The organism is Streptomyces sp. NPDC056160 (genome assembly GCF_042268205.1).
Lineage (GTDB): Bacteria > Actinomycetota > Actinomycetes > Streptomycetales > Streptomycetaceae > Streptomyces.
The window spans coordinates 15424-65556 of the sequence record NZ_JBHJUW010000039.1; the positions used below are offsets into that span (position 1 = coordinate 15424).

Below are 50133 nucleotides of genomic sequence, written 5' to 3' on the forward strand. Positions count from 1 at the left end.
AACCCCAACCGTTTCCCTTTAAATCCTTTGTTCCTCCTTTTGGTTGCCCTGGGCCGCGGGCCGCGGGGCCCGGCCGGGCGGCGGGCGGCCGGCGGCCGTCGGCTCCCGACGCCGCTCGGCCGGACGAGCCGTTCTGGTTCGAGGCGGCGCACATGACCCGGATGCGCTCTCTCGCAAGCCTCCGGGCTCGTTGACAGGCATGATCCGTAAAAGGGTGGACAGTCGGATTACCGTACGCCACCGAGGAGGAGGAACCCGTGACCCGCATCGACAGCGTGCGCGCCGCGACCGGCTCGGCGAAGGACAGCGTGCTGCACGCCGCGGAAGTGGTGGCGCCCTACGCCGACACCGCCAAGGAGAGGGCCGCGCACTACGCGCACGAGGCACGCGTACGGCTCGCGCCGAGGGTGTCGCTCGCCGCCGACCAGGCCCGCGTCCAGTACGGCGCCTACGTCGCGCCCCGGCTCGAACAGGCCCGCACGCAGGCCATGACCTATGTGCCGCCGAAGATCGACCAGGCCGCCCAGGAAGCCGCCGAGCGCACCCGCAAGGCCGCCCGGCAGGCCGCCGAGTACTCCAGGCCGAGGATCGAGCAGGCGATGGCCGCCGCGGCGCCGGTCGCGGACGAGGCCGCCGCGCGCGGTGCCGCCGCGCTGGTCGCGCTGCGCGGCCAGGTCCCGGCGCAGAAGATCCAGAAACTGGCCCGCAGGCGGAGCCGGAAGGCGCGGGTCGGCCGCGTCGCGAAGGTGCTGGTGATCGCCGGCGCTCTCGCGGGCGGCGCCTTCGCCGCGTGGAAGTGGTGGGACAAGCAGGCCAATCCCGACTGGCTGGTGGAGCCGCCGGCCGCCACCGAGGTTCCGGAGGCCGGCCGCCTGTCCTCGGTCGACGGCAGCGGCCAGAGCGTGCTGGACCCCGAGGTCGAGGCCAAGGAGGCCGAGGAGCACGCGGACCGCGACGAGAACGGCTGACCCGGTCCGGCCTCGCCCGGCCCCGGCCGGCTTCACACGGGTGGCACGACGAAGCTCCCCCTCGATCCGGAACGTACGGATCGAGGGGGAGCTTCTTGGTGTCCGTGGAGCCTAGGGGAGTCGAACCCCTGACATCTGCCATGCAAAGACAGCGCTCTACCAACTGAGCTAAGGCCCCGAAAGGGGAGCATCCGGCCGGAGGAACCGCCCACCGGTCGGGTGCCGCAGACCAGAGTACCGGGTCACCCCCCGGATCTGTAAAAAGATTGGGGGTCCCCGTGGCCGACCACTCTCCGTAAGATGCTCCGCGTGGTTCGCTACAGCGAACCGCGGTACTTGGGGAAGCGATGGGGAGACGCAATGGACGCCGCACAGCAGGAAGCCACCGCAAGAGCGCGGGAACTGCAGCGGAACTGGTACGGGGAGCCGTTGGGGGCGCTCTTCCGTAAGCTCATAGACGATCTCGGGCTCAACCAGGCGCGTCTGGCGGGGGTGCTGGGGCTGTCCGCACCGATGCTGTCGCAGCTGATGAGCGGCCAGCGGGCGAAGATCGGCAACCCGGCGGTGGTCCAGCGGGTGCAGCTGCTGCAGGAACTGGCGGGCCAGGTGGCCGACGGCAGCGTCAGCGCGGCCGAGGCGAGCGAGCGCATGGAGGAGATCAAGAGGTCGCAGGGGGGTTCGGTGCTGAGCAACACGACCCAGACGACGAGCAGTTCAGGGGCGCCGACCGTCAAGCGCGTGGTCCGCGAGATCCAGTCGCTGCTCCGCTCGGTCGCCGCGGCGGGCGACATCATCGAGGCCGCGGACAGCCTCGCCCCCTCCCACCCCGAACTGGCCGACTTCCTGCGGGTGTACGGGGCGGGCCGCACCTCCGACGCCGTGGCGCACTACCAGTCCCACCAGAACTGACCCCGCCGACAGGGGTCGTACCGCGCGTCGCGGGGGAAGCAACGGGGGTGACCCCTGGGGGAGGAGCGACGCACAGCCATGGGTGAGGTCTTCGCCGGCCGGTACGAGCTGGCCGACCCGATCGGACGCGGTGGGGTCGGCGCGGTCTGGCGCGCCTGGGACCACCGCCGCCACCGGTATGTGGCCGCAAAGGTCCTCCAGCAGAGCGACGCGCATTCCCTGCTGCGCTTCGTGCGGGAACAGGCGATGCGGATCGACCACCCTCATGTGCTCGCCCCGGCCAGCTGGGCCGCCGACGACGACAAGGTCCTGTTCACGATGGACCTGGTGGCCGGTGGCTCGCTGGTCCATCTGGTCGGGGACTACGGGCCGCTGCCCCCGGTGTTCGTCTGCACGCTGCTGGACCAGTTGCTGGCGGGGCTCGCCGCGGTGCACGCCGAGCGGGTCGTGCACCGGGACGTCAAGCCCGCCAACGTGCTCCTGGAGGCCACCGGGACCGGGCGTCCCAGGCTGCGGCTGTCCGACTTCGGCATCGCGATGCGGCTGGGCGAACCACGGCTCACCGAGACGAACCTGGTCGTCGGGACGCCGGGTTACCTGTCACCCGAACAGATGATGGGCGCCGAGCCGGACTTCCCCGCCGACCTGTTCGCCACCGGCCTGGTCGCCCTCTATCTGCTGCAGGGTGCCAGACCGGACGCCAGGGCGCTCGTGGAGCACTTCGCCGAGCACGGGACGCCGAGCGCGCCGCAGGGCGTCCCGGAGCCGTTGTGGCAGGTCGTGGCCGGCCTGCTGCAACCGGACCCCCAGGCCCGCTTCCGCACCGCCACAGGGGCGCGCAAGGCGCTGGCGGCGGCGGTCGAGCTCCTTCCGGAGCCGGGTCCGACCGACGAGCCGATCGAGATCTTCGACCAACTCGGCCCCCTCCCCCCGGGTTTCGGCCCGGACGGCCCCGCGGCCTCTGCCATGGCCGAGAAGCCGAAGGACGCCGGGCCGGAGGTTGCTGGGCCGCACGGCGCTGGACCGGAGGACGCTGGGCCGCACGGCGCTGGACCGGAGGCCCCTGGGCCGCAGGACGCCCGCTCGTCCCGCGGAGGGACCGGGCGGCCCGCCACGGCATCGGGCACCGGTGACTTTCCCCCGCAGCCGCCCGCGGGCGGTCCTCCTTCCGTCCACGTCTCGCCCCCCGACCTCACCCATGCGCTACTGCCCTCCCCAGGCCCGCGCGCACCACGGCCTCACGACGGCCCGCCCACGGCGGTGACGCAGCCGCACGCCGATGCCCCTACTTCCTCGTACACCGCCCAGCCCCCGCAGGCCGCCGTTCCCGCGCAGGGGGTCTCACGGCACCGTGCCGAGCGCCCGCGCCGCCCGGGTCCGCCCGTGGCGGTGGCGGTCCCCCTGCTCGTTCTCGCTCTGGCCTGCTACGCCGTGGGCCTGTGGGCGCTGACCCGGCTGTGAGGGCCGGCCGCCCCCGCCCGGCGCCGGGCGGTCAGCGTCCACACCCCGAGGACGGCCAGCAGGGCGGTCCCCGTGCCGATCCCGCCTGCCGCGAGCACCCGTAGCCCCGTGGCGCCGCCCACCGCCCCGGCACCGCCGGCTGCACTCGCCGCTCCCCGGTCCCCCGCGGTGACCTCGAACAGGCCTCCCGGCTCGGACCGGCCCGCGTACCCCGGGCCCGCCCCGGCCGCACCGCTCACCCGCACCCGCAGGGTGAGTTCGTAGGGCCCGGCACCGAACGCGTCCGCCGTCTGGGCGGCAAGGTGTACGACCAGGTAGTAGGAGCCCGCGAACCGCATGGCCTTGACCTGGTCGGCGAAGCCGTAGCGATTGGCGTAGGCGACGGGCGGCAGCGGCGCGAGGGCCGCGGTCGTGCGCCGGCCGCTGTAACCGGCGTACGCCTCCTCCACGGGGCCGCGCACCGGGTTGTACAGCGACAGCGTCAGCGCACCGTCGGCGTAGCCGCTGCCGCCGCCCGCACCCGCGAGGTCCGCCGTGGCGTCCAGTCGCTGCGCCCAGTCCACGGGCACCCGGTAGAACAGCGTCCCGCCGGGACGGACGCGGTCCCGCCACACCCCCTGCCCGACCGGGGCGGCCCGCTCGAACCCGGTGCCGCCCGCCCGCTCCACGGCCTTCCCGGTGACCGGCTCGGGGGAGGCCGAGTCCCAGGACCGGGGCGCGGTCGTCGCTCCGCTCCGTTCGAGGGGCGGCTCCGACGCGGTGGTCAGTTCCAGGGGCCAGGTGTCCGGCGAGGAGCCGGTGGCGGTGATGCGCTCGACGAGGACGTAGTACGCGCCGGCGCCCCGGCACAGCGCATGGCCGGGGGCGGCCTCGCGCGCTCCCCACGCGGCGACGGGATGCGGACTGCGGCTCGTGCCGAACCGGGTGGCCTGGTAGGAGCAGGAACCGCCGTGTGCGTCGTGCACGGAGACCCTGAGGCCGTCCGTGGCGGAGACGGTGGTGCCGGGGCCGGGGACGGCCGTGGCGGAGACGTAGGCGGCGGACGCGGCGTCGAGGTCGAGGCGGTAGTACAGCCTCCCGTTCCTCGGCAGGGAACTGCGGTAGGTGCGGCCGGGGGCGAGCCGTACCGCGTCCGTGGTGGTCGCGGCTCCGGCGACGGACGGGGCGCCTTCGGCGAAGGCGTACGGGTCCGGCGTCCCGGCGGCGACGGCGTACGGGTCAGGCACCTGGGCCGCCGCGGCGCTCGGCCCCGCCGCGGCGGTGAGGACGGCCAGGAGCCCCAGGGCCGCCGCCACGGCCGACACCCGCGCGCGGACAGCCGTACGCGGACCGATGGGCCCCCACGCCCGGGCCTCCCGTGGCTCGCCCATGTCCCGATCGCTGCCCGGATCTCGACGGCCGACCCGGTCCCGGGACTCGTGGCCGTCGCGGGGAACGCCGCCGGGCCGTTCCGCAGGAGCCCGCCGTCCAGTCCTGGGCCGTCTCATCCCGCGCCTCCCTCGCTTCAGCCGCCGCCTTCCGGACGTCGGCCATCCTGCCGCGGCCGGCGTTGCGCCGTCCGCGCATTCGGCCCGAGCGTCCGAAACACCCGCCTCCCGGAGCGGCGGCTATCCCACACAGCCCGGGCCCGCAACACGTGACCCGGGCGGGAGCCGCACCCGCACACACAAAACCCCGACCGCTACGGCGGCCGGGGTCTGCTCTGTTCAGTACTGGATGTCGCTGCTCACGAACCGGTGGGCACGGAGTCGGTCGCCTCCGTCCACAGATCCTGCTCGGCGCGATCCGCCTGGATCTGGCGGTACACGAGGAGCCCGCCGATGGCGGCCAGTGCGACCAGGAGAAGCTTCTTCACCGCGCGACCTCGTCTTTCCTTGACGTAGGGGACCTCTGCCGCCCGACTATACACACCGACCGATATCGATCGGTGACCTGCATCGGCCCTCAACTGTCCGGCACGGGAACGCAGTAGACACCCCTCGGACCAGGCCGATCGGAGGGTGATCGCACCCTCACGAACGGTGATGCACGGCCGTTCCGCTGTCGGTTCCGCGGCTTTTCGCCGCTCATGCGTCCATCCGAGTGGTGTTCATCCGAAGATCCCCGCGCCACGGGCGTCGGTCCACCACTTCGCGGCGCTCATACACATGATGAGCAAAGTACGCAAATCGCCCAACCCGAAAGTGAGGGGCCATGGACCAGCACAAGGTCATGAAGTTGTGGACAGCCATCGTCACCGCCTTCCTCGCGCTCTGCACGGCGCTCGGACTCGTCACCACGACCGCCACGGCGGCCACGGCGGCTCCGCAGCCCGAGACGGCGCCCAAGAGCAGCACCGCGAGGGTGCCGGCCCAGACGACAGCTTCCTGGCCCAGGTCCAGGTCCCATACCCGGTCCCTGCCTCCCACGATGAAACAGCGGATCCGGGCCGAGGCGCACGGAAAGTCCCCGAGCTGCCGCCACCGCCCACCGGCAGACGCCCCGTCGCTCGCCACCGATCCCGAGTGCGACCCCGCGGAACCTCCAGCCCGCCCCAACATCCCGCTCCAGCGCTGACAGGGCCGCCCCGGCGCCCCCGGGGCCCCCATCAGGACCCATGACGTAACGGCGAACCGCGTACTGCACCACCGAAACACACCACCGCACCCCAGCACCACCACTGCACCAACAGCGACCCCGAGTCCCGGTCGGCCCGCCGACCGGGGCCTTCCCATGCCCGCGGACAGCCCGACACCGACCTCCGCGGCACCGACCGAACCGGCTGGGGCGGGACCGGCAGGACGACGTGACCGGGATGACGGTCATGACCGGCTACAGGTGCCCCCAGGGCAGCCAGCACTCCGCCGACGGCCCCCGCCGGCCCGCACACCCCAGGGATACGGCACCCCGGCAGGGCAGCAGCACTCCCCACCGCCTCCAGCAGGACGTCCGCGCGCTCCCGCGCCTGCGGCCTGCGGTACGCGGGGACGACCGGACGTAGCCGAGTGGACGAGCGGCGCACGTGCGGACGTAGACGAGCGGGCAAGCGGGCAAGCGGGCAAGCGGGCAAGCGGGCAAGCGGGCAAGCGGCCCACGAGTACCCCGACGCAAAGAGAGCGGGCGCCCCGCCAGGGACGCCCGCTCTCTTCGTTCTGCTGCTGTGGGGCTAACAGGATTTGAACCTGTGGCCTCATCCTTATCAGGGATGCGCTCTAACCAACTGAGCTATAGCCCCGCCGCGCTCTGCGGTGTATGTCCCGCGCGCTGACTCCTGAAGATTAGCGCACGAGGGGGGCAGTCCCAAAATCGGTTGTCGGGAGGCCGTCGGCGGAGGTTTGACACCGCTTGCGGGCCTCCCGGCAGACGTCTCGCCGGGAGACGTCCCCCATGTCCTCGGGACGTCCTACTCGTCCTCGGCCAGCGTCAGCTCGATACCGCCGACGAAGCCCGCCGAGAGGTTGTAGATGAACGCGCCGAGGGTCGCCAGGGCCGTCGCCAGGACGACGTCGATGACGGCGATGATCGTCGCGAACATCAGGACGTGCGGCAGGGAGAGGAAGGACTGGAGGTCGAAGCCGTTCGACTCGGTGGAGCCGGTCGCCTCCGAGATCGTCCCGCCGACCGTCGAGAAGACGCCCATCGCGTTCATGACCATCCACAGCACGGCGGACGCCACGACGGTGCAGATGCCCAGCGCGATGGAGAGCAGGAAGCTGACCTTCATCACCGACCACGGGTCGGCCTTGGACACGCGCAGCCGCGCCTTGCGCGTACGCGGGGTGGTCCGGGCGCCCGTGCGCGGCCGGCGCACGGTGCCGGAGCGGTCCCCGGCGGACGCCTGGTAGGCCTGCGGCGGGTGGTACGGGCCCGTGTGCTGCTGGGACTGCCGCTCACCGGGCAGCGGGGAGCCCGCCTGCCGGCCGGCCGCGGGCTGGCCCTGCGTCTGCGGGCCTCGGGTGTCCGTCACCGTTCCCCCCTGGGATCTGTGCGTGGGCGAGTGCGAGTCTGTCGCGGACGACTTGATCGCGTTGAGGTTGGTGGTGTGCGAGTCCGTCGCACGCGCGGCGGAGCCACGGCCGCCGCCCGATTCCGTACCAGTGGAGGTACCGGACGATCCGGCGCCCGTGGCTCCGCTCACGATGACTCACTCCTCGTGCTACTCGGCCGAGGGCGCCTCACCCTCGTCCGTGCCGGTGGTCGCGACACCCTCGGCGGTCTCGTCCACGGCCACGTCGCCGTCGACTTCCTCCGCCTCGCGTCCCGCCTCGGCGTTACGTGCGATACCGACGACGGCATCGCGCTTGCCCAGGTTGATCAGTTGGACGCCCATGGTGTCACGGCCCGTCTCCCTGACCCCGCTGACTCGCGTGCGAATCACTCCGCCCGAGAGCGTGATCGCGAGGATCTCGTCGCTCTCCTCGACGACCAGCGCGCCCACGAGCGATCCGCGGTCCTCCACGATCTTGGCGGCCTTGATGCCGAGGCCGCCGCGGCCCTGGACGCGGTACTCGTCGACCCGGGTCCGCTTGGCGTACCCGCCGTCGGTGGCAGTGAACACGAACGTACCGGGTCGCACCACATTCATCGACAGCAGTTCGTCGCTCTCGCGGAAGCTCATGCCCTTCACGCCCGAGGTGGCGCGGCCCATGGGGCGCAGGGTGTCGTCCGAGGCGGTGAACCTGATCGATTGCGCCTTCTTGCTGATCAGCAGCAGATCGTCGTCGGCCGAGACGAGTTCCGCGCCGATCAGTTCGTCGTCGCTGCCGTCCTCCCGCTCCCGCAGGTTGATGGCGATGACACCGCCGGAGCGAGGCGAATCGTAATCCTTCAGAGGCGTCTTCTTGACCAGACCGCCCTTGGTGGCCAGCACCAGGTACGGGGTGGCCTCGTAGTCGCGGATCGCGAGGATCTCGGCGATCGCCTCGTCCGGCTGGAAGGCCAGCAGGTTCGCCACGTGCTGGCCGCGCGCGTCCCGGCCTGCGTCCGGCAGCTCGTAGGCCTTGGCGCGGTAGACGCGGCCCTTGTTGGTGAAGAACAGCAGCCAGTGGTGCGTGGTGGAGACGAAGAAGTGGTCGACGATGTCGTCCTCCTTCAGCTTCGCCCCGCGCACGCCCTTGCCGCCGCGCTTCTGGGCGCGGTAGTCGTCGGTCTTGGTCCGCTTGATGTAGCCGCCGCGGGTGACCGTGACGACGATGTCCTCCTCGGCGATCAGGTCCTCGATGGACATGTCGCCCTCGTAGGGGATCAGCTTGGTCTTGCGGTCGTCGCCGTACTTCTCGACGATCGCGGCCAGCTCCTCGCTGACGATCCCGCGCTGGCGGACCGGGGAGGCGAGGATCTCGTTGTACTCGTTGATCTTCGCCTGCAGCTCGTCGTGCTCCTGGACGATCTTCTGGCGCTCCAGGGCGGCCAGCCGGCGCAGCTGCATCTCCAGGATGGCGTTGGCCTGGATCTCGTCGATCTCCAGCAGGCCCATCAGGCCGCCGCGGGCGACCTCGACGGTCTCACTGCGCCGGATCAGCGCGATGACCTCGTCGATGGCGTCCAGGGCCTTCAGCAGGCCGCGCAGGATGTGGGCGCGCTCCTCGGCCTTGCGCAGCCGGAAGCGGGTCCGGCGCACGACGACCTCGATCTGGTGCGTCACCCAGTGGCGGATGAACGCGTCCAGCGAGAGGGTGCGCGGCACGCCGTCGACCAGGGCCAGCATGTTGGCGCCGAAGTTGGTCTGGAGGTCGGTGTGCTTGTAGAGGTTGTTCAGGACGACCTTGGCGACCGCGTCCCGCTTGAGGACGATGACCAGGCGCTGGCCGGTGCGGGAGGACGTCTCGTCGCGGACGTCGGCGATGCCGCCGATCTTGCCGTCCTTGACCAGGTCGGCGATCTTCTGCGCGAGGTTGTCCGGGTTGACCTGGTACGGCAGCTCGGTGACCACCAGGCACTGGCGGTTCTGGATCTCCTCGACCTCGACCACCGCGCGCATGGTGATGGAGCCGCGACCGGTGCGGTACGCCTCCTCGATGCCCTTGCGGCCGACGACCAGCGCGCCGGTGGGGAAGTCCGGGCCCTTGATGCGCTCGATGAGCGCGTCCAGCAGCTCCTCGTGCGAGACCTCCGGGTTCTCGAGGAACCACTGGGCGCCGGCGGCGACCTCGCGCAGGTTGTGCGGCGGGATGTTGGTCGCCATGCCGACCGCGATGCCGGCCGAGCCGTTGATCAGCAGGTTCGGGAAGCGGGCGGGCAGGACGGTCGGCTCCTGGGAGCGGCCGTCGTAGTTGTCCGTGAAGTCGACGGTCTCCTCGTCGATGTCGCGGACCATCTCCATCGACAGCGGCGCCATCTTGCACTCGGTGTACCGCATGGCCGCGGCCGGGTCGTTGCCCGGCGAGCCGAAGTTGCCGTTGGAGTCCACCAGCGGCATCCGCATCGACCACGGCTGGGCGAGGCGCACCAGGGCGTCGTAGATCGAGGAGTCACCGTGCGGGTGGTAGTTGCCCATGACGTCGCCGACGACGCGGGCGCACTTGTAGAAGCCGCGCTCGGGGCGGTAGCCGCCGTCGTACATGGCGTACAGGACGCGGCGGTGGACGGGCTTGAGGCCGTCCCGGACGTCGGGCAGCGCACGCGAGACGATGACGGACATCGCGTAGTCGAGGTAGGAACGCTGCATCTCCGTCTCGAGCCCGACGGGCTCGACACGCATCGCGAGTTCGCCGCCCTCTTCAGGGGTGACGGGGGTGTTCTCGTCGGCCATTGCTGGTGGGGATCCTTCCTGGTGCGGTCAGCTGAGACCGACTCAGATGTCGAGGAAGCGGACGTCCTTGGCGTTGCGCTGGATGAACTGGCGGCGGGCCTCGACGTCCTCGCCCATCAGGACCGAGAACAGGTCGTCGGCCTGGGCGGCGTCGTCGAGGGTGACCTGGCCGAGGACCCGGTGCTCCTGGTCCATCGTGGTCACGCGCAGCTCTTCGGCGTTCATCTCGCCGAGACCCTTGAAGCGCTGGATCGAGTCCTCGCGCACGCGCTTGCCGCGCTGCCGGCCCATCTCGATCAGCGCGTCGCGCTCGCGGTCGGAGTACGCGTACTCGATGTCGTCCCGGCCCCACTTGAGCTTGTAGAGCGGGGGACGGGACAGGTACACGTGCCCGGCCTCGACCAGCGGCCGCATGAAGCGGAACAGGAAGGTCAGCAGCAGGGTGCTGATGTGCTGACCGTCGACGTCGGCGTCCGCCATCAGGATGATCTTGTGATAGCGGAGCTTGTCGATGTCGAAGTCCTCGTGCACACCCGTGCCGAAGGCGGAGATCAGCGCCTGGATCTCCTGGTTCTGCAGGATCTTGTCGATCCGCGCCTTCTCGACGTTGAGGATCTTGCCGCGGATCGGGAGGATCGCCTGGTACTCCGGATTGCGGCCGGACTTGGCCGAACCGCCGGCGGAGTCGCCCTCGACGATGAAGATCTCGCACTTGGTGGGGTCGTTCGACTGGCAGTCGGAGAGCTTGCCCGGCAGGGAAGCGGACTCCAGCAGCCCCTTGCGGCGGGTGAGGTCACGGGCCTTGCGGGCCGCCACACGGGCGGTGGCCGCCTGGATGCCCTTGCGGATGATGTCCGCCGCCTCGACCGGGTTGCGGTCCAGCCAGTCGTTCAGGTGTTCGTAGACGGCCCGCTGGACGAAGGTCTTCGCCTCGGTGTTGCCCAGCTTGGTCTTGGTCTGGCCTTCGAACTGCGGCTCGCTCAGCTTGACCGAGATGATCGCGGTCAGACCCTCGCGGATGTCGTCGCCCGTGAGGTTGTCGTCCTTGTCGCGCAGCAGCTTCTTGTCGCGCGCGTACTTGTTGATCAGGCTGGTCAGGGCCGCACGGAAGCCCTCCTCGTGCGTACCGCCCTCATGCGTGTGGATGATGTTCGCGAAGGAGTACACACCCTCGCTGTAGCCGCCGTTCCACTGCATGGCGACCTCGAGGGACAGGCTCTTGTCCTTGTCCTCGGCCTCCAGGTCGATGATCGTGGGGTGCACCACCTCTCCCTTGCGGGAGTTGAGGTACTTCACGAAGTCGACGATGCCGCCCTCGTAGTGGTACGTGACGGTCTTGACCTCGTCCTTCTGGTCGGCGCCCGCCTCGTCCGCGCCGCTGGTGGCCTTCGCCGACTCACGCTCGTCGGTCAGCCGGATGGTCAGACCCTTGTTGAGGAACGCCATCTCCTGGAAGCGCCGCGAAAGCGTCTCGAAGGAGTACTCGGTGGTCTCGAAGATGTCCGGGTCGGCCCAGAAGGTGACCGAGGTGCCCGTCTCCTCCGTCGCCTCGTGCTTGGCCAGGGGGGCGGTGGGCACGCCCAGCTTGTAGTCCTGCGTCCAGCGGTGGCCGTCGGTCCTGATCTCTACGGAGACCTTGGAGGACAGGGCGTTCACCACGGACACGCCGACGCCGTGCAGACCGCCGGAGACCGCGTAGCCGCCGCCGCCGAACTTGCCGCCCGCGTGCAGCACGGTGAGCACGACCTCCACGGCCGGCTTGCCCTCGGAGGCGACGATGCCCACCGGGATGCCACGGCCGTTGTCGACGACGCGGACCCCGCCGTCGGCCAGGATCGTCACGTCGATCGTGTCCGCGTGCCCGGCCAGTGCCTCGTCGACGGAGTTGTCGACGACCTCGTACACAAGGTGGTGCAGACCGCGCTCACCGGTGGAGCCGATGTACATACCGGGGCGCTTGCGGACCGCGTCCAGACCCTCGAGGACGGTGATGGCGCTGGCGTCGTACGAGGCCGTGGCCTCACCGCTCGGAGAGGCCACCGGCTCATCGGCGCCGGTGTCGGTGGACGGGATGTTCTCGTTGGGGTTGCCGGAATCGGCCACGAAGCGCCCTTTCTGGCACAGCACGAGCCGGGCTCCTGGGGGTGCCCCCTCCGGGGAGGGTTGCCGGAGCGGCTGCGGCATGTTGCGTTGGTAAGCCTTGATCAGCGTTGCTCAGCTTTTCCCGGACGGTCCCCACGTTCGGGGCGGGATTGTCTTCCAGTCTACCGGTAGCGCCGACAGTGATGGGGGTTTGCCGGTACCTGAGTCCGCATGTGGCGCCCTGAACCGGTCTTGGCCGGGTCCCGATATACGGAAGGGGGCTCCAAGAGGCTCACAGCGGCACTCAGCGCTTCCGGGCGTCAACCCTTCGCTACTCCGGGGTCAGGTCGGGATTCGCAAGCGCGTGCGGATGTGTGAGGGAGCCCTCGGCGACACCCGCGCAGCACCCTCCGCTACCACTCGATGTGATCTCTGTCACCCCCCGCGGGCAGCGGTCCACCGCGTGTCGCACGGCGCCACCGGCCACCGGCCGGGCCGCGACCCGGCACCCGAAGGCGCGGCGCCTTCCGTCATCCGTAGGTGTCGCCGGGCCCCGTACTCCCGGGCGCGCGCAACGGACCGTACCGGCGGGCACCGCCCCCGGGACCGTGCACCTTGATCAACCGGACCGCGCCGTGCCCCAGGTCCTCGTTGAGGCGCGCGACCAGCGTCGGCGCGAGCAGCCGCAGGTTCGTCGCCCACGCCGTCGAATCACAGCGCACCGCCAGCACCCGCTCGTCCTCGTCGTACCTCTCCGGCACACAGTGCTTGGCCACGTCCGCCCCCACGATCTGCGGCCAGCGCCCCATCACACCGCCGACCGCGGCCGGAGCCTCCCACCCGCGCTCGGTGATCAGCCGGTTGATGGCCGCACCCAGCGCCATCGGGTCGCGACCGTCGCCACGCGCACCGGAACGCAGCCCACCGCGCCGGATCTGTTTCTTCTGCTGCGCCGCCTCACCCCGCGCGCGCGCCGCCTCCTTGGCCGCGCGCAACGCCACCCGCGCCAGGTCGACACCCGAGGGCTCGGGACCCTGCCGGTCCGCCTCCGGCGCCTTCCCGGCCACCGGCTCGTTCCCGGCGCTCATACGCGCTCCACCGCCCCGCCCGACACGGCGAACCGGGCCCCCGACAACACGTGCGGCACATCGTCGTCGACCGCCGCCGTGACCAGGACCTGCTCACCAGGCGCGACCAGCTCGGCCAGCCGCTCCCGGCGCCGGGCGTCCAACTCGGCGAAGACGTCGTCCAGGACCAGCACCGGCTCATTGCCCTCCGCCCGCAGCAGGTCGTACGAGGCCAGGCGCAACGCGAGGGCGTAGGACCAGGACTCGCCGTGCGAGGCGTACCCCTTGGCGGGCAGCCGCCCCAGCTTCAGCACCAGGTCGTCCCTGTGGGGGCCCACCAAGGTGACACCGCGTTCGATCTCCTGCTTGCGGGCATCGGCGAGCGCGGCGATGAGCTGCGCGTACAGGTCCTCGCGCGTGTGCGCCTCACCGGGCGCCGACGGCTTGTACTCCAGGGCCACCGGCCCGCCGCCGGGCGCCAGCTGCTCGTACGCCTTGTCCGCGAGCGGCTGCAGCATGGTGATCAGGTCCAGACGCTGGGCCAGCAGTTCCGCACCCGCGCGCGCGAGGTGCTGATCCCACACGTCCAGCGTGGACAGATCCATGGAGCGCCCGCCGTGCCGCCGCGCGAGCGCCGCGGACTTCAGGAGCGTATTGCGCTGCTTGAGGACTCGCTCGTAGTCGGAGCGGACACCGGCCATACGCGGAGAACGGGCGGTGATCAGCTCGTCGAGGAAGCGGCGACGCTCGCCCGGGTCGCCCTTGACCAGGGCGAGATCCTCCGGCGCGAACAGCACCGTCCGGACGATGCCGAGCACATCACGCGGTCTGACCTGCGAGGACCGGTTGATACGGGCCCGGTTGGCACGGCCCGGGTTCAGCTCCAGCTCGACCAGCTGCTGCCGCTCGCCCTGCCGCACCTGCGCCCGGATCACCGCCCGCTCGGCACCCATGCGGACCAGCGGGGCGTCCGAGGCGACCCGGTGGCTTGCGAGCGTGGCCAGGTAGCCGACCGCCTCGACCAGGTTGGTCTTGCCCTGGCCGTTGGGGCCGACGAACGCGGTGACGCCCGGGTCGAGCGGCACCTCGGCCCGGGCGTACGAGCGGAAGTCGGCCAGCGACAGATGCGTGACGTGCATGGTCGTTCGCCGGCCTCCTCCAGCGGGTGGACCGCCGAGCAGTCCCGTGTCGTGCGGAACCGTCCGGTGTCCGGTGTACGTGCCCTGTGGACCAGTTGTGGGCCCACCTGTGGTTCACCGTCCTGCGGACCGGCGCCCGGCGGACGGCTGCGCCCTGTGGACTACTTCTTCTCCACGGCGTGACCGCCGAACTGGTTGCGCAGCGCGGCGATCATCTTCATCTGCGGCGAGTCCTCCTGGCGGGAGGCGAACCGCGCGAACAGCGAGGCCGTGATCGCGGGCAGCGGCACGGCGTTGTCGATGGCCGCCTCGACGGTCCACCGGCCCTCACCGGAGTCCTGTGCGAAGCCGCGCAGCTGCTCCAGGTGCTCGTCGTCGTCCAGCGCGTTGACCGCGAGGTCGAGCAGCCAGGAGCGGATGACGGTGCCCTCCTGCCAGGAGCGGAAGACCTCGCGGACGTTGTCCACCGAGTCGACCTTCTCCAGGAGTTCCCAGCCCTCCGCGTACGCCTGCATCATCGCGTACTCGATGCCGTTGTGGACCATCTTCGCGAAGTGGCCCGCACCGACCTTGCCCGCGTGCACCGAGCCGAAGTCGCCCTCCGGCTTGAGCGCGTCGAAGACCGGCTGCACCCTGGCGACGTGCTCCGCGTCGCCGCCGTACATCAGCGCGTAGCCGTTCTCCAGGCCCCACACACCGCCGGAGACACCGCAGTCGACGAAACCGATGCCCTTGGCCGCCAGCTCCCGCGCGTGCTTCTCGTCGTCGGTCCAGCGGGAGTTGCCGCCGTCCACGACCACGTCTCCGGGCTCCAGCAGCTCGGCCAGCTCGTCGACGGTCGACTGGGTCGGGGCGCCGGCCGGGACCATCACCCAGACCACGCGGGGGCCCGACAACTTGTCCACAAGCTCAGAGAGGCTGTGGACGTCCGCGAGGTCGGGGTTGCGGTCGTATCCGATGACGGTGTGGCCTGCGCGGCGTATCCGCTCGCGCATGTTGCCGCCCATCTTGCCGAGGCCGACGAGACCGAGCTCCATCAGTTGTGTCCTTAGGTGTCCGACGTGATGTGGGGGCACTTTCGTACCGGTGTCCGAGCCTAGACCCGGACCTTCCCGCACATCCGTGGGCATACGCGCTCATGCGTACGCCCGCCGTCGGCCGGGACCGGTTCCGGCTCAGCCGCTCAGACGCACCGGCATGATCAGGTACTTGTAGGCCTCGTCCGCCTCGGCGTCCACGGCCGGCTTGCCGCTGAGCAGGGCGGGCTTGGTCGACGTCGTGAACGACAGCTGCGCCACCGGGGAGTCGATCGCGCTCAGACCGTCCAGCAGGAAGGTCGGGTTGAAGGCGATGGAGATGTCGTCGCCTTCGAGCTGGGCGTCCACCCGTTCCACAGCCTGTGCGTCGTCACTGGAGCCCGCCTCCAGGATGAGCACACCCTGCTCGAAGCTGAGACGGACCGGGGTGTTGCGCTCGGCGACCAGCGCCACGCGCTTGACGGCCTCGACGAAGGGGGCGGTCTCGATGACGGCGACGCTGTTGAACTCGGTCGGGAACAGCGTGCGGTACTTCGGCAGGTCGCCTTCGAGCAGGCGGGTGGTGGTACGGCGGCCCGCTCCCTCGAAGCCGATCAGGCCCTCACCCGCTCCGGAGCCGGAGAGCGCGAGGATGACGCTGTCGCCGCTGGTCAGAGCCTTGGCGGTGTCCTGGAGCGTCTTGGCGGGGACCAGGGCGACCGCGGAGACGTCCGGGTTCTCCGGCTTCCACAGGAACTCGCGGACCGCGAAGCGGTAGCGGTCGGTGGAGGCCAGCGTCACCGTGTCGCCCTCGATCTCGATGCGCACACCGGTGAGGACGGGCAGCGTGTCGTCGCGGCCGGCGGCGATGGCGACCTGCTGCACGGCGGAGGCGAAGACCTCGCCGGGGACGGTGCCCGTGGCGTTCGGCATCTGCGGGAGCGCCGGGTACTCCTCCACAGGCAGGGTGTGGAGGGTGAAGCGCGAGGAGCCGCAGACAACCGTCGCCCGTACACCGTCTGTGGAAATCTCCACCGGCCGGTTGGGCAGGGCACGGGAGATGTCGGCGAGCAGCCGGCCGGAGACCAGGACGGTGCCCTCCTCCTCGACCTCGGCGTCCACCGACACGCGGGCGGAGACCTCGTAGTCGAAGCTGGACAGGCTCAGCTGGCCGTCCTCCGCCTTCAGCAGCAGGCCGGCGAGAACAGGCGCCGGCGGACGGGCCGGGAGGCTGCGTGCCGCCCACGCCACTGCCTCCGCGAGTACGTCGCGTTCCACCCGGATCTTCACCGTAAGCCGCCTCCTGCTGATTGCTACTGAGTCCTCCGGCTCGGTGTCACCACCCGCTGCGACGGGAAGAGCACCGGGGACCAGTCTGACGCACGCCACTGACAGTAGGTGCCCGTCGGGGTCAAGTCGCTCCGAGGGGCGGCCGGGCTCGAAGGGGCGAGTTGTGCACAGGTCCCGCTTCGAAACGAATTCCGCACTCTTACTGGTTGGGAGTAGTAGTAGGGGCTGTGGATACGGTGGATAACCACGTTTCCCCAGCTCAGCGCGGAAATTTTGTCCACGGACCCTGTGGGTGACACCAGTGGACAACTCCGGGGATCTGTGGAGAACAGAAAGTTCTGCACACACCGCCCACAGGACGAGGTGAGTTCTCCCCAGCTGCATCCCCAGGTTTACCCAAGTTGCCCACACCCCAATCTGGCAGCTTGGTGTGACGGCTTTCACTCGACGCGGTGACCGGGTGCGTCGGGTTGCCGAACAGTGGACAACCATGTGGAGAAGCCACCGATCATTGGGGACAACTGACCGCAGCCTGTGGGTTGCCCGTGGACAACTTCATGCACAGGCTGTGGACCCCGGCTTCGTCCACAGGTTGTGGAAATCTTTCATCCACCGTTCCACACCCCCCTGAGCTGGGGGGACGGGTTTTGGGGCGGGGGGCTGTGGATGCCGTTCGGGACAACTCGGCGGTCCCCAGGATGTGGACGGAAGAAAGTTCACGGATCTGTGGAGAGAGCCCGTAACCACCCAGCTAATCGAACACTGGACCCGCGCCAGGGCGCCTCAGTGCACAGGCGGGGAAGGCCGGCCCGGGGCCGCTGCCGCTCGTGCCGAGCCCGCTGAGGCCCTTCGCTGTCACCTTCCGGTGCCTACGGCCGACGCACGGTGGCCACCAGACACAGCAGGCCGACGCACGGTGGCCCCAGACACAGCAGGCCGGGCGTTTCCGGGCACAGCAGTGGGGCGCCTTCCGGAGACGGTGTTCCGGAAGGCGCCCCACCCAGGTGTCGTACGAGCTCTGCTCAGCCGTTCTTGATGCGGTTGGTCAGCTCGGTGACCTGGTTGTAGATGGAGCGCCGCTCGGCCATCAGGGCGCGGATCTTGCGGTCGGCGTGCATGACCGTCGTGTGGTCGCGGCCGCCGAACTGCGCGCCGATCTTCGGCAGCGACAGGTCCGTCAGCTCACGGCACAGGTACATGGCGATCTGCCGTGCGGTGACCAGCGCGCGCCCGCGGGAGGTGCCGCACAGGTCCTCGACCGTCAGCCCGAAGTAGTCGGCGGTGGCCGCCATGATGGCGGTCGCCGTGATCTCGGGCGCGCTGTCCTCGCCGCCGGGGATGAGGTCCTTGAGGACGATCTCCGTCAGGCCCAGGTCCACCGGTTGCCGGTTGAGGGAGGCGAACGCCGTGACGCGGATCAGCGCGCCCTCCAGCTCGCGGATGTTGCGCGAGATCCGGGAGGCGATGAACTCCAGCACCTCCGGCGGGGCGTTCAGCTGCTCCTGGACCGCCTTCTTGCGCAGGATCGCGATGCGTGTCTCCAGCTCGGGCGGCTGGACGTCGGTGATCAGTCCCCACTCGAAGCGGTTGCGCAGCCGGTCCTCCAGGGTCACCAGCTGCTTGGGCGGCCGGTCCGAGGAGAGCACGATCTGCTTGTTGGCGTTGTGGAGCGTGTTGAAGGTGTGGAAGAACTCCTCCTGCGTCGACTCCTTGTCCGCCAGGAACTGGATGTCGTCGACGAGCAGGATGTCCATCTCGCGGTAGCGCTTGCGGAAGCTGTCGCCCTTGCCGTCGCGGATGGAGTTGATGAACTCGTTGGTGAACTCCTCCGAGCTGACGTAGCGCACGCGGGTGCCCGGGTAGAGGCTGCGCGCGTAGTGCCCGATCGCGTGCAGCAGGTGGGTCTTGCCCAGGCCCGACTCGCCGTAGATGAACAGCGGGTTGTAGGCCTTGGCCGGGGCTTCGGCGACGGCGACCGCGGCGGCGTGCGCGAAGCGGTTGGACGCGCCGATGACGAACGTGTCGAAGAGGTACTTCGGGTTCAGCCGTGCGGTCGGCTCCCCCGGTCCGTGGCCCTGCGCCGGCCGGTCGGCCGAGGAGCCGGAACCGCCGGCTCCGGAGGGAGGGGGGGCCGCCGGTCCGCCGCGGTGCGCGGGTCCGGCACCGGCCGGCGGCTCGGGCAGTTCCCGGCGGCCGGGGTCGCGCTGCTCGTAGTCGCGCTGGTCGTAGTCGGGGCGCCCGGAGTCGTAGTCGGGGCGCGACTGGTCGTAGGAGGGGCGCTCCATCGGCCGCGGGCGGTAGTCCTGCGCCGGGGGGTAGGGCTCGTGCGGGCCGGTGCAGGAGTCGTTCGAGGAGCCGTACGAGTCCTGGGACCCGTAGCCGTCCTGGGTGCCGTAGGTGTCCTGCGGGCGGTACTGGTCGCGGGGGGCGTACGGCTCCTGGGCGGGTGAGGCGTAGGGGTCGCGCTCGGGGAAGCCGAGCCGCTGCTGCTGCCAGCCGTAGTCGTCCTGGGCCGGGCGCGGCCAGGCGCCGGGTTCGGGGCGCTGGCGGTCGCCGTACTCCGCGGGGTAGGCGGGGCGGGCGGTCGGCAGTTGGTCCGTGCCGTCGCCCGGCTGGGGGCCGCCGGTGCGCGAGGGCGGGTGCTGGTCGCCGGAGCCGCCCGGGTGCTGGTCGGCGCGTCCGGGACGGTCGGGCCGGCCGGTGCGGTCCGCGCGGTGGGGGTCGGTGCGGTCGGGCCGGTCGGTGCGGTGGGGCTCGGCCCGGTGCCGTCCGTAGGGCTCGTAGCCGCCCTGGCCGGTGGGCAGTTCCTGTTCCTCGTAGCGGGACTGGGGAGCCGGCGGCGTGGAGGGCTGGGTCTCGCCGACGGAGCTGTCGACGGTGATGGCGATGCGGATCGGGCGTCCGCACTCGCGGCTCAGCGTCTCGCTCACGACCGGGGCGAGGCGGCCTTCGAGCACGTTCTTCGCGAACTCGTTCGGTACCGCGAGCAGTGCCGTGTCCGCGACCAGCGCGAGCGGCTGGCAGCGGCGGATCCAGTGCTCGTCCTTCGTCTCGACGCCCTGGCCGCGTTCCTCTCCGAGGAGCTGTTCCAGTACGCGTGGCCACACTGCGGCAAGATCGGCAGGTACGTCAGCCACAGGGCACGCTCTCTCACGGGTCCCACGAACGTGTGGTTCGGGACGGGTCGGGATGTAAACGGGGGACAAGGGAACGAATGGGAGTCCGCCCACGGTAGTCAGCGCGGCGGGTACCGTTCAAGTTGTTGTCCCCAGGCTGTGGACAAGCTCGGCCCGGGGCCGCGCGGTTTGACCGGATGGCCTAGCCGCGCGTACCGTAACCAGGTCGAGTTGTCGATGGCTGCTGCCGCCTGCCTCCGAAGGGCACAGATCGCGTCAAGGTGATCGGTAAGCGGTGCACACGGCGTGACTGCGAGCTAATCGTGGGCGCACGGTGACAGCCAGGACGGCACCCCGCCACTACCGAATCTTTCTGGAGCCCCCGAGTGAGCAAGCGCACCTTCCAGCCGAACAACCGTCGTCGCGCGAAGACCCACGGCTTCCGGCTGCGTATGCGCACCCGTGCCGGCCGCGCGATTCTCGCGTCCCGCCGTAGCAAGGGTCGCGCCCGTCTGTCCGCCTGATCCCGGTCAGGTCATGACATCGTGCTGCCCACCGAGAACCGGCTGAGGCGGCGCGAGGACTTCGCGACCGCGGTACGACGAGGGCGCCGGGCCGGACGCCCGCTTCTCGTCGTCCATCTTCGTAGCGGTGCCACGGACCCGCACGCGCCTGGGGAGAGCGCTTCCCCTACGCGTGCGGGTTTCGTCGTGAGCAAGGCAGTGGGTGGCGCGGTCGTACGCAACGCGGTGAAGCGCAGACTTCGCCATCTGATGCGCGACCGGGTCGCACTCCTGCCCCCCGGTAGCCTGGTAGTCGTACGAGCGCTACCAGGAGCGGGCGAGGCCGATCACGCACAGCTGGCCCGAGACCTGGATGCCGCCCTTCAACGACTGCTGGGAGGGGGCACGCGATGAAGTACCCACTGCTGGCCCTGATCAAGCTGTACCAGTGGACCATCAGCCCGTTGCTCGGGCCGGTGTGCAAGTACTACCCGTCGTGCTCCCACTACGGCTTCACGGCCATCGACCGGCACGGTGCGGTCAAGGGAACGGCGCTCACCGCCTGGCGCATCCTGCGGTGCAACCCGTGGTCGCTGGGTGGTGTGGACCACGTTCCTCCGCGCAAGCGTCCGCGGTGGCACGAAATGCTGCGTGACGCCTGGCGTACGCGCAAGGGCGGGCCCTCCGCCGCGGAGCCGGCCACCGACGGGGACTTCCCGCCGGGCCCGGTCGCAGAGACCTCGTCCCATGCCCAAGGAGCATGATTAGTGGACACGATTGCCAGCTTCTTCAGTTTCATCACCTGGCCCGTCTCCTGGGTCATCGTCCAGTTCCACAAGGTTTACGGGGCGATCTTCGGGGCTGACACCGGCTGGGCCTGGGGCCTGTCCATCGTGTCCCTGGTGGTTCTGATCCGCATCTGCCTGATCCCGCTCTTCGTGAAGCAGATCAAGGCGACCCGCGCGATGCAGACGCTCCAGCCGGAGATGAAGAAGATCCAGGAGCGCTACAAGAACGACAAGCAGCGTCAGTCCGAAGAGATGATGAAGCTGTACAAGGAGTCGGGTACCAACCCGCTCTCCTCGTGCCTTCCCATCCTGGCGCAGTCCCCGTTCTTCTTCGCCCTGTACCACGTACTGAGCGCGATCGCGACCGGCAAGACGATCGGTGTGATCAACGAGCCGCTGCTGGCCAGCGCCCGTCATGCCCACATCGTCGGTGCCCCGCTGGCCGCGAAGTTCACGGACAGCGCCGACAAGGTCGCCCAGCTCGGTGCCTCCCTGACCGATGTCCGTGTCGTCACCGCGGTCATGATCGTCCTGATGTCGGCGTCGCAGTTCTACACGCAGCGCCAGCTGATGACCAAGAACGTCGACACCACGGTGAAGACGCCGTTCATGCAGCAGCAGAAGATGCTGATGTACGTCTTCCCGGTCATGTTCGCCGTCTTCGGCATCAACTTCCCGGTCGGTGTCCTCGTCTACTGGCTGACCACCAACGTGTGGACCATGGGCCAGCAGATGTACGTCATCCACAACAACCCGACCCCGGGTTCCAAGGCTCAGGCCTCCTACCTGGAGCGTCTGCACAAGCACGTCACGCACCACGGCAAGACCCGCAACCGGCGTGAGAAGGCCATCGTCAAGGCGATCGTCGCCAAGGGCCGTGACCGCAACGAGTTCGAGCGCAAGTTCATCAACGGTCTGACCAAGGCCGGCCTGGCGGCCCAGTCCGACGGCACGGTGATCAAGGGTGAGAGCGCCGCCGTCGTGCAGACCGAGGACGGCACGGTCACCACCACGACCGCCGCCGGTGCCAGGCGTCAGCAGCCCAAGCGGCAGAGCAAGTCCCAGCGCCAGTCGGGCAGCCCGAAGGCGGCAGGGGCCGGTGACATCGAGCAGCCTCCGTCGCTGACCAAGTCCGAGCCCGAGGCCGAGACGAAGACCGGCGCGCCGCGGGACACCCCGCCCGCCGCTGCCAAGAAGCCCGACTCCAAGCCGGGCAACGGCAGCCGCAGCAAGGCCCAGTCCGGCCAGCGCAAGGGCCCGCAGCGGCCCAAGTCCCCGTCCAAGAAGTAAGAAGGAGCCCATCCCGTGACGGAAGGCACCACCTCCGCCGCTGTCGAGGGTGCAGACGCCCTGACCCGCCTGGAGCAGGAGGGCGAGATCGCGGCGGACTACCTCGAGGGTCTGCTGGACATCACCGACCTCGACGGCGACATCGACATGGACGTCGAGGCCGACCGCGCCTCTGTCTCGATCATCAGCGAGGCCGGCAGCCGGGACCTGCAGAAGCTGGTCGGCCGGGACGGTGAGGTGCTGGAGGCGCTGCAGGAGCTGACGCGTCTGGCCGTGCACCGGGAGACCGGTGACCGCAGCCGCCTGATGCTGGACATCGCGGGCTACCGTGCCCAGAAGCGCACCGAGCTGTCCGAGCTGGGCGCGAAGGCCGCGGCGGAGGCAAAGAGCAGCGGCGAGCCCGTGAAGCTGAAGCCGATGAGCCCGTTCGAGCGCAAGGTCGTGCACGACGCGGTCAAGGCCGCGGGGCTGCGCAGCGAGTCCGAGGGCGAGGAGCCGCAGCGCTTCGTCGTCGTACTCCCTGCCTGAGCGGTCCCACGTTCCACCGGCCCCGTCTGCCCGCAGGCGGGGCCGAACTTTGTCAGCCTGGTAGTTCTGGTGGTCGGCGCTGATCGCGCTGATGCGGTACGGAAGGACGGTCCCCCGTGACGGAGGCAGCGGAGCTCCCCCCTGCGCCCGAGCAGGCACGAGACGTATTCGGTGATCGCTTCGCGGATGCGGTCCGGTACGCCGAGCTGCTGGCTGAAGCAGGTGTGCAGCGAGGGCTCATCGGTCCGCGGGAGGTGCCCCGCCTGTGGGAGCGCCACCTGCTGAACTGTGCGGTGCTCTCCGAGGTCGTCCCCGAAGGGGTGACCGTGTGCGATGTCGGTTCCGGCGCCGGCCTGCCGGGCATCCCGCTCGCTCTGGTCCGGGAGGACCTGAAGATCACGCTGCTGGAGCCGTTGCTGCGGCGCACCAACTTCCTCACCGAGGTCGTCGAGATGCTGGGACTCGACCATGTCACCGTCGTCCGGGGGCGGGCCGAAGAGGTGATGGGCAAGCTCCCGCCTGTCCATGTGGTGACCGCCAGGGCGGTGGCTCCGCTGGACCGCCTGGCGACCTGGGGTATTCCGCTGCTGCGCCCTTACGGGGAGATGCTCGCCCTCAAGGGGGACACGGCTGAGGAGGAGCTGAAGAGTGCGGGCACCGCGCTGAGCAAGCTCGGCGCGGCGGAGACGTCCATCCTGCATGTGGGTGAGGGTGTCGTGGATCCGCTGTCCACCGTGGTCCGGGTGGAGGTCGGCGAGAGCCCCGGCGGCGTGCGTTTCGCGGCGAAGCGTGCGAAGGCGGCGCGGACAGGACGAGCGCGCCGGAGGCGGTGAGCCCTCCTTTGGGCTCTGCGTTGCCTCTCACTCCGCCGCAGGGACCCTGCTGGGAGACGTGCGGCGGAGTGTCGCTCACATAACGGGCGAATTATTGTCATCGTGTTTCACGTGAAACGTCGCTCACTGCTGCACGGCATCATCAACCGTGGCCGCGCCGCGGCCCAACCCCGCGACCGCAAGCCTCTCGGTTCACTCGGAGAGGGAACGGAGTTGTCCACAGAGGTGGATTTCTCCACAGAACGTCAGGCCTCACTGGTTCGCGACCCCGATGGCATGGGAGGCTCTGTTCATTGCGAGCCTGAAGTCGAGGAGAGTGAATCCTTGCGGTCCGACGCCAACATCGCGGGACCGATGACCGATCCGGTCCCCGGCCCCCGTACCGAGTCGATGGGGGAGAATGTTTCACGTGAAACACCGCCCCCGATGGACGACACTCCCATCGGTCGCGCTGCCCAACTGGCGGTCGAGGCGCTAGGCCGCGCCGGAGAGGGCCTGCCGCGCCCCGATCAGACGCGTGTCATCGTGGTCGCCAACCAGAAGGGCGGCGTCGGGAAGACGACGACGACCGTCAACCTCGCTGCTTCGCTGGCTCTGCACGGCGGCCGGGTTCTGGTGATCGACCTCGATCCGCAGGGAAACGCCTCCACCGCGCTGGGCATCGATCACCACGCCGAGGTGCCGTCCATCTACGACGTGCTCGTGGAGAGCAAGCCTCTGGCAGAGGTGGTCCAGCCCGTTCCTGATGTCGAAGGCCTCTTCTGCGCCCCCGCCACGATCGATCTCGCCGGTGCGGAGATCGAGCTGGTGTCCTTGGTGGCCCGGGAGAGCCGTCTGGAACGGGCGATCCAGGCCTACGAGCAGCCGCTGGACTACATCCTCATCGACTGCCCTCCCTCGCTCGGCCTGCTGACGGTCAATGCCCTGGTCGCCGGTCAGGAGGTGCTCATCCCGATCCAGTGCGAGTACTACGCGCTGGAGGGCCTCGGGCAGCTGCTGCGCAACGTCGACCTGGTGCGGGGCCACCTGAACCCCACGCTGCACGTGTCGACCATCCTGCTCACCATGTACGACGGCCGGACGCGTCTCGCGTCCCAGGTCGCGGACGAGGTGCGCAGCCACTTCGGTGACGAGGTGCTGCGGACGAGCATCCCTCGATCCGTCCGTATCTCGGAGGCCCCCAGCTACGGGCAGACGGTGCTGACCTACGATCCAGGATCGAGCGGTGCCCTCTCCTACCTTGAGGCGGCACGAGAAATCGCATTGAAGGGTGTCGGCGTCAGCTATGACGCCACGCACGCCCACATCGGTGCACAGAGCGACCCGAGCATGGTGGAGGGGATCCAGTGAGCGAGCGACGGAGGCCTGGGCTGGGTCGGGGTCTCGGAGCCTTGATCCCGGCCGCTCCGACGGAGAGGACCCCTGTGCCAGGCCCGGCGGGAAGCCCCGGCCCGGTCCTGACGTCCGACCGTGGAGTGGCCGCGGCGAAGGTGGCCATGTTGCCACCGCCACCGATGGGCGCCCATTTCGCGGAAATCCCGCTGGACTTCATCACGCCGAACCCGCGGCAGCCGCGTGAGGTCTTCGACGACGAGGCGCTGGCCGAGTTGGTCACCTCCATCAAGGAGGTCGGGCTGCTCCAGCCGGTGGTCGTCCGGCAGACCGGCGCCGAGCGCTACGAGCTGATCATGGGCGAGCGGCGTTGGCGGGCCTGTCGCAAGGCAGGGCTCGACGCCATCCCGGCGATCGTGCGGGCCACGGACGACGAGAAGCTCCTGCTGGACGCCCTGCTGGAGAACCTCCACCGGGCCCAGCTCAACCCGCTGGAAGAGGCAGCCGCCTACGACCAGCTGCTGAGGGACTTCAACTGCACCCATGACCAGCTGGCGGACCGTATCGGCCGTTCTCGCCCGCAGGTCTCCAACACCCTGCGGTTGCTGAAGCTGTCGCCGGCGGTGCAGCGACGGGTCGCTGCCGGAGTGCTGTCCGCCGGGCATGCGCGGGCGCTGCTCTCGGTCGAGGACTCCGAGGAGCAGGACCGGCTCGCCCACCGGATCGTGGCCGAGGGACTCTCGGTGCGGGCCGTCGAGGAGATCGTGACGCTCATGGGGTCGCGGCCGCAGTCGTCGCCGCGCTCCAAGGGTCCCCGTGCCGGAGCCAGGCTCTCTCCCGCCCTGTCCGACCTCGCGACGCGCCTGTCCGACCGCTTCGAGACTCGGGTCAAGGTCGACCTGGGGCAGAAGAAGGGCAAGATCACCGTCGAGTTCGCCTCCATGGACGACCTGGAGCGCATTCTCGGCACGTTGGCTCCCGGCGAGGGCCGGGTGCTGCAGAAGGGCCTGCTGGAGGGCGACTCGGCTGAGGACGAGACCGACGCCTGAGCCCGGGGGGAGCGGCCACAGGCTTCCCTGCGACGGGCCGTGCACCGGAGGATCACCGGTTCACGGCCCGCCTTTGCTTGTACTCGGTGTCCCCGGAATCACATCGTGGATACGATGCGTTCGGGTATGCATCCATCCGACGGCACGTCCGTGAGGGACGGCCGCTCGTGACGCTGCGGGCGAAGGAAGCGAGGATCAGCCTTCATGGGCCGTAGGCTCCTGCCGCTCACGCTGGACAATCTCCATGATCTTCCTCGGCGCTGCCGCGCGTGCGTCTTCTGGGAGCTGGACCCGGTCAGCGGCGAGGCCGCGGTGCGAGCGGGCACACCCGCTGTGGAGAAGGAGGCGTGGATCTCCGCCGTCCTGCTGGACTGGGGCTCGTGCGGTCGCGTCGCCTACGTCGACGACGTGCCGGTGGGCTTCGTGCTCTACGCTCCCCCCGCCTACGTGCCCCGCTCTACGGCGTTCCCGACGAGCCCGGTCTCGCCGGACGCGGTGCAACTGATGACAGGGTTCGTGATGCCCGGCTACCAAGGGCAGGGGCTGGGCCGTGTGCTGGTGCAGACGGTCGCCAAAGACCTGTTGCGCCGTGGCTTCAAGGCGATCGAGGCCTTCGGGGACGCCCGCTGGAAGGAGCCTGCCTGCGTGCTCCCGGCGGACCACCTGCTGGCGGTCGGCTTCAAGACGGTCCGCCCCCACCCCGCGCACCCCCGGCTCCGTCTGGAGCTGCGATCGACCCTCTCCTGGAAGGAAGACGTGGAGATGGCGCTCGACCGGCTGCTCGGAGCGGTGCAGAAGGAACCCGTGCTCCGCCCGCTGTGAGCCCACGGCACACCGAAGGGGCCGGCCCTGGCGGGCCGGCCCTGGCGGGCCGGCCCCTTCGTGTTTCACGTGAAACATCGTGCCGCCGTTTCCCGGCGGCACGCGTCAGTCGGCGATGAAGTCCTCGAGGTCGCGGACGATCGCGGCCTTCGGCTTCGCGCCGACGATGGTCTTGGCGACCTCGCCGTTCTGGTAGACGTTCAGCGTCGGGATCGACATGACGCCGTACTTGGCGGCCGTGCCTGGGTTCTCGTCGATGTTGAGCTTGACGATCTCGATCTTGTCGCCGTACTCGGCGGCGATGGCCTCGAGAGACGGGGCGATCTGGCGGCAGGGACCGCACCAGGCAGCCCAGAAGTCCACCAGGACGGGCTTGTCGCTCTTCAGGACGTCCTGCTCGAAGGAGGAGTCGGTCACTTGCTTCAGGGTGCCGGCCACGGCGGGCTCCTTAGTCTTCTTCGTTTTGGTGCGGTGGGGCGGTCGGGGGTCAGACAGTGGTCTTCTCGGGCTCGGCCTGCTGCTCGTTGTCCGCGAGAGCGGCGAGGAAACGCTCGGCGTCGAGAGCGGCGGAGCAGCCGGTGCCGGCGGCGGTGATGGCCTGGCGATAGGTGTGGTCGACGACATCACCGGCACCGAAGACACCGGTCAGGTTGGTGCGCGTGGAGGGCGACTCGACCTTCAGGTAGCCCTCCCCGTCCAGGTCGAGCTGGCCCTTGAACAGCTCGGTCCGCGGGTCGTGGCCGATCGCGATGAACAGGCCCGTCACCGGCAGGTCCGAGAGTTCGCCGGTCTTGAGGTTACGCAGCTTCAGACCGGAGAGCTTCTGCTCGCCCTCGATCTCGGCCACCTCGCTGTCCCAGACGAACTTGATCTTCGGGTCGGCGAAGGCGCGCTCCTGCATCGCCTTGGAGGCGCGCAGGGTGTCGCGGCGGTGGACGATCGTCACGGACTTGGCGAACCGCGAGAGGAAGGTGGCCTCCTCCATCGCGGTGTCACCGCCACCGATCACGGCGATGTCCTGGTCCTTGAAGAAGAAGCCGTCACACGTGGCACACCACGAGACGCCACGGCCGGAGAGCGCGTCCTCGTTCGGCAGGCCGAGCTTGCGGTGCTGGGAGCCGGTGGTGACGATGACCGCCTTGGCCCGGTGCACCGTGCCCGAGGTGTCCGTGACGGTCTTGATCTCACCGGCGAGGTCGACGGAGACGATGTCGTCCGGCACCAGCTCGGCGCCGAAGCGCTCGGCCTGGGCCCGCATGTTGTCCATGAGGTCGGGGCCCATGATGCCGTCGCGGAAGCCCGGGAAGTTCTCCACATCGGTGGTGTTCATCAGCGCACCGCCCGCGGTGACGGCGCCCTCGAACACCAGCGGCTTCAGCGACGCGCGCGCGGTGTAGAGGGCCGCCGTGTAGCCGGCGGGCCCGGAGCCGATGATGATCACGTTGCGGACGTCGCTCACGGCTTGATTCCTCGTCTCTGGACTGTGTCCTACGGCCGGGGGAGCTTCTCTCGGTGCTCTCACCCCACCCAACGGATCCTAAGGGGCGTGCATTCCCGGTGTCCCCGGGCACACGGAGGTGTCATGGAGCTGGGGAGCCGCACGGCACCGGGCCGTGCCGGCCGCTCTGGGGGAGGCCTGCTCAGGAACGCGTGTAGGGGTGGGACAGCAGCACCCTGGCCGCGGCGGAAGGGTCGTGGACGCAAGAGGCCTCCACGACGTAGGCGGTGACCTGGGAGCCGGCGTCCGAGGGGTCGGACAGTACGACGAGGTAGGCGTCCTTGCCGTTGTAGGTGCCCGGCTGGGCGGCGAGGGGGGCGCCGGCGTTGTGGATGCCCTGGCGGACACAGGAGGGGACCGAGACGGTGGGGTCGCTCTTCAGGGTGTTCGGCCGGCCGGTCCCGGTGCCCGTCCCTGTGTCCGCGCCGGTGTCGGTGTTCGCGCCGAAGCTGTGCGGGGCGCGAGCCGTCCCCTGGGTGCGTGGTGTCTTGTCGAGGAGATCGGTGACCTGGCTCTCCAGGCTCGTCTCGGAGAAGGCCTGTGCGGACGTACTCGGTCGGCCGTGAGCCGCGGCGCTGGATCCCTCGCTGTCGGGCTGGGAGGTCAGGACCACAGTGGCCACACCCAGCGCGACGACGGTGCAGGCGGCGCCCAGGACGGCGAGCCCACGACGTACACGGCGTGGCCGGGGCTTGCGGCCGGGGCCCGTGCGGGAGGCGCGGACGTTGCCTGCCGGACGGCCCGCGGCCGCTGTTTCACGTGAAACATGGTCGCTGTCGCTGTCGCTGTCGCTGTCGCTGTCGCCCGTTCCCCGCTCCTCGTCCGTTTCGTCGGCCGGGGCGGCGAGGAGGGCGAGGGCGGGCTCCGCGGCGAGAGCGGCGTCGATACGGTCCGCGATGTCGCTCGGCATCTCCTGCGGGACCGGAAGCGTGCCGAGCAGGCTCCGGATCTCCTCCAGCGAGGACTGGACCTCGGCACAGGATGCGCACGCGTCCAGGTGCCGGCGCAGATCCTCGGACCTCGGGGGAGTGAGCAGCCCTTCGGTGAGGTCGGAGATCTCCGAGACGTCCGGGTGCCCGGCCATGTCCGTCGTGGAAGTCACGCTCGCCCACCTCCGCCCTTCACAGCAGCTGAATCGCCTGGTTCCGCGCTCCGCGCATCCCCATCGGGAGGACCCGCTGCCGGTGGGACGGACGCCCGCTGCGTCCGGTTCCGTCCGGTCCCGGGCTCCTTGCCGTCCCCCGAGCCGTCGGGCCGGAGGTGGGTGAGCAGCGGCAGGAGTCTGGCTCTGCCCCTGGCACACCGGCTCTTCACCGTCCCCACCGGCACATCGAGGATGCGAGCGGCCTCGGCGACCGGGTAACCCTGCATGTCCACGAGCACCAAGGCGGCCCGCTGGTCGGCCGGGAGCGTCCCCAGCGCCTCGACGAGCTGGCGCTGCACGTCGTTCCTCTCGGCGGGAGCGGAGGCCGACTCGTGCGGCTCCAGCAGGTGCTCCAGACGCTCGGTGTCGTCCACCGGAGAGGTCTTGCGCGAGGCCGCCTTGCGGACCCGGTCGAGACAGGCGTTCACCGTGATGCGGTGCAGCCAGGTGGTGACGGCCGACTGCCCCCGGAAGGTGTGGGCGGCGCGGTAGGCGGAGACCAGGGCGTCCTGCACGGCGTCGGCGGCCTCCTCGCGGTCGCCCAGCGTGCGCAGGGCGACCGCCCAGAGGCGGTCGCGGTGACGTCGTACGAGTTCACCGAAGGCGTTCCGGTCGCCCTCCACATGGCGGGCCAGGAGGTCTTGGTCGCTCACGTCGCGGTAGGCGCTGTCGTCCGCCATGGGCCCCCTCCCCCTGGTCGTGTTCAGCCCGTGAACTTGAGGTCCGTCACGGCCTGCTTGAACCCGGGGTCGCTGTACGCGTCGCCCGGAGCGGGCGGCAGCGCGGTGAACCACACCAGCACGTACCGGCTCTTCACCGGCTTGGTCACCTTCACCCGTGCCGTGTTCCCGGAGGTCGTGTCGGAGCCCAGCTTCTTCATCGAGCTGATCGGGACCGCGGAGCTGGTCGAGTCGGTCGCGTACAGCGAGACGGTCGTGTGATCGCCGCTGAACAGGAGGCCTATCGAGGCGGAGGAGACCTCCTGCGCCGAACCGAGGTCGTAGACGATGCCGACGCCGGGTTTGAAGGCCGGGTTCATGTCCGGCCCGTCTTTGTAGCTCGCGGTGCGCCAGTAGGTCGTGTTGTCCCCGTCGTACGTCTTGCCGACATCACCGGGATGCTGGGCGTCGCCCTTGGCGACGTACTCCTGGGCACCGTAGATCTTGAGCGGCTTGACCGGCTTCGGCTGGTTGTCCTTCTTGTCGTTTCCATCCTGTGTCTGGGTCTGGCTGTCCTTGGTGGACTTGCCGTCCCGGTCCATCAGGGCGTCCGCGAGCTGCCAACTGCCCAGACCCAGAGCGGCGATGAGCAGCGCCGAGACGGCCCACTTCAGCGCCTTTCCGGTCCGGCTCTGCAGCGGGGGCGGCGGGGCGTGCACCGGCTGGGTGACACCGGGGTGCGGGGCCGGACGGCCGTACGTGCCCTGCTGGTACGACGTCCCCTGGTACTCGGGCGGCGCGGTGAACGCGGGCTCCGGCGGGCGGATCCGCGGCATCTCGCCGATCGCCTTCACCAGCTCCTCCGGCGTGGTGCACGGGGACTCGTGGCGCGAGGCGGTGGCGCCGTCGTTGGCGAGCGCGCGCATGGCCAGCTCGGACAGACCGCGGTGGACGCCGGCCCGTACCTGGTCCGGCGGGATGAGACCGATGTCCTTGGGCAGGCCGGACAGGCCGTATGCGTCGTTCTCGTACGGCCAGCGCTGGGTGAGCGCCGCGTACAGCAGCGCTCCGATCGCCTCGGTGTCGGTGCGCTGCGGGGTCTCGGAGGTGATGCCGCGCAGCGCGGCGTTCACGGCGAGGCCACGGATGCGCCACTGGCCGGTGGAGGTACGCAGCACGGCGTTCGGGTTCAGGCGCAGATGGGCCAGGCCCTCACGGTGCGCGACGGCCATCGCGGAGGCGACCTGGCTGACCAACTGGTAGGCACCGTGGGGTTCCAGTGGCCCGGCGGCAAGCAGGGTGGTGAGTTCGGTGGCATCGGGCAGCCACTCGTGGACGACGTAGACGAGGTCGTTCTCCTCGACGGCGTCGAGGACCTGGACGAAGCGCGGGTCGCCGAGGAGCGCCGAGGAACGTGCCGCGGCCAGGACCGAGCGGGCGCGGGAGTGGTCGGCGGGCAGGAGGTGCACACCGACGGCCCGGCGGAGCTTCTCGTCCACCGCACGCCAGCTGCTGAATCCGTCCAGACGGGTGACGCACTCCTCGAGGCGGTAGCGTCTGGCCAGCTTGTGGCCGCTGTGCAGTTCGGGTGGTGAGGCCTTCTTCCCGGGACGTTCGGTCCCGCCGCTCCCCTGCGCCTCGTCGTTGTCCGTGTCCCGCTCCCGGTTCTGGGCCACCCCGTCGGCCGTGGCCTGGTCCGCCTCCGCGGTCAGCGGCTCGTCACCGCTGTTGTCTGCCACGTCGACGGCAGCCGTGCTCCGTTCCGCCACCGTCGCTCCTGCCTCCCCATCCATTGCGCGCTGTCCGACGCCGAAACCAATTGTGCCCACAGTCCGGCGCTATGCACGACACACGACGGCGGACGATGGTTGTGCGCCTACCCCCGCCTCAGCGTCCCAGCCGTCCGCGGACCATGCCCACGAGCGAGTTGAGCTCCTCGATCCGCATGCGGCGGGCGGCGACGAAGAAGATGCCGAGCAGCAGGGCGCCGCCCGCCACCAGCGCGGCGAACGAGCCGACGACGCCCTGGCCGAGGGCGTGGCCGATCTCGTAGCAGGCCGCGCCGCTGACGAGTGCCGCCGGCACCGCGGCGATGCACAGCCGCGCGTAGGTCCGCAGGACACGGGAGCCGTCGAGGTCGCCGTCGAGCCGCTTGCGCAGCCGGCTCCAGGCGACGCCCACACCGATGGCGTAGGCGAGGCCGTACGCCGCGGACATGCCGATCACGGACCAGCGGGCCGGGAGCAGGAAGTAACACAGTGCGGAGGTGCCCGCGTTGACCGCGGCCACGATGACCGTGTTGTAGAAGGGCGTCCGGGTGTCCTCGTAGGCGTAGAAGGCGCGCAGGACGACGTACTGGACGGAGTACGGGATGAGGCCCAGGGCGAAGGCCATGAGCATGTAGCCCATGTTGGTGGCCTCCGCGGTGCCCGAGGAGCCGAAGATCAGCGTGCACATCGGGATGCCGAGCGAGACGAAGCCGAAGGCGATCGGCACGATCGCGACCGCCGTGGTGCGCAGGCCCTGCGAGATGTCGTCGCGGACGGCACCGGTGTCGTTCTCGTGCGCCGAGCGGGAGATCCGGGGCAGCAGGGCGGCCATCAGGGAGACGGTGATGATGGCCTGCGGCAGGCCCCAGATCAGCTGGGCGTTGGCGTAGGCGGCGTAGCCGGTGCCCTGGACCGGCGAGCTCTTGCCCGCAGCGGTGGACAGCCGGGTCACGACGACGTTGCCGGCCTGATTGGCGAGCACGAACAGCAGCGTCCACTTGGCCAGGGTCGCGGCCTTGCCGAGCCCGTGTCCCCGCCAGTCGAAACGCAGCCGCAGCCGGAAGCCTGTCTCACGGAGGTAAGGGATCATGGCCAGGGCCTGGACGGCCAGACCGAGCAGGATGCCCACCCCGAGGAGCCGCTGGCCCTCCGGCGGGATGCTCGCGACGCCCATCCCGGAGTGGGCGGCGGTGCCGTACACCCAGATGAACGTGCCGAGCGTCACGATGATGACGATGTTGTTCAGGACGGGCGTCCACATCATCGCGCCGAACTTCCCGCGCGCGTTGAGGACCTGCCCCATCACCACGTGGATGCCCATGAAGAAGATCGAGGGCACGAAGTAGCGGGCGAAGGTGATGCCGACCTGGTTGGCCGCCGGATCGCCCGCCACCGACGGGGACAGCAGGCGGATCAGGAGGGGCGCGGCGACGACCGCGACGACGGTGAGGGCGCCCAGCGCGACCATGACCAGTGTCAGCAGCCGGTTGGCGTAGGCCTCGCCGTTGTCGTCGTCATCCTTCATCGCCCGGACGAGCTGCGGCACGAAGACAGAGTTGAGGCCGCCGCCGACGGTCAGGACGTAGATCATCGTCGGCAGCTGGTAAGCGATCTGGAAGGTGTCGCCGAGCAGGCCGACGCCGAGTGCGGAGACGATCATCGCGGAGCGGATGAAGCCCGTGAGCCGGGAGACCATGGTGCCGGCCGCCATCACGGCGCTCGACTTCAGCAGGCCCGACGCCTTTCCGCCCTTCTTCGCCGCGGGAGCGGGCGCGGGTGCGTCGGCGGGTGCCTCGGCGACGGTCCGGGCAGCGCCCGGAGCCGGAGCGTACGGACCCGTCGGGCCCTGGCCGGCGGCCGGGGCCGGGGCGGGGCCCGGCACGGAGGGCGGGTCGATGGGCGGATACCCGCCCATGTCCTGTGGGAGCTGGTAGCCCTGCTGGCCGGACGGCTGGTAGCCCTGCTGACCGGACGGCTGGTAGCCCTGCTGGTCGGAGGCCTGATAGCTGTGCTGGTCGGGGGCCTGGTAGCCCTGCTGGTCCACGGGCGGATAGCCCTGCTGGCCCTGGTAGGCGGGCTGCCCCGGCGCCTGGTAGCCGTTCTGGCGGGGGTCGTAGCCGTACGGTCCGGGGTCCTGGTAGTTCTGGTGGGCGGCCTGCCGGGGGTCCTGGGAGTAGCCGCCCTGCTGCTGGTCCCGGAAGAGGTGGGCGAAGGCGTCCGGCTCGTGCTGCTCCTCGCCGGAGTGGGTGACGAGGTCGTCCACGCCGACGAACTGGGTGGTGCGGGGATCCTCGCCGTACGGCAGGTACTGGGTGGTGGCCGACGGCTCGGGCGGTGGGGTCTGGGCCCAGATCTGAGGGTCGGGCGCGTAGGGCGAGGGCGGCGGGCTGCCGTACAGCGGCTGCTGCGGCTCGTACGTGCCCGGGGGTGGGGGCGGGTGCGCGGCACGGTCGTACAGCGCCTCGCCGACCGGGTCCTGCGCCGTGAGGTCCTGCGCCCGGTACGGGTCCTCGGCGTAGGCGTCCTGGAGGTACATGTCCGCCGGAGGCTGCTGGGGCACCTGGCCGTGCTCGGGCGGCGGGGCGCCGGGGTGGCCCGAGCTGCCCGCGGCCCGGCCGCGGTCACCGTCGTACGGCGCGTTCATGGTTACCCCACCTCATCGTCCCGGGCCCTCCGGGCCACGACATCCTCAACGGTCCACTTTCTCACCCGTGCCGGACGGGTCGGCGCTTTCGGATGCGGTGTCCGGTGCCGGGTCACTCGGCTGCTCCCGGTCCTGTGCGGGGGGCCGGGGGCCCGACTCCTGTGTGAGACGTGCGGCGGGGCCTGGGGGGTTCTCCGGACCGGAGGCCCCGGTGGCGTCCGCCGCGTCGTCGGTCGCCGCGGCGGGTCCCTGAGCGTCCCGTGAGCCCCGTCTGTTCTCGGGGTCCTCGGGGTGCTGCGCTTCGTCGGGGTCGTCGGAGGCATCGGGGCCGTCAGGGTCCTTGGCGTCCTCGGCGTCCTGCGTGTCCGAGGGGTCCTGCTTCTCCTCCCGGGCCGCGGCGCGCTTGCGCTGGGTGTACATGCGGAAACCGGCGAGGACGAGCAACAGGACGCCGCCGCCGATGACGAGCATGACGGTGGCGGTGACCTCGGTGACCTTCACGTCGAAGGTGACGGGTGCGCCGTACTCCTGGCCGTCCTGCGTGTACAGCTGGGCGATCACCGTCACCGGGCCGTTGGCGTTGGCCGACGTGGTGAACTTCACGGACTGGCTGTGCCCGCCGGAGACGGCGATCGGCTGCTCCGCGTAGGCCTTGCCGCCGATCTTCAGGCGGGTGGGGTTGGTCGAGGTGAGCCGCAGCACCAGGTGGTCGACGCCCTGCACCAGGTTGTTCTGCACGGTCACGGGGATCGTCGCGCTGTGACCGGAGAGCTTGGTCTCCGACTTGTCGATCAGTCTGACCTCTCCGGAGAGATCGTCGAGGTAGCCCCTCACCTCGTCCCGGAAGCTTTCCGCCGCGCTCCCGCGGCCACGCCAGGACGTGGACATCTCCCGGTTCAGGGCGCGACCGAAGGGTGTGACGACCCGGGAGGCGTAGGTGAGGACGACCTGGAAGTTGTCGACCTTGTCCTGCGTCGTGGCGATCTCGGCGAAGGCCGGCCGCCGCAGCTCCTGCCGGCGCAGCGAGGACGGGTAGTCCGATGTCGAGGGGACCTTCGTCGTGGCCCCGGGGTCCGGCTTGGCCTTGGCGGCCGCGGCCAGGTCCTGGGCCTGGGACCAGGTGCCCTGCTGGAGGGCGAGCAGTGCCTGCGCCATGGCTTGGGCCTGGCTGGTGCTGGGCATGCGCTGCGGGGCGACGACGATGCTGCGCTGCTTGCTCGTCTGGCCGTTGAGTTCGAGGCTCTGGGCGAGGAAGCGCTGCACGGCGAGCGTGCTGGCACCGGCTTGCGACAGGTCGCCCTCGAACGCGGTCGACAGGCGGGCGTCGGCGACGACAGCGGTGGTTCCGCCGCCGATCGGCCGGGCGGCGGAGGGGGTGTAGGTCAGGTTGTCCGGTTCCTCGAGGCTGTCGCTGCGCGCGATGACCTTGTCGGCCCCGGCGGAGGTGGCGACCCTGACGATCGACGGGTCGACGGCACCGTTCACCGGCCAGGCGAAGTCCGTGGCCGGTTTCACGTGGAGCACCGTCTCCACCGTGCTGGCGGCGACGTCCGTGGCGTCCTTGAGCTGGCTCAGGGAGCCGGAGACGCTGGTGCCCCGGTGGGCGAGTGAGGCCAGGTCGGGGTCGGCGAACGGCAGCGCGACGACCTCCTTGCCCGCGACCGCTTGCTGCAGCTCGGCGAGCCACTGCTTGGCCACCGCCTGGTGGGTTCCGGCGACCGGGGTGGCGGAGGCGTCCGTACGCACCTGGTAGTTGCGGGTCATGGCGTCGACGGACGCCAGCAGGTCCGGGTCGATCACCCAGGTGACGTCGAGGTCCTTGCCCAGGGCGAGCATCCGCTCCAGTCGGCCGCCGGGGGCCAGGTCCTTGGCGAGGTCGTCGTTGAGGAAGACCGGCGTCTGCAGTTCGCCGGGTCCTGTCTCCGCCGTCATGTGGACGGTGGAGACGAGGGGCCACAGGAAGGTCGTCCTCGTCTTCGTGTCCGCCTCGGAGGGCTGCCACGGCAGGAACGTGTGCTGGATGCCCAGTACCTGCTCCCACTGCTGGGCGGAGGTCTGACCCGACAGGGAGACGGAGAACTCGTAGACGCCGTCGGCGCCGAGATTCAGCTTGGCGGCCGGGACGGAGATGCTGAAGTGCTGGGCCACACCCGGCGCCAGCGTGGCGAACTTCTGCGTGTACTTGCCGCCGAGTTCCGCGCCGTCGGCACCGAACTCGAAGTCGGTGCGCTGCGCGACGGCGTCGATCTCGGAGCGGGTGTCCAGGTGCGGCCCCACTCGCAGTCCGACGTGGGCGCCGGTGACCGGCTGCCTGCCCTTGTTCGTCACGGTGCCCGAGACGGTCACGGTGTCCCCTTCGGAGGGGACGCTGGGGGTGAGGGCGTCGAGGGACACCGCCACCGTGCGCGAGCCGGAGACCGCCCTGGGGGCCTCGGGGACGGCGGCGTGCGCGGCCGGGGCGGCGGAGAGCTGCAGCAGCCCGGCGAGCAGGGGCGCTGCGGCGAGCAGTGCCCCTGCCCGCCGCAGCCAGCGGCGGGCAGGTGAGGGACTGGTCCCCAGGAAGTCTGCCGCCTCGGCCACGCGCTCGCCCGTCCCTCGTCGTCAGTGGTCGTCGGAATGTGCGTCCACGCATGGTAACGAGGTGCGCGGAGCGGAAGTGCCGCGGAGGAGGCCACAAGATCGGCGAGAAACGGGGGTGCGCCCTGGATATGCGCGTATCCACGGATGCTGTTCATTACGTCACGATGGGGTGGACTTGAGAGGGTGAACAGCGGGCCGCGCCCCCGCGGCAATCCGGACGACACGGCGGGGCCGCCTGGACACGTACCCTCTTCTGTTGTGCCGAACGCCAACGATGACACTCCCCCTGCCCTGAGCCAGGTGCAGCAGCGCGCGGTCAGCGAGCTGCTGCGGGTGGCCCCTGTCGCCGACGACCTCGCACGCCGTTTCCAGGAGGCCGGGTTCGCGCTCGCCCTGGTCGGCGGCTCCGTCCGGGACGCGCTGCTCGGCCGGCTCGGCAACGACCTGGACTTCACGACCGATGCGCGTCCCGAGGACGTACTGAAGATCGTGCGGCCGTGGGCGGACGCCGTGTGGGAGGTCGGGATCGCCTTCGGCACGGTGGGCGTGCAGAAGGACGGCTACCAGATCGAGGTGACGACCTACCGGTCGGAGGCGTACGACCGCACCTCGCGCAAGCCGGAGGTGTCGTACGGCGACACCATCGAGGAGGATCTCGTCCGGCGCGACTTCACGGTGAACGCGATGGCCGTGGCACTGCCGGAGAAGAGGTTCGTCGACCCGCACGGCGGTCTCGACGACCTCGCGGCACGGGTGCTGCGTACGCCGGGCACGCCGGAGGAGTCCTTCTCCGACGACCCGCTGCGCATGATGCGGGCCGCGCGTTTCGCCGCCCAGCTCGACTTCGAGGTCGATCCCGAGGTCGTCAGGGCGATGACGGAGATGGCCGGGCGCATCGAGATCGTCTCCGCCGAGCGGGTGCGGGACGAGCTGAACAAGCTGATCCTGTCCGCGTACCCGCGCAAGGGCCTGACGCTGCTCGTGGACACCGGTCTCGCCGCGCGGGTGCTGCCAGAGCTGCCCGCGCTGCGTCTGGAGCGGGACGAGCACCACCGGCACAAGGACGTCTACGACCACACGCTGATCGTGCTGGAGCAGGCGATCGCCCTGGAGGAGACGGGGCCCGACCTCACCCTGCGGCTGGCCGCGCTGCTGCACGACATCGGCAAGCCGCGTACGCGCCGCTTCGAGGAGGACGGCCGGGTCTCCTTCCACCACCACGAGGTGGTCGGCGCGAAGATGACCAAGAAGCGCATGACCGCTCTGAAGTACTCCAACGAGTTGGTGAAGGACGTCTCGCGCCTGGTCGAGCTGCATCTGCGCTTCCACGGTTACGGCACCGGCGAGTGGACGGACTCGGCGGTCCGCCGCTACGTGCGCGACGCCGGCCCGCTCCTCGACCGGCTCCACAAGCTGACCCGCTCCGACTGCACCACCCGGAACAAGCGCAAGGCGGTCGCGCTGTCCCGCGCGTACGACGGGCTGGAGGAGCGCATCGCCCAGCTCCAGGAGCAGGAGGAGCTGGACGCCATCCGTCCGGACCTGGACGGCAACCAGATCATGGAGATCCTGGGCGTCGCACCCGGACCGGCCGTCGGCCGTGCCTACCAGCATCTGCTGGAGCTGCGCCTGGAGAACGGCCCGATGGAGCACGACGCGGCCGTGGCGGCCCTCAAGGAGTGGTGGTCCCAGCAGGACTGAGGCCAAGCGCCGAAGACATGTGAAGGGCCGGTGTTTCACGTGAAACACCGGCCCTTCGCCCTGCACCGAACCCACCTGAGCCGATCGGAGCCCTACTTGGCGTCCTTCAGGCACAGCACCACGTCGTGACCGCCGCCGGACTGGACGTAGGAGATCGTCGCGTCCGTGACGGGCTTGCACTTGTCCTCATCGGTGGAACCGTCGAACTTCTGGACCACCTTGTACTGCGCCTTGTCGGACGAGCAGTCGACCTCCTTGAGGTCGGCCTTGGTCATCGTGCCGTCGTTGTGCATGCACGAGCCCACCGATGTGGTCTCCGCGTCGTCGCGGCCCAGGAACCAGCCCAGTCCCAGGGCGCCGCCGAACTTCAGCAGGCCGAGGAGGACCACGACAACGACGCCGCCGATGACGCGCAGCACCTTCTTGCCGCCGCGCCTGGCCGGTGCGGGCGGCGGTACCGGAGCGCCCTGCTGCGGGAAGGGCGCATACGGCTGCTGCGGAGGGTACGGCTGCTGCGGAGGGTACGGCTGCTGAGGGACGCCGGGCTGGCCGGGCTGCTGCCCCAGGGGCGCGGTGGGGGCCTGGGCGTACGGATTCTGGCCCTGGGGTGGCGGCGGAGTGGTCACTTGGGGGTCCCCCTAGAACATAGGCGCGATGACGCGAACATGGCGTCGAAATAAGACGCACGTAAGCTACAGGGCCCCGCTGACATTCCCTGTACCTCTCGAAGGCTCTGTGGCTTTGATGTGACACTTACCGGTGTTCGAACCGGGTCATAACCACAGCAACCGCTCCGTAGATCACGGCAATCGTGATCACCAGGGGCGCCGATCGCCCGTCCGGCGGCAGCATCACGGCGGCGACGGCCGCCGCGCCCACGAACGCGACGTTGAACAGCACGTCGTAAACGGAAAAGATCCGGCCGCGGAAGCCGTCCTCGACGCAGGACTGCACGACCGTGTCCGTGGCGATCTTCGCGCCCTGGGTGGTGAGACCGAGCACGAAGGCCGCGAGCAGCAGCGGGCCGGTGGCGAACGGCAGGCCGAGAGCGGGTTCGAGTACCGCGGCCGAGCCTGCGCACACGGCGATCCAGTGGGCGGGGCCGCCGAGCGCCCCGGCTGCCCACGGGGTCAGGACCGCCGCGGCGAAGAATCCGGCGCCGGACGCGCCGAGCGCCAGACCGAGCAGGCGCAGCCCGGTGTCCGGAGCCGACGTCAGGCCGTAGCGGCAGAGCATCAGCACCATGACCGTCAGCGCGCCGTAGCAGAACCGCATCAGCGTCATCGCGCCCAGCGCCCGGGCGGCGGCCCGGCGCGACGGCGTGCCGAGGTGGCGCACACCGGCCATCAGGTCCCGCACGGTGCCGGTCAGCGCGGCGCCCAGCCGGGGCCGGGCCGTCCTTCGGTCGGGGCCGAGCAGGTCAGGGGCCATGAGCAGGGAGACGAGGGCGGCACACAGGTAGAGGGCGGCGCCCAGCAGCACCACGGCGGCGTCGGAGTCGGCCCCGGCCAGGCGCAGGGCGAAGGCGAGGCCGCCGCCTCCGAACGCGGCGAGGGAGCCCGCGGTCGGCGACAGCGAGTTGGCCACCACCAGCCGCGCGGCGTCGACCACCCGCGGCAGCGCGGCGGACAGGCCGGCGAGGACGAAACGGTTCACGGCGGTGACACACAGCGCGGAGGCGTAGAACAGCCAGTCCGCGGCGCCCGCCGCCATCAGCACGGCGGTCGCGGCGGCCAGCACCGCCCGGGCGAGATTGCCGTGGAGGAAGACCTGCCGGCGCCGCCAGCGGTCCAGGAGGACACCGGCGAACGGGCCGACCAGGGAGTAGGGCAGCAGCAGCACCGCCATGGCGGAGGCGACCGCCGCGGCCGAGGCCTGGTGCTCGGGTGAGAAGACGACGTAGGCGGCGAGCGCGACCTGGTAGACCCCGTCGGCACCCTGGGAGAGCAGCCGTACGGCGAGCAGCCGTCTGAAGCCCCGCAGGCGCAGCAGGACGCGCAGGTCACGGACGACGGCCATGGGGCACAGCCTCACATACGGGAGGGTCCCCGGGGCGATCGCCTCGGGGACCCTCTCAGCCCTGGCAGGAGCGTTCTGCGGGAGGTCAGCGCTCGACGTCGCCGCGGATGAACTTCTCGACGTTCTCCCGGGCCTCGTCGTCGAAGTACTGGACCGGCGGGGACTTCATGAAGTACGAGGACGCCGACAGGATCGGGCCGCCGATGCCGCGGTCCTTGGCGATCTTCGCGGCGCGCAGGGCGTCGATGATGATGCCTGCCGAGTTCGGGGAGTCCCAGACCTCGAGCTTGTACTCAAGGTTCAGCGGGACCTCGCCGAAGGCGCGGCCCTCGAGGCGGACGTAGGCCCACTTGCGGTCGTCCAGCCAGGCCACGTAGTCGGACGGGCCGATGTGGACGTTCTTCTCGCCGAGGTCCCGGTCGGGGATCTGGGAGGTGACGGCCTGGGTCTTGGAGATCTTCTTGGACTCCAGGCGGTCGCGCTCGAGCATGTTCTTGAAGTCCATGTTGCCGCCGACGTTCAGCTGCATCGTGCGCTCCAGGCGCACGCCACGGTCCTCGAACAGCTTCGCCATGACGCGGTGCGTGATGGTGGCGCCGACCTGCGACTTGATGTCGTCACCGACGATCGGGACGCCCGCCTCGGTGAACTTGTCCGCCCACTCCTTGGTGCCGGCGATGAAGACCGGGAGGGCGTTGACGAAGGCGACCTTGGCGTCGATGGCGCACTGGGCGTAGAACTTCGCCGCGTCCTCGGAGCCGACGGGCAGGTAGCAGACGAGGACGTCGACCTGCTTGTCCTTGAGGACCTGGACGATGTCGACCGGCTCCTCGGCCGACTCCTCGATGGTCTGGCGGTAGTACTTGCCGAGGCCGTCGAGGGTGTGGCCGCGCTGCACCGTCACACCGGTGGAGGGGACGTCGCAGATCTTGATGGTGTTGTTCTCGGAGGCGCCGATGGCGTCCGCGAGGTCCAGGCCGACCTTCTTCGCGTCGACGTCGAAGGCGGCGACGAACTCGACGTCACGCACGTGGTAGTCGCCGAACTGCACGTGCATGAGGCCGGGGACCTTGGTCGCCGGGTCGGCGTCCTTGTAGTACTCGACGCCCTGCACCAGCGATGCGGCGCAGTTGCCCACACCGACGATGGCTACGCGAACCGAACCCATTCCGGTTGCTCCCTGTGTGTACTCGGTGAAGCCCCGACGGGACCTCACGTGGCGGTGTCGCCGGGCGTATCCGGCCGGGTGGAATCCCCGGTCCGGGGCAGGCCGCCCGTCGCTCCATTGGTGGTGTCCTGCTGAGCGGGCCCCCCGGCGGACCCCTTGAGGTCCCGTCCGGCCCGCTCACTCTCGATGAGCTCGTTCAGCCAGCGCACTTCGCGCTCCACGGACTCCATCCCGTGGCGCTGGAGCTCGAGGGTGTAGTCGTCGAGGCGCTCCCTGGTGCGCGTGAGGGAGGCGCGCATCTTCTCCAGACGCTCCTCCAGCCGGCTTCGGCGGCCCTCCAGCACGCGCATGCGTACATCCCGCGAGGTCTGTCCGAAGAAGGCGAAGCGCGCGGCGAAGTGCTCGTCGTCGTACGCGTCGGGGCCGGTCTGGGAGAGCAGCTCCTCGAAGTGCTCCTTACCTTCCGCCGTCAGCCGGTAGACGATTTTGGCGCGGCGCCCGGTGAGCGGGGCGGCGAGGGCGTCCTCGGTGGTGTTCCCCGGTTCCTCGGTCAACCAGCCGTTCGCGACCAGCGTCTTGAGGCAGGGATAGAGCGTCCCGTAGCTGAACGCACGGAACACACCCAGAGACGTATTGAGCCGTTTGCGCAGCTCATAGCCGTGCATCGGGGACTCGCGGAGCAGGCCGAGTACGGCGAACTCAAGGATCCCGGAACGCCGGCCCATCGTCGCCTCCTTCCTGCCGCGACCCGGTGGCGGCGGATGCCGCACCGGGTGCCGTGACGGTCTTTATCTCAAGCTGATGTATCGACTCGATACATCCAGACGATAGAACGGCCCCGCGCATGCGACAAGAGGGGGCAGGGTGAACGGGATCACATCACCGTTTCGTTGGAGTCAAGTTGCCTGATTTGGGGTGAACTTCGGAGCCCGGGGGGTTTTGACGGTGCGTAGTCTGTCCGCCATGCACAACACCGGGAACCGAGTGACGCCTGGGGACGTCCTCGTCCCCGGTGCAGTACGGGTGAATGCGCGACCGACCACATCCGTACTTCGGGGGGACCGGAAACCAGCCGCTGTTTCCAGGCGCGCACGGGCGCGCCTGCCCGAGGAGTAAATCGTTCGATGAGCGAGCACCGTCGCAAACCGCCGCAGCCGCAGGGAGGCGGACGTGCCGCGGCCCGACGCGGCCAGTCCGGTTCGTCCTCCGGTCGCCGTGCGGCCCCGCGAGGCGCCACCGGGTCCTCTGCCGACTCCTACGAATCCGCCTCCGGGTCCACTTCCTACGGATCGGGTTCCTACGGTGCGGGTCAGGAGGAGCGCCCCTACGGGGGCCGCGCCGAGGCCCGGCGGGCGGCGCAGAGGGGCGGCGGCCGGCGCAGAGGGGGCGACTCGGGCGGCCCCGCGGGGCCCGGACGCGGCCGCGGGCGGACGGCTCCGCCCGCCAAGAAGCGGTTCATCGACTACCCGCGCGCGGGCAAGTACGGCTGGCGGCGCTGGATGCCGTCCTGGAAGCTGATGACGGGGCTGTTCGTCGGCTTCGTCGGCAGCCTGGTGGCGGTCGCCGGCATCGGGTACGCGATGGTGGCCATCCCGAGCATCCAGAAGACCGCGACCGCCCAGAACAACGTGTACTACTGGGCCGACGGCAGTGAGATGGTGCGGACCGGCGGTGAGATCAACCGTCAGATCCTGAACTACTCGGACATCCCGAAGGACATGCGCTACGCGGTCATCTCGCAGGAGAACAAGACCTTCGAGACGGACAGCGGCATCGACCCCAAGGGCATCGCGCGCGCCGTGTTCAACATGGCCCGCGGCGGTCAGACCCAGGGTGGGTCCACCATCACCCAGCAGTACGTCAAGAACGCGATGCTGAACGACCAGTCGCAGACCGTCTCCCGCAAGTTCAAGGAGATCTTCGTCTCGATCAAGGTCGGTGCGAAGCTCCACAAGGAAGACATCATGGCGGGGTACCTCAACTCCTCCTACTACGGCCGCGGGGCCTACGGTCTCCAGGCGGCTTCGCGGGCGTACTTCAACAAGGACGCCAAGGACCTGGATGCCGGGGAGTGCGCCTTCCTGGCGGCGGTGCTCAAGGGCGCCACGTACTACGACCCGGCCGGTTCGACGGCGATCGACCCGACGGCCACCGCCGAGGCCAACACCAAGCGCGTCACGCGCCAGATGCAGGACACGCTCGACAAGATGGTGGAGTACGGGCACCTCAGCGCCACGGAGCGGAACAAGTTCAGGTCGCTGCCCAAGTGGCAGAACCCGCGGTCCAACACCCGGCTGAGCGGCCAGGTCGGCTATCTCGTCGACCTGGCCAAGTCCTACGTCGTCCACAACACCGACATCACGGCGGACAAGCTGCAGCAGGGCGGCTACCAGATCCACACGACCTTCGAGAAGGACAAGGTCGAGAAGCTCAAGACCGCGGTGGAGAAGGTCCAGAAGGCCAACATCAAGCCCAAGCAGCGCCCCAAGACCGACACGCACGTGCAGTTCGGCGGCGCCTCGGTGGACACCAAGACGGGTGCCATCAAGGCGATCTACGGCGGTGTGGACTGGACCAAGCACTTCACCGACAACGCGGACGCCACCGGTGCCCAGGTGGGCTCGACCTTCAAGCCGTTCGTCCTGGCGGCGGCCATGCGCGACGGTGTCCGTGACCCGCACGGGGGCGAGACGCAGGGGCCGGACGAACGCACCCTGGTCTCTCCCAAGAGCCGGTTCAGCGGCAAGAACAAGCTCAAGATCAAGAACTACGACGGGAGCGTCTGGAAGAACGAGCAGGGCGAGGAGTGGCTCCAGACCAATGACGGCAACGACTCCCTCGGCACTCCGCCCAAGTACATGATCGACCTGCGCGAGGCGATGCGGGAGTCGGTGAACTCCGCCTACGTCCAGCTCGGCATGGACGTAGGCCTGGACAAGGTCGAGAAGGCGGCGCTGGACGCGGGCCTGAAGAAGGACAGCCTGGCCGGCACCACGTTCCCGTCCTTCTCCATCGGCATCTCGGACCCCAGTGCCATCCGGATGGCGGGCGCGTACGCCACCTTCGCCACCAGTGGGAAGCAGAACGAGCCGTTCTCCGTCTCCGAGGTCAAGAACCAGGACGGAACGGTCTACGAGCACAAGAACACGCCCAAGCAGGCCTTCGAGGCCAACGTGGCGGACAACGTCACCGACGTCCTGAAGACCGTGGTCGAGAAGGGCACGGGTTCCAACGCCAAGCTGCCCGGGCGCGAGGTGGCCGGCAAGACCGGTACGACAGACGGCAACAAGTCCGCCTGGTTCGTGGGGTACACCCCGCAGCTGTCCACCGCGATCGGCATGTTCCGGCTGGACGACAACGAGAAGAACAAGTCGCGCACGTTCCTGGAGATGTACGGGACCGGTGGCCAGAAGCAGATCCACGGTGCCTCGTTCCCGTCCGAGATCTGGCACGACTACATGATGGAGGCCCTCCAGGGCCAGCCGGCGGAGAAGTTCCCGACGCCCCAGCCCATCGGTGAGATCGTCAACGCCGCGCCCAGCATCACGCCCACCCCGTCGGCCACCGAGACCCAGCAGAACAGCCCGACGCCGTCGATCACGCCCAGCCAGACGCAGGAGAGCCCGCCCCCGCCCCCGCCCTCGCCCTCGCAGACGCACTGCGGCCTCTTCGGCTGCGACGCCAACGGGGGACAGAACGGCGGCAACGGTGCAAACGGCGGCAACGGTGGCAACGGCGGCAACGGAGGCAATGGAGCCAACGGCGGCAACGGGGCCAACGGCGGCGACAATGGTGCTGGTGGCTGGGGTCAGTCGGACGGAGGCGCCGGCGGCTCCTCCCCCACCCCCACGAAGTCGTCGTGGTGGCAGTAGGAACAGTGCCCCTGGTCAAGGGCAGCTCCTTGCCGAGGAGGCAATGAGTTGGGGCGCCGCCCCGCCGGACCGTTTCACGTGAAACATGGGCCGCCGCATCCCCTGGGTGCGGCGGCCCACGGCGTATTCCCAGTCGCGTACGGCAGGATGTGCGGCATGTCCAGTGCTGAATCGACGCAAGCGAGCGCGCAGGCGCCCGGCCCGGTCCGGCCGACCGAGGAGGACGAGGTCGCCGCGGCCGGCAGCGAGCTGATCGGCGGCCCCGTCGGGCGGCACGCCCTCCTCGGGACGTCCTGGTGGACCCCGGTGCGGGTGGTCGCCCTCGTCGCGATCGGTGTGTTCGCCCTCGGCCTGGTCCAGAAGGCACCCTGCTACCACAGCGCCTGGTTCTTCGGCGCCAGCTCCCAGTACACGAAGGCCTGCTACTCGGACATCCCGCACCTCTACCAGGGGCGTGGTTTCGCCGACGGCCTCGTGCCCTACTTCGACAAGCTCACCGGCGACATGCCCTACCTGGAGTACCCGGTGTTGACCGGCGTCTTCATGGAGGTGGCCTCCTGGCTGACCCCCCACAGCGGCAGCATGCAGCACCAGGAGCGGTGGTACTGGATGGTCAACGCCGGCATGCTCATGGTGTGCGCGGCCGTCATCGCCGTCTGCGTGGTCCGCACCCACGCCCGGCGGCCGTGGGACGGGCTGCTGGTCGCCCTCGCACCAGCCCTGGCGCTGACCGCCACGATCAACTGGGACCTGCTGGCGGTCGCGCTGACGGCGGCGGCCATGCTGATGTGGTCGCGGCGGCGTCCTTTCGCCTTCGGAATCCTGCTCGGGCTCGCGACCGCCGCCAAGCTCTACCCGGTGCTGCTGCTCGGTCCGCTGTTCGTCCTGTGCTGGCGGGCCGGCAGGTGGTACGAGTACCGCAAGGCCCTGGGCGGCGCCGTCCTCGCCTGGCTCGTCGTCAACCTGCCGGTGCTGGCCTTCGCCGGTGACGGCTGGTGGCAGTTCTACAACTTCAGCCATGACCGGGGCGTCGACTTCGGGTCCTTCTGGCTGATCTGGGCCCAGAACTCGACCGACCCGCCCAGCACGGACTTCGTGAACACCGTGGCCACCCTGCTGGTGCTGCTGTGCTCCCTGGGTATCGCGGCACTGACGCTCATGGCCCCCCGCCGGCCGCGCTTCGCCCAGCTCGCCTTCCTGATGGTGGCGGTGTTCATCCTCACCAACAAGGTCTACTCGCCCCAGTACGTGCTGTGGCTGATCCCGCTGGCCGTGCTGGCGCGCCCCAAGTGGCGCGACTTCCTGGTCTGGCAGGCCTGCGAGGTGGCGTACTTCCTCGGCATCTGGCTGTACCTCGCCTATACGACCAGCGGAGACGCCCACAAGGGCCTGCCGACCGACGGCTACCACTGGGCGATCGTCGTCCACCTGGCGGGAACCCTGTACCTGTGCGCGGTCGTCGTGCGCGACATCCTCATGCCGGACCACGACGTGGTGCGCCGGGCCGGGGACGACGATCCGTCGGGCGGGGTGCTCGACGGTGCCGAGGACGTCTTCGTCCTGGGTACCGCCGCCCGGCCGGCGCGCCAGGCGGCGCACATCGAGGACGCCCCGGCCGAGTGGGGCGGCCCCCCGGAGGCCGTCCCCGAAGACCGTTCGCTCTGAGCGAACCGGACCGGTCGCGTCATACGAGAGGCCGTACCCGACGACTGCCGGGTACGGCCTCTCGCACGACCGCAGAGGGGGTCAGCGGTCCACGATCCGGTCGAACTGCGTGGTGGTGTGCCGCAGATGGGCCACGAGTTCGTCGCCGACCTTCGGCTCCGGCGCGTCCGACGGCACGAACAGGATCGAGACCTGCATGTGCGGCGGCTCGGCGAACCAGCGCTGCTTGGCGCCCCAGACGAACGGGGAGAGGTTCCGGTTCACGGTGGCGAGGCCCGCCCGTGCGACGCCCTTGGCGCGCGGCATGACGCCGTGCAGCGCCTTGGGAGCCTCCAGGCCCACGCCGTGCGACGTACCGCCCGCCACGACCACCAGGAAGCCGTCGGAGGCCGCCTTCTGCTGCCGGTAGCCGAAGCGGTCGCCCTTGGCCACGCGCGTGACGTCCAGGACCGCGCCGCGGTACTCGGTGGCCTCGTGGTCGCCCAGCCACAGCCGCGTGCCGATACGGGCGCGGAAGCGGGTCTGCGGGAACTGCTGCTGCAGCCGGGCGAGTTCCTCGGCCTTGAGGTGGCTGACGAACATGGTGTGCAGCGGAAGCCGGGCCGCACGCAGCCGGTCCATCCAGCCGATGACCTCCTCGACGGCGTCCGAGCCGTCGGTGCGGTCCAGCGGGAGGTGGATGGCGAAGCCCTCCAGGCGGACGTTCTCGATGGCGGCGTGCAGCTGCGGCAGCTCCTGCTCGCTGACGCCGTGCCGCTTCATCGAGGACATCACCTCGATGACCACGCGGGCCCCGACGAGGCCGTACACGCCGTCGATGGAGGACACCGAGCGGATCACCCGGTCGGGCAGGGGCACCGGCTCCTCGCCGCGCCGGTAGGGCGTCAGCACCAGCAGGTCGCCGCCGAACCAGTCCTTGATCCGGGCGGCCTCGTACGTCGTGCCGACGGCGAGGACGTCGGAGCCCAGCCTGGTGGCCTCCTCCGCGAGCCGCTCGTGCCCGAAGCCGTAGCCGTTGCCCTTGCAGACCGGGACCAGCCCGGGGAACTGCTCCTGCACGTGCTTGTGATGCGCCCGCCAGCGCGCGGTGTCGACGTAGAGCGTGAGCGCCATGGCCGGACCTGGAACCTTTCTCGTGGCTGCGGTGTGTCAGAGGTTGAAGACTGTCGACGTCGTCGAACGAGGAACGCGCGGTCAGCGCCGCGACATGTAGATGTCGAGCGCCTTGTGGAGCAGCTTGTTCAGCGGGAAGTCCCACTCGCCGAGGTACTCGGCGGCCTGGCCGCCGGTGCCGACCTTGAACTGGATCAGGCCGAAGAGGTGGTCGGTCTCGTCCAGCGAGTCCGAGATGCCGCGCAGGTCGTAGACCGTGGCACCGAGCGCGTAGGCGTCGCGCAGCATCCGCCACTGCATCGCGTTCGAGGGCCGGACCTCGCGGCCGATGTTGTCCGAGGCGCCGTAGGAGTACCAGACGTGCCCGCCGACGATCAGCATCGTCGCGGCCGCCAGGTTCACGCCGTTGTGCCGGGCGAAGTACAGCCGCATGCGGTTGGGGTCCTCGGAGTTGAGGGTCGTCCACATGCGCTGGAAGTACGACAGCGGCCGGGGCCGGAAGTGGTCGCGCACGGCCGTGATCTCGTACAGCCGCTGCCACTCCTCAAGGTCGTGGTAGCCGCCCTGGACGACCTCGACGCCCGCCTTCTCGGCCTTCTTGATGTTGCGGCGCCACAGCTGGTTGAAGTTCTTGTGGACCTCTTCCAGGGACCGGTTGGCCAGCGGCACCTGGAAGACGTAACGCGGTTGCACGTCGCCGAAGCCGGCGCCGCCGTCCTCGCCCTGCTGCCAGCCCATGCGGCGCAGCTTGTCGGAGACCTCGAAGGCGCGCGGCTCGATGAAGTCGGCCTCCAGGTCGCGCAGACGCTTCACGTCCGTGTCCTGGATGCCCTTCTTGATGGTCTCGGAGTTCCAGCGCCGGATGACCACCGGCGGACCCATCTTCACCGAGAAGGCGCCCTGACGCTTCAGGTGCGCCAGCATCGGCTGGATCCAGTCGTCGAGATTGGGCGCGAACCAGTTGATGACCGGGCCTTCGGGCAGGTATGCGAGGTAGCGCTTGATCTTGGGCAGCTGGCGGTACAGGACGAGCCCGGCGCCGACCATCTCGCCCGTACGGTCGTCGAACCAGCCGAGGCTCTCCGAGCGCCATTCCGCCTTGACGTCTGCCCAGGCCGGGACCTGCATGTGACTCGCCGCCGGCAGGCTCTGGATGTAGGCCAGATGCTGCTCTCGACTGATGGTCCTCAGGGTCAGGCTCATTCGGGGCGCTCCTCGGGCTGGCGTGTCCCCATGGGTTCAGGGGCTCCGGCTCTCGCGCCGAAGCCTACTGCGCCAAGGGAGCGCGCAGACTGGCCGCACACCACCTTCGCACCGGCCTGTCGCCCGGCGCGGGTACGGCATACGGCGTCCGGGCGGCGTCCGCCGGGTACGGCGG

The 50133-nt window shown here is 69.9% G+C and carries 39 protein-coding genes and 2 tRNA genes; 16 read left to right on the top strand and 25 right to left on the bottom strand.

Annotated elements, in window-relative coordinates; translation table 11 throughout:
• The first annotated feature begins 257 nt into the window (after positions 1 to 257).
• Positions 258 to 968 (top strand): DUF5324 family protein, encoded by a 711-nt coding sequence (locus ACFC02_RS16810; protein ID WP_376357199.1) that lies wholly within the window; start codon positions 258 to 260, stop codon positions 966 to 968.
• Positions 969 to 1073: 105 nt separating this feature from the next.
• Here ACFC02_RS16810 and ACFC02_RS16815 read toward each other — a convergent pair.
• Positions 1074 to 1146: transfer RNA gene (locus ACFC02_RS16815), tRNA-Ala, on the bottom strand.
• A 182-nt stretch (positions 1147 to 1328) separates the two neighbouring features.
• Here ACFC02_RS16815 and ACFC02_RS16820 point away from each other — a divergent pair.
• Together ACFC02_RS16820 and ACFC02_RS16825 are read left to right on the top strand one after the other, a co-directional pair.
• Positions 1329 to 1877, top strand: coding sequence for a helix-turn-helix domain-containing protein (locus ACFC02_RS16820; protein WP_376357201.1), 549 nt, complete (start codon positions 1329 to 1331; stop codon positions 1875 to 1877).
• Between the two features lie 78 nt (positions 1878 to 1955).
• Complete coding sequence (locus ACFC02_RS16825; RefSeq protein WP_376357203.1) at positions 1956 to 3338, top strand: protein kinase; 1383 nt, start codon at positions 1956 to 1958, stop codon at positions 3336 to 3338.
• Here ACFC02_RS16825 and ACFC02_RS16830 read toward each other — a convergent pair.
• Together ACFC02_RS16830 and ACFC02_RS16835 are read right to left on the bottom strand one after the other, a co-directional pair.
• Positions 3302 to 4708 (bottom strand): hypothetical protein, encoded by a 1407-nt coding sequence (locus tag ACFC02_RS16830; RefSeq protein WP_376357205.1) that lies wholly within the window; start codon positions 4706 to 4708, stop codon positions 3302 to 3304. The genes ACFC02_RS16825 and ACFC02_RS16830 overlap by 37 nt on opposite strands.
• Positions 4709 to 5064: 356 nt before the next feature.
• Entirely contained in the window at positions 5065 to 5193 is a 129-nt protein-coding gene (locus ACFC02_RS16835; protein WP_003999697.1) for a DLW-39 family protein, read from the bottom strand.
• Positions 5194 to 5531: 338 nt separating this feature from the next.
• On the opposite strand from ACFC02_RS16835, the gene ACFC02_RS16840 reads away from it, so the two are divergent.
• Entirely contained in the window at positions 5532 to 5894 is a 363-nt protein-coding gene (locus tag ACFC02_RS16840) for a DUF6344 domain-containing protein (protein WP_376357207.1), read from the top strand.
• A 584-nt stretch (positions 5895 to 6478) separates the two neighbouring features.
• Here the strand turns inward: ACFC02_RS16840 and ACFC02_RS16845 are convergent.
• From ACFC02_RS16845 to dnaA, 9 genes are all read right to left on the bottom strand, one after another.
• Positions 6479 to 6552, bottom strand: a tRNA-Ile gene (locus ACFC02_RS16845).
• Positions 6553 to 6720: 168 nt separating this feature from the next.
• A complete protein-coding gene (locus ACFC02_RS16850) occupies positions 6721 to 7455 on the bottom strand; it encodes a DUF3566 domain-containing protein (protein WP_376357209.1) in 735 nt (244 codons plus the stop codon).
• Between the two features lie 18 nt (positions 7456 to 7473).
• Positions 7474 to 10068 (bottom strand): DNA gyrase subunit A, encoded by a 2595-nt coding sequence (gene gyrA / locus ACFC02_RS16855; protein WP_376357211.1) that lies wholly within the window; start codon positions 10066 to 10068, stop codon positions 7474 to 7476.
• 42 nt (positions 10069 to 10110) lie between these two features.
• Positions 10111 to 12195 carry a DNA topoisomerase (ATP-hydrolyzing) subunit B gene (gyrB, locus tag ACFC02_RS16860; RefSeq protein WP_376357212.1) on the bottom strand — a complete coding sequence of 695 codons (2085 nt, stop codon included), beginning with the start codon at positions 12193 to 12195 and terminating at the stop codon, positions 10111 to 10113.
• Positions 12196 to 12680: 485 nt separating this feature from the next.
• Positions 12681 to 13238 (bottom strand): DUF721 domain-containing protein, encoded by a 558-nt coding sequence (locus ACFC02_RS16865; RefSeq protein WP_376357214.1) that lies wholly within the window; start codon positions 13236 to 13238, stop codon positions 12681 to 12683.
• On the bottom strand, positions 13235 to 14356 hold the full coding sequence (gene recF / locus ACFC02_RS16870) for a DNA replication/repair protein RecF (protein WP_376357216.1): 1122 nt from the start codon (positions 14354 to 14356) through the stop codon (positions 13235 to 13237). The genes ACFC02_RS16865 and recF overlap by 4 nt, the downstream gene beginning before the upstream one ends.
• A 161-nt stretch (positions 14357 to 14517) precedes the next feature.
• Positions 14518 to 15393: a phosphogluconate dehydrogenase (NAD(+)-dependent, decarboxylating) gene (gene gnd / locus ACFC02_RS16875; RefSeq protein ID WP_376357218.1), complete on the bottom strand. Its 876-nt coding sequence runs from the start codon at positions 15391 to 15393 to the stop codon at positions 14518 to 14520.
• 138 nt (positions 15394 to 15531) lie between these two features.
• Positions 15532 to 16662, bottom strand: a complete 1131-nt coding sequence (gene dnaN, locus ACFC02_RS16880) for a DNA polymerase III subunit beta (RefSeq protein ID WP_018566212.1) — start codon at positions 16660 to 16662, stop codon at positions 15532 to 15534.
• Between the two features lie 1022 nt (positions 16663 to 17684).
• Complete coding sequence (dnaA, locus tag ACFC02_RS16885; RefSeq protein ID WP_376357221.1) at positions 17685 to 19799, bottom strand: chromosomal replication initiator protein DnaA; 2115 nt, start codon at positions 19797 to 19799, stop codon at positions 17685 to 17687.
• A gap of 365 nt (positions 19800 to 20164) precedes the next feature.
• On the opposite strand from dnaA, the gene rpmH reads away from it, so the two are divergent.
• From rpmH to ACFC02_RS16930, 9 genes are all read left to right on the top strand, one after another.
• On the top strand, positions 20165 to 20302 hold the full coding sequence (gene rpmH / locus ACFC02_RS16890; RefSeq protein ID WP_003956500.1) for a 50S ribosomal protein L34: 138 nt from the start codon (positions 20165 to 20167) through the stop codon (positions 20300 to 20302).
• 21 nt (positions 20303 to 20323) lie between these two features.
• Complete coding sequence (rnpA, locus tag ACFC02_RS16895) at positions 20324 to 20695, top strand: ribonuclease P protein component (RefSeq protein ID WP_376357224.1); 372 nt, start codon at positions 20324 to 20326, stop codon at positions 20693 to 20695.
• Positions 20692 to 21045: a membrane protein insertion efficiency factor YidD gene (yidD, locus tag ACFC02_RS16900; protein WP_376357225.1), complete on the top strand. Its 354-nt coding sequence runs from the start codon at positions 20692 to 20694 to the stop codon at positions 21043 to 21045. Before rnpA ends, yidD begins: the two co-directional genes overlap by 4 nt.
• A 3-nt stretch (positions 21046 to 21048) precedes the next feature.
• Positions 21049 to 22359 carry a membrane protein insertase YidC gene (yidC, locus tag ACFC02_RS16905; protein WP_376357227.1) on the top strand — a complete coding sequence of 437 codons (1311 nt, stop codon included), beginning with the start codon at positions 21049 to 21051 and terminating at the stop codon, positions 22357 to 22359.
• A 15-nt stretch (positions 22360 to 22374) separates the two neighbouring features.
• Positions 22375 to 22887: a protein jag gene (locus ACFC02_RS16910; protein WP_376357229.1), complete on the top strand. Its 513-nt coding sequence runs from the start codon at positions 22375 to 22377 to the stop codon at positions 22885 to 22887.
• A gap of 116 nt (positions 22888 to 23003) precedes the next feature.
• Positions 23004 to 23720 carry a 16S rRNA (guanine(527)-N(7))-methyltransferase RsmG gene (gene rsmG, locus ACFC02_RS16915; RefSeq protein ID WP_360966496.1) on the top strand — a complete coding sequence of 239 codons (717 nt, stop codon included), beginning with the start codon at positions 23004 to 23006 and terminating at the stop codon, positions 23718 to 23720.
• 276 nt (positions 23721 to 23996) lie between these two features.
• Complete coding sequence (locus ACFC02_RS16920) at positions 23997 to 25070, top strand: ParA family protein (RefSeq protein ID WP_360966841.1); 1074 nt, start codon at positions 23997 to 23999, stop codon at positions 25068 to 25070.
• Entirely contained in the window at positions 25067 to 26101 is a 1035-nt protein-coding gene (locus tag ACFC02_RS16925) for a ParB/RepB/Spo0J family partition protein (RefSeq protein WP_376357232.1), read from the top strand. The genes ACFC02_RS16920 and ACFC02_RS16925 overlap by 4 nt, the downstream gene beginning before the upstream one ends.
• Before the next feature lie 204 nt (positions 26102 to 26305).
• The gene (locus tag ACFC02_RS16930) at positions 26306 to 26923 is read left to right on the top strand and encodes a GNAT family N-acetyltransferase (protein ID WP_360966501.1); all 618 of its coding nucleotides are present in this window, start codon (positions 26306 to 26308) and stop codon (positions 26921 to 26923) included.
• 105 nt (positions 26924 to 27028) lie between these two features.
• Here the strand turns inward: ACFC02_RS16930 and trxA are convergent, their stop codons facing one another.
• From trxA to ACFC02_RS16965, 7 genes are all read right to left on the bottom strand, one after another.
• On the bottom strand, positions 27029 to 27361 hold the full coding sequence (gene trxA / locus ACFC02_RS16935; protein WP_360966504.1) for a thioredoxin: 333 nt from the start codon (positions 27359 to 27361) through the stop codon (positions 27029 to 27031).
• A 49-nt stretch (positions 27362 to 27410) separates the two neighbouring features.
• Positions 27411 to 28382, bottom strand: a complete 972-nt coding sequence (gene trxB / locus ACFC02_RS16940; RefSeq protein WP_376357235.1) for a thioredoxin-disulfide reductase — start codon at positions 28380 to 28382, stop codon at positions 27411 to 27413.
• 181 nt (positions 28383 to 28563) lie between these two features.
• A complete protein-coding gene (locus tag ACFC02_RS16945; RefSeq protein ID WP_376357237.1) occupies positions 28564 to 29523 on the bottom strand; it encodes an anti-sigma factor family protein in 960 nt (319 codons plus the stop codon).
• Positions 29520 to 30245: an RNA polymerase sigma factor SigM gene (sigM, locus tag ACFC02_RS16950; RefSeq protein WP_376357239.1), complete on the bottom strand. Its 726-nt coding sequence runs from the start codon at positions 30243 to 30245 to the stop codon at positions 29520 to 29522. The genes ACFC02_RS16945 and sigM overlap by 4 nt, the downstream gene beginning before the upstream one ends.
• Before the next feature lie 23 nt (positions 30246 to 30268).
• On the bottom strand, positions 30269 to 31993 hold the full coding sequence (locus ACFC02_RS16955; RefSeq protein WP_376357241.1) for a protein kinase family protein: 1725 nt from the start codon (positions 31991 to 31993) through the stop codon (positions 30269 to 30271).
• 118 nt (positions 31994 to 32111) lie between these two features.
• Complete coding sequence (gene murJ, locus ACFC02_RS16960) at positions 32112 to 34637, bottom strand: murein biosynthesis integral membrane protein MurJ (protein ID WP_376357243.1); 2526 nt, start codon at positions 34635 to 34637, stop codon at positions 32112 to 32114.
• Between the two features lie 45 nt (positions 34638 to 34682).
• Positions 34683 to 37217, bottom strand: coding sequence for a DUF6049 family protein (locus ACFC02_RS16965; RefSeq protein WP_376357245.1), 2535 nt, complete (start codon positions 37215 to 37217; stop codon positions 34683 to 34685).
• A gap of 258 nt (positions 37218 to 37475) precedes the next feature.
• Between ACFC02_RS16965 and ACFC02_RS16970 the strand changes: the two genes are divergently transcribed.
• Positions 37476 to 38918 (top strand): CCA tRNA nucleotidyltransferase, encoded by a 1443-nt coding sequence (locus ACFC02_RS16970; RefSeq protein ID WP_376357247.1) that lies wholly within the window; start codon positions 37476 to 37478, stop codon positions 38916 to 38918.
• Positions 38919 to 39010: 92 nt separating this feature from the next.
• Here the strand turns inward: ACFC02_RS16970 and ACFC02_RS16975 are convergent, their stop codons facing one another.
• The 4 genes from ACFC02_RS16975 to ACFC02_RS16990 all read right to left on the bottom strand — a co-directional run bounded on the left by ACFC02_RS16975 (position 39011) and on the right by ACFC02_RS16990 (position 42830).
• Positions 39011 to 39544 (bottom strand): hypothetical protein, encoded by a 534-nt coding sequence (locus tag ACFC02_RS16975; RefSeq protein WP_376357249.1) that lies wholly within the window; start codon positions 39542 to 39544, stop codon positions 39011 to 39013.
• 127 nt (positions 39545 to 39671) lie between these two features.
• On the bottom strand, positions 39672 to 40937 hold the full coding sequence (locus ACFC02_RS16980) for an MFS transporter (protein WP_376357251.1): 1266 nt from the start codon (positions 40935 to 40937) through the stop codon (positions 39672 to 39674).
• An 85-nt stretch (positions 40938 to 41022) separates the two neighbouring features.
• On the bottom strand, positions 41023 to 42105 hold the full coding sequence (locus ACFC02_RS16985) for an inositol-3-phosphate synthase (RefSeq protein WP_376357253.1): 1083 nt from the start codon (positions 42103 to 42105) through the stop codon (positions 41023 to 41025).
• A 44-nt stretch (positions 42106 to 42149) separates the two neighbouring features.
• The gene (locus ACFC02_RS16990) at positions 42150 to 42830 is read right to left on the bottom strand and encodes a PadR family transcriptional regulator (RefSeq protein ID WP_376357255.1); all 681 of its coding nucleotides are present in this window, start codon (positions 42828 to 42830) and stop codon (positions 42150 to 42152) included.
• A 399-nt stretch (positions 42831 to 43229) separates the two neighbouring features.
• Here ACFC02_RS16990 and ACFC02_RS16995 point away from each other — a divergent pair, with 399 nt between their 5' ends.
• Together ACFC02_RS16995 and ACFC02_RS17000 are read left to right on the top strand one after the other, a co-directional pair.
• Positions 43230 to 45977, top strand: a complete 2748-nt coding sequence (locus tag ACFC02_RS16995; RefSeq protein WP_376357257.1) for a transglycosylase domain-containing protein — start codon at positions 43230 to 43232, stop codon at positions 45975 to 45977.
• Between the two features lie 156 nt (positions 45978 to 46133).
• The gene (locus ACFC02_RS17000; RefSeq protein ID WP_376357259.1) at positions 46134 to 47642 is read left to right on the top strand and encodes a glycosyltransferase family 87 protein; all 1509 of its coding nucleotides are present in this window, start codon (positions 46134 to 46136) and stop codon (positions 47640 to 47642) included.
• A gap of 81 nt (positions 47643 to 47723) precedes the next feature.
• Here ACFC02_RS17000 and ACFC02_RS17005 read toward each other — a convergent pair whose 3' ends face one another.
• Together ACFC02_RS17005 and ACFC02_RS17010 are read right to left on the bottom strand one after the other, a co-directional pair.
• A complete protein-coding gene (locus ACFC02_RS17005) occupies positions 47724 to 48755 on the bottom strand; it encodes an alanine racemase (RefSeq protein WP_360966543.1) in 1032 nt (343 codons plus the stop codon).
• Positions 48756 to 48836: 81 nt separating this feature from the next.
• On the bottom strand, positions 48837 to 49958 hold the full coding sequence (locus ACFC02_RS17010) for a lipid II:glycine glycyltransferase FemX (protein WP_376357262.1): 1122 nt from the start codon (positions 49956 to 49958) through the stop codon (positions 48837 to 48839).
• Between the last annotated feature and the right edge of the window lie 175 nt (positions 49959 to 50133).

Bases quoted from the DNA above. Each gene is read 5' to 3' on its own strand.
- ACFC02_RS16830 (WP_376357205.1), bottom strand. From the start codon at position 4,708: ATGGGCGAGCCACGGGAGGCCCGGGCGTGGGGGCCCATCGGTCCGCGT.
- ACFC02_RS16825 (WP_376357203.1), top strand. From the start codon at position 1,956: ATGGGTGAGGTCTTCGCCGGCCGGTACGAGCTGGCCGACCCGATCGGA.
- ACFC02_RS16820 (WP_376357201.1), top strand. From the start codon at position 1,329: ATGGACGCCGCACAGCAGGAAGCCACCGCAAGAGCGCGGGAACTGCAG.
- ACFC02_RS16980 (WP_376357251.1), bottom strand. From the start codon at position 40,937: ATGGCCGTCGTCCGTGACCTGCGCGTCCTGCTGCGCCTGCGGGGCTTC.
- yidD (WP_376357225.1), top strand. From the start codon at position 20,692: ATGAAGTACCCACTGCTGGCCCTGATCAAGCTGTACCAGTGGACCATC.
- ACFC02_RS17000 (WP_376357259.1), top strand. From the start codon at position 46,134: ATGTCCAGTGCTGAATCGACGCAAGCGAGCGCGCAGGCGCCCGGCCCG.
- ACFC02_RS17005 (WP_360966543.1), bottom strand. From the start codon at position 48,755: ATGGCGCTCACGCTCTACGTCGACACCGCGCGCTGGCGGGCGCATCAC.
- gyrA (WP_376357211.1), bottom strand. From the start codon at position 10,068: ATGGCCGACGAGAACACCCCCGTCACCCCTGAAGAGGGCGGCGAACTC.
- ACFC02_RS16920 (WP_360966841.1), top strand. From the start codon at position 23,997: ATGGGAGGCTCTGTTCATTGCGAGCCTGAAGTCGAGGAGAGTGAATCC.
- ACFC02_RS16995 (WP_376357257.1), top strand. From the start codon at position 43,230: ATGAGCGAGCACCGTCGCAAACCGCCGCAGCCGCAGGGAGGCGGACGT.
- sigM (WP_376357239.1), bottom strand. From the start codon at position 30,245: ATGGCGGACGACAGCGCCTACCGCGACGTGAGCGACCAAGACCTCCTG.
- ACFC02_RS16840 (WP_376357207.1), top strand. From the start codon at position 5,532: ATGGACCAGCACAAGGTCATGAAGTTGTGGACAGCCATCGTCACCGCC.
- ACFC02_RS17010 (WP_376357262.1), bottom strand. From the start codon at position 49,958: ATGAGCCTGACCCTGAGGACCATCAGTCGAGAGCAGCATCTGGCCTAC.
- ACFC02_RS16985 (WP_376357253.1), bottom strand. From the start codon at position 42,105: ATGGGTTCGGTTCGCGTAGCCATCGTCGGTGTGGGCAACTGCGCCGCA.
- ACFC02_RS16990 (WP_376357255.1), bottom strand. From the start codon at position 42,830: ATGGGCCGGCGTTCCGGGATCCTTGAGTTCGCCGTACTCGGCCTGCTC.
- recF (WP_376357216.1), bottom strand. From the start codon at position 14,356: ATGCACGTCACGCATCTGTCGCTGGCCGACTTCCGCTCGTACGCCCGG.
- ACFC02_RS16865 (WP_376357214.1), bottom strand. From the start codon at position 13,238: ATGAGCGCCGGGAACGAGCCGGTGGCCGGGAAGGCGCCGGAGGCGGAC.
- ACFC02_RS16930 (WP_360966501.1), top strand. From the start codon at position 26,306: ATGGGCCGTAGGCTCCTGCCGCTCACGCTGGACAATCTCCATGATCTT.
- gnd (WP_376357218.1), bottom strand. From the start codon at position 15,393: ATGGAGCTCGGTCTCGTCGGCCTCGGCAAGATGGGCGGCAACATGCGC.
- murJ (WP_376357243.1), bottom strand. From the start codon at position 34,637: ATGAACGCGCCGTACGACGGTGACCGCGGCCGGGCCGCGGGCAGCTCG.